Source organism: Bacteroides caecigallinarum (genome assembly GCF_021530995.1).
GTDB classification, from domain to species: Bacteria; Bacteroidota; Bacteroidia; order Bacteroidales; family Bacteroidaceae; genus Phocaeicola; species Phocaeicola faecigallinarum.
The window spans coordinates 1-44,335 of record NZ_JADYTF010000014.1 but is presented as its reverse complement, the minus strand read 5'-3'; the positions used below and the strand labels follow the sequence as shown (position 1 = coordinate 44,335).

General features: G+C 40.8%; 44 protein-coding genes. 17 read left to right on the top strand and 27 right to left on the bottom strand.

What is annotated here, in order from left to right; all coding sequences use genetic code 11:
- Positions 1-186 precede the first annotated feature (186 nt).
- The 4 genes from I6E24_RS03805 to I6E24_RS03790 form a co-directional block, all read right to left on the bottom strand.
- Positions 187-3,402: a DNA primase gene (locus I6E24_RS03805; protein ID WP_235326364.1), complete on the bottom strand. Its 3,216-nt coding sequence runs from the start codon at positions 3,400-3,402 to the stop codon at positions 187-189.
- Positions 3,399-3,602 carry a hypothetical protein gene (locus I6E24_RS03800; RefSeq protein WP_005649194.1) on the bottom strand — a complete coding sequence of 68 codons (204 nt, stop codon included), beginning with the start codon at positions 3,600-3,602 and terminating at the stop codon, positions 3,399-3,401. Before I6E24_RS03800 ends, I6E24_RS03805 begins: the two co-directional genes overlap by 4 nt.
- Positions 3,603-3,791: 189 nt before the next feature.
- Positions 3,792-4,106, bottom strand: a complete 315-nt coding sequence (locus tag I6E24_RS03795; protein ID WP_032598393.1) for a hypothetical protein — start codon at positions 4,104-4,106, stop codon at positions 3,792-3,794.
- Positions 4,107-4,124: 18 nt separating this feature from the next.
- Positions 4,125-4,316: a hypothetical protein gene (locus I6E24_RS03790; protein ID WP_007843190.1), complete on the bottom strand. Its 192-nt coding sequence runs from the start codon at positions 4,314-4,316 to the stop codon at positions 4,125-4,127.
- Between the two features lie 144 nt (positions 4,317-4,460).
- Between I6E24_RS03790 and I6E24_RS03785 the strand changes: the two genes are divergently transcribed.
- Positions 4,461-4,913 carry a helix-turn-helix domain-containing protein gene (locus I6E24_RS03785; RefSeq protein ID WP_235326362.1) on the top strand — a complete coding sequence of 151 codons (453 nt, stop codon included), beginning with the start codon at positions 4,461-4,463 and terminating at the stop codon, positions 4,911-4,913.
- Positions 4,914-5,334: 421 nt separating this feature from the next.
- Here the strand turns inward: I6E24_RS03785 and I6E24_RS03780 are convergent, their stop codons facing one another.
- The 14 genes from I6E24_RS03780 to I6E24_RS03715 all read right to left on the bottom strand — a co-directional run bounded on the left by I6E24_RS03780 (position 5,335) and on the right by I6E24_RS03715 (position 17,501).
- Positions 5,335-5,769, bottom strand: a complete 435-nt coding sequence (locus tag I6E24_RS03780; protein WP_235326360.1) for a hypothetical protein — start codon at positions 5,767-5,769, stop codon at positions 5,335-5,337.
- Positions 5,770-5,956: 187 nt separating this feature from the next.
- On the bottom strand, positions 5,957-6,841 hold the full coding sequence (locus I6E24_RS03775; RefSeq protein ID WP_235326358.1) for a F0F1 ATP synthase subunit gamma: 885 nt from the start codon (positions 6,839-6,841) through the stop codon (positions 5,957-5,959).
- 5 nt (positions 6,842-6,846) lie between these two features.
- Positions 6,847-8,436 carry a F0F1 ATP synthase subunit alpha gene (gene atpA / locus I6E24_RS03770; RefSeq protein ID WP_235326356.1) on the bottom strand — a complete coding sequence of 530 codons (1,590 nt, stop codon included), beginning with the start codon at positions 8,434-8,436 and terminating at the stop codon, positions 6,847-6,849.
- 19 nt (positions 8,437-8,455) lie between these two features.
- Complete coding sequence (locus I6E24_RS03765) at positions 8,456-9,010, bottom strand: F0F1 ATP synthase subunit delta (RefSeq protein WP_235326354.1); 555 nt, start codon at positions 9,008-9,010, stop codon at positions 8,456-8,458.
- Between the two features lie 6 nt (positions 9,011-9,016).
- Complete coding sequence (gene atpF, locus I6E24_RS03760; RefSeq protein ID WP_235326352.1) at positions 9,017-9,517, bottom strand: F0F1 ATP synthase subunit B; 501 nt, start codon at positions 9,515-9,517, stop codon at positions 9,017-9,019.
- A gap of 10 nt (positions 9,518-9,527) precedes the next feature.
- A complete protein-coding gene (gene atpE / locus I6E24_RS03755) occupies positions 9,528-9,782 on the bottom strand; it encodes an ATP synthase F0 subunit C (RefSeq protein WP_154044670.1) in 255 nt (84 codons plus the stop codon).
- A 106-nt stretch (positions 9,783-9,888) separates the two neighbouring features.
- The gene (atpB, locus tag I6E24_RS03750; protein ID WP_235326350.1) at positions 9,889-10,950 is read right to left on the bottom strand and encodes a F0F1 ATP synthase subunit A; all 1,062 of its coding nucleotides are present in this window, start codon (positions 10,948-10,950) and stop codon (positions 9,889-9,891) included.
- Entirely contained in the window at positions 10,947-11,327 is a 381-nt protein-coding gene (locus tag I6E24_RS03745) for a hypothetical protein (protein WP_235326348.1), read from the bottom strand. Before I6E24_RS03745 ends, atpB begins: the two co-directional genes overlap by 4 nt.
- A gap of 58 nt (positions 11,328-11,385) precedes the next feature.
- Positions 11,386-11,658: a F0F1 ATP synthase subunit epsilon gene (locus I6E24_RS03740; RefSeq protein WP_235326346.1), complete on the bottom strand. Its 273-nt coding sequence runs from the start codon at positions 11,656-11,658 to the stop codon at positions 11,386-11,388.
- Between the two features lie 5 nt (positions 11,659-11,663).
- On the bottom strand, positions 11,664-13,190 hold the full coding sequence (gene atpD / locus I6E24_RS03735) for a F0F1 ATP synthase subunit beta (protein ID WP_204400919.1): 1,527 nt from the start codon (positions 13,188-13,190) through the stop codon (positions 11,664-11,666).
- 190 nt (positions 13,191-13,380) lie between these two features.
- Positions 13,381-14,559 (bottom strand): ABC transporter permease, encoded by a 1,179-nt coding sequence (locus tag I6E24_RS03730; RefSeq protein ID WP_235326344.1) that lies wholly within the window; start codon positions 14,557-14,559, stop codon positions 13,381-13,383.
- 19 nt (positions 14,560-14,578) lie between these two features.
- Complete coding sequence (locus I6E24_RS03725) at positions 14,579-15,223, bottom strand: ATP-binding cassette domain-containing protein (protein WP_235326370.1); 645 nt, start codon at positions 15,221-15,223, stop codon at positions 14,579-14,581.
- Between the two features lie 14 nt (positions 15,224-15,237).
- A complete protein-coding gene (locus I6E24_RS03720; protein WP_235326342.1) occupies positions 15,238-16,767 on the bottom strand; it encodes a DUF4836 family protein in 1,530 nt (509 codons plus the stop codon).
- A gap of 32 nt (positions 16,768-16,799) precedes the next feature.
- Complete coding sequence (locus I6E24_RS03715; protein ID WP_235326340.1) at positions 16,800-17,501, bottom strand: 16S rRNA (uracil(1498)-N(3))-methyltransferase; 702 nt, start codon at positions 17,499-17,501, stop codon at positions 16,800-16,802.
- A 236-nt stretch (positions 17,502-17,737) separates the two neighbouring features.
- Between I6E24_RS03715 and I6E24_RS03710 the strand changes: the two genes are divergently transcribed.
- Positions 17,738-18,763 carry a DUF4468 domain-containing protein gene (locus tag I6E24_RS03710; protein ID WP_235326338.1) on the top strand — a complete coding sequence of 342 codons (1,026 nt, stop codon included), beginning with the start codon at positions 17,738-17,740 and terminating at the stop codon, positions 18,761-18,763.
- A 129-nt stretch (positions 18,764-18,892) separates the two neighbouring features.
- Here I6E24_RS03710 and I6E24_RS03705 read toward each other — a convergent pair whose 3' ends face one another.
- Genes I6E24_RS03705 through tsaB form a run of 8 tightly spaced genes read right to left on the bottom strand, consistent with a single transcriptional unit; the run spans position 18,893 to position 27,929 of the window.
- The gene (locus tag I6E24_RS03705) at positions 18,893-21,319 is read right to left on the bottom strand and encodes a S9 family peptidase (protein ID WP_235326336.1); all 2,427 of its coding nucleotides are present in this window, start codon (positions 21,317-21,319) and stop codon (positions 18,893-18,895) included.
- 15 nt (positions 21,320-21,334) lie between these two features.
- Positions 21,335-22,675: an RIP metalloprotease RseP gene (rseP, locus tag I6E24_RS03700; protein ID WP_235326334.1), complete on the bottom strand. Its 1,341-nt coding sequence runs from the start codon at positions 22,673-22,675 to the stop codon at positions 21,335-21,337.
- Between the two features lie 31 nt (positions 22,676-22,706).
- Positions 22,707-23,864: a 1-deoxy-D-xylulose-5-phosphate reductoisomerase gene (locus I6E24_RS03695; protein WP_235326332.1), complete on the bottom strand. Its 1,158-nt coding sequence runs from the start codon at positions 23,862-23,864 to the stop codon at positions 22,707-22,709.
- 4 nt (positions 23,865-23,868) lie between these two features.
- Positions 23,869-24,726, bottom strand: coding sequence for a murein hydrolase activator EnvC family protein (locus I6E24_RS03690; protein WP_235326331.1), 858 nt, complete (start codon positions 24,724-24,726; stop codon positions 23,869-23,871).
- 13 nt (positions 24,727-24,739) lie between these two features.
- Entirely contained in the window at positions 24,740-25,255 is a 516-nt protein-coding gene (rimM, locus tag I6E24_RS03685; RefSeq protein ID WP_235326329.1) for a ribosome maturation factor RimM, read from the bottom strand.
- Between the two features lie 9 nt (positions 25,256-25,264).
- Positions 25,265-26,569 (bottom strand): UDP-N-acetylglucosamine 1-carboxyvinyltransferase, encoded by a 1,305-nt coding sequence (murA, locus tag I6E24_RS03680; RefSeq protein ID WP_235326327.1) that lies wholly within the window; start codon positions 26,567-26,569, stop codon positions 25,265-25,267.
- A gap of 31 nt (positions 26,570-26,600) precedes the next feature.
- Positions 26,601-27,221: a DUF4290 domain-containing protein gene (locus I6E24_RS03675; RefSeq protein ID WP_235326325.1), complete on the bottom strand. Its 621-nt coding sequence runs from the start codon at positions 27,219-27,221 to the stop codon at positions 26,601-26,603.
- Between the two features lie 18 nt (positions 27,222-27,239).
- Entirely contained in the window at positions 27,240-27,929 is a 690-nt protein-coding gene (gene tsaB, locus I6E24_RS03670) for a tRNA (adenosine(37)-N6)-threonylcarbamoyltransferase complex dimerization subunit type 1 TsaB (protein WP_235326323.1), read from the bottom strand.
- A gap of 106 nt (positions 27,930-28,035) precedes the next feature.
- Here tsaB and I6E24_RS03665 point away from each other — a divergent pair, with 106 nt between their 5' ends.
- From I6E24_RS03665 to nadD, 4 genes are read left to right on the top strand one after another with little or no spacing between them, the layout of a single operon-like run.
- Complete coding sequence (locus I6E24_RS03665) at positions 28,036-28,911, top strand: YicC/YloC family endoribonuclease (RefSeq protein WP_235326321.1); 876 nt, start codon at positions 28,036-28,038, stop codon at positions 28,909-28,911.
- Positions 28,912-28,913: 2 nt separating this feature from the next.
- A complete protein-coding gene (gmk, locus tag I6E24_RS03660; RefSeq protein WP_235326319.1) occupies positions 28,914-29,477 on the top strand; it encodes a guanylate kinase in 564 nt (187 codons plus the stop codon).
- Between the two features lie 2 nt (positions 29,478-29,479).
- Complete coding sequence (locus tag I6E24_RS03655; protein WP_235326317.1) at positions 29,480-29,662, top strand: hypothetical protein; 183 nt, start codon at positions 29,480-29,482, stop codon at positions 29,660-29,662.
- A complete protein-coding gene (gene nadD, locus I6E24_RS03650) occupies positions 29,644-30,228 on the top strand; it encodes a nicotinate (nicotinamide) nucleotide adenylyltransferase (RefSeq protein WP_235326368.1) in 585 nt (194 codons plus the stop codon). Before I6E24_RS03655 ends, nadD begins: the two co-directional genes overlap by 19 nt.
- 142 nt (positions 30,229-30,370) lie before the next feature.
- Here nadD and I6E24_RS03645 read toward each other — a convergent pair whose 3' ends face one another.
- Positions 30,371-31,156 (bottom strand): META domain-containing protein, encoded by a 786-nt coding sequence (locus I6E24_RS03645; protein WP_235326315.1) that lies wholly within the window; start codon positions 31,154-31,156, stop codon positions 30,371-30,373.
- Positions 31,157-31,367: 211 nt separating this feature from the next.
- Here I6E24_RS03645 and I6E24_RS03640 point away from each other — a divergent pair, with 211 nt between their 5' ends.
- From I6E24_RS03640 to I6E24_RS03590, 11 genes are all read left to right on the top strand, one after another.
- On the top strand, positions 31,368-32,561 hold the full coding sequence (locus tag I6E24_RS03640; protein ID WP_235326314.1) for a saccharopine dehydrogenase family protein: 1,194 nt from the start codon (positions 31,368-31,370) through the stop codon (positions 32,559-32,561).
- A gap of 85 nt (positions 32,562-32,646) precedes the next feature.
- Positions 32,647-33,096: a thioredoxin-dependent thiol peroxidase gene (gene bcp / locus I6E24_RS03635; RefSeq protein ID WP_154044694.1), complete on the top strand. Its 450-nt coding sequence runs from the start codon at positions 32,647-32,649 to the stop codon at positions 33,094-33,096.
- A 25-nt stretch (positions 33,097-33,121) separates the two neighbouring features.
- Positions 33,122-34,171 carry a recombinase RecA gene (gene recA, locus I6E24_RS03630; RefSeq protein WP_262911680.1) on the top strand — a complete coding sequence of 350 codons (1,050 nt, stop codon included), beginning with the start codon at positions 33,122-33,124 and terminating at the stop codon, positions 34,169-34,171.
- Between the two features lie 170 nt (positions 34,172-34,341).
- A complete protein-coding gene (locus I6E24_RS03625) occupies positions 34,342-35,289 on the top strand; it encodes a SprT family zinc-dependent metalloprotease (protein WP_235326312.1) in 948 nt (315 codons plus the stop codon).
- 13 nt (positions 35,290-35,302) lie between these two features.
- Positions 35,303-35,800 (top strand): metallophosphoesterase family protein, encoded by a 498-nt coding sequence (locus tag I6E24_RS03620; protein WP_235326310.1) that lies wholly within the window; start codon positions 35,303-35,305, stop codon positions 35,798-35,800.
- A gap of 66 nt (positions 35,801-35,866) precedes the next feature.
- Positions 35,867-37,006 carry a dTDP-glucose 4,6-dehydratase gene (rfbB, locus tag I6E24_RS03615; protein WP_235326308.1) on the top strand — a complete coding sequence of 380 codons (1,140 nt, stop codon included), beginning with the start codon at positions 35,867-35,869 and terminating at the stop codon, positions 37,004-37,006.
- A 365-nt stretch (positions 37,007-37,371) separates the two neighbouring features.
- Complete coding sequence (locus tag I6E24_RS03610) at positions 37,372-38,814, top strand: murein transglycosylase domain-containing protein (RefSeq protein ID WP_235326306.1); 1,443 nt, start codon at positions 37,372-37,374, stop codon at positions 38,812-38,814.
- Positions 38,815-38,834: 20 nt separating this feature from the next.
- Entirely contained in the window at positions 38,835-40,541 is a 1,707-nt protein-coding gene (locus tag I6E24_RS03605; protein WP_235326304.1) for a zinc ribbon domain-containing protein, read from the top strand.
- 26 nt (positions 40,542-40,567) lie between these two features.
- Complete coding sequence (locus I6E24_RS03600; protein ID WP_235326302.1) at positions 40,568-42,721, top strand: zinc-ribbon domain-containing protein; 2,154 nt, start codon at positions 40,568-40,570, stop codon at positions 42,719-42,721.
- 27 nt (positions 42,722-42,748) lie between these two features.
- Positions 42,749-43,183, top strand: a complete 435-nt coding sequence (locus I6E24_RS03595; RefSeq protein ID WP_154044700.1) for a hypothetical protein — start codon at positions 42,749-42,751, stop codon at positions 43,181-43,183.
- Positions 43,180-44,205, top strand: coding sequence for a zinc ribbon domain-containing protein (locus tag I6E24_RS03590; protein ID WP_154044701.1), 1,026 nt, complete (start codon positions 43,180-43,182; stop codon positions 44,203-44,205). Before I6E24_RS03595 ends, I6E24_RS03590 begins: the two co-directional genes overlap by 4 nt.
- The last annotated feature ends 130 nt before the right edge of the window (positions 44,206-44,335 follow it).

Here is a 44,335-nt window from a genome sequence, read left to right as displayed (position 1 = left end):
TGCTTGGTCGAGTTGCTCCTCAGCAGAGCTCGCCTCCTCTTTGATCCACGAGGCAAAGTTAACACTTTCCTCCTTGAATCTACTACTTTTAAAGACCAAAACGTTGCACTTCGTTTTGGAATCTACAGTTTTTTGACCTATCTGCATATAACTTTATACGCTAAGAATCCTGTCCTACAAATCCTATTACTCAGCTACAACCTCAGTTTCAAGATCCAGTCCGAAAGTCTCTTTCAGCTGGAGATAATCAAAGCACAGTGCCTTTGGTCGGTTTACCTTTACCTTCTTAACCTGCTCGCCATTCACAATGTCAATGGTATAGTCAGGAAGTCCGCTGGGCAGAAGTATGGTGAATCTGTCCTGCTTCAATCCAAGGTATGAGGCATGGGATTTCAGGTAAGACATGATGGTGGACCAGTTCGAGCGGTTGGAAGTTGAACCTGCATTCCGGCTGTTGAACAGTGACGCCACGGCTGCCGTGTTCAGATAAAGAATTGGACGTGCTTCTTTAAATTCTATATCTTCCTTTACGGACAATGGACGGAAGGATTTCATATACCTTATGCGGTAATGTGCCTTCTCGATACATTTCCCTGAAGTCTGGAATCCCTGAAGCATACTCCAGAAGTCCGCTATTTCTGAACTTTCCTGAGCCAGCTCATTCTGGTTGCGTATTCCTTTGACTGCCGTATCAAACAATTCTGCATAGCTGAAAGGCATGTCAATGACAGTTTCCAGTGTTCTGAAGGTGGCCAATGGAATAACCCAGTTCCCGAATATACGGTCATGGATGGTTTCATTTTCCAGTTTCGCAGCCAGCTCACGCTTGGTAATGGAATATATTTCCGGAAAGTTCTTTTCAAACAGTTCCCGGTGTCCCAGTATCTCCAGAGTGAGGTGGGTTAGTCCCATATTGCAGACTGATACAAGGTCTTCATAGGCCCTTTTCTCATTCTGGTTGAATGATGTCCTTGAAAAGGCAAGGAAAATGACACGGGTATAGAGTGCCATATCCTGAGTAGGCTTGTCCTGGCCGCAAAGGGCAACACCTGTTGTGACAATGGTCTGTGCTGCCATCCCGTCTGTATTCGTATTCTTTTTGGTCTGGCCACCACCGCCCCAGAGTCCTTTCAGATAGGCTATCTTGCGGATGTCGAGGTCGTTCTTGTATTCATCAAGCACGGCAAGAGTATTGACGGCCTGTGACACACGGTCGTTCATGGCCGGTACAGAGGTTACTCCAAGGTTGGGCGGATCTACTCCGTGCAGGAAAAAGGACTGGAGGGAAGTAGCCAGGGTTGTCTTACCGGTTCCTTTCTCACCGAAAAGGTTCAGGATGGGAAAGTGGCGGGTACGTCTGAATATGATGTCACGGAAGAGGGTGGCAAGAAGGTAACAGAAGGCTACGCTTGCATTCTCACCGAACACTTCCATTAGTCTGCCTACAAAGTCATGCAGCTTTATCCCGTTACGGTTCTCATGTACCATAAGTCTCTCAAACTGGAATATCTCCGGATTGTTTAGATAGATTTTTGAAGTGGCCGGTATATAGAAGGCCTTGCCGTTGATTCCACGGACAATACCCAATTCATCTACGGTATTGAATGTGCCTGCAAAAAATATTCCGTTACCAAAAGCAAAGATTCCTTCAGCCGCATTCCAGCCGAGTTTTCTGATACGTTCTGCCGTATCGGTCTTTGAATACAGGTATTCCTTTACACGGTTAAGTTTGTCTATCTTGGCGAGCCATACATAATTGCCCAGTGAACCGACCTTCTGCTGGAAGTTGCTCAGCGAGCATAATTCAGACTCCTTCAGTTCTATGACCCTGCATACATTGTACATATTCCTCATGCGGAAGATTCTGGTTCCGTTTATCTCATCCTCGATATGGAACAGCGGTTCCATGATGAAGTTGGAGATTCTTGACGGTTCATCATCATCTTCACCGATGGAGTAGTAACAGTTTTCCCTGACGAACAGTCCGAACTGGCGCAGCAGCTCCGCTTCACGCTGCATCTCGTTCATGGCCGCAGGTTTGTCATTTCTTCTCCTGGCTTCTCCACGTGCCTGGGTAACGGCATCACGCCATAGCTTTACCTTGCCGTGCAGTCTGGAGAGCTGTTCTATGCACTGGTCATACACAAGCTGGTCCTTTATATAGCGCAGCAGGTCTGCTATTTCCGCAACACACTTTCTTTCCTCTACCATGGAACCGGCTACCAGAAAACGTTTCTGTGCAAGCCAGATAATGAAATGCTTTTCAGGAAGTGAAGTGTAATCCTCCCTGCTGCGGATATAGCTGTCGGCATCATTCTTGGCATATTGTACTTCTCCTTCTGTCCCGGATGGTATTTCTGCGAAAGGAAGTTCCCTGACTGTTACATGGAATCCTTTTCTTATGGCTGCAGCTCCATTAGACATCACCGCCTCAAATCCAGGTCCGTATGGCTTGCCTTCCGCAATATCCGAATCTGGAATGAAACAGAGTGAGGATACATATTTCTTCAGCTGCTCAAACTGGACGTCACTCCAAGCTGTTCCAAGTGACGCTACTGTATTGTCGTATCCAATCGACTGCATTCTCAGGACATCAGGAGCACCTTCCACAATGATATAATAGTCGGCATCACGCAATCTGACGGCACGGTCAATGCCGAATACTGTTTCTCCCTTGGAGTAAATCATGCTTGTTGCCGAGTTGATATACTTGGGAGCTTTCCTGTTGTCTCCGATGTATCTGGCCGTATAGGCAATGATGCGTCCCCATCTGTTTCTCACTGGAATCATGATACGCTGTCGGAACATGGCGTATGTGTTGCCGTCCTCGCCACGCTTGAACATACCGAGTTCGTACAGCAGTTCTTCGTTCAAAGCCTTGCTTCTGCAGAAATCCATAAAGGCCTGACCGTCCTTCGGTGCATAGCCTATTCCGGCAAAGGCACAGAGCTCCTCATGCCACCGGCTGTATGCGTAGGTTCTGGCATCAAGGCTCTCTTCCTTGTCTGTTGCTCTTAAATTTTGCAGGAAGAAAGACTGTACTGTGTCGAGAACTGTCAGAAGAGACTCCCGGTGCCTAGCTTCGGCCAGCTGTTCCTCACTGCGCTCTTCACTGATGTATTCTACCGGAATATTATGGTTCCTGGCAATAAATTCCACGGCGGCACTGAAGGAAAGTTTTTCCTTTTCCATTATAAAAGTAATAGAATCACCGCCACGGTTACAGCTGAAACAGTGGAAGAGATTCTTGCTGGGAGTGACAGCAAAGGAACCGGTCTTCTCAGTATGGAAAGGACAAAGTCCCATCAGGGTTGAGCCTTTTCTGGACAGCCTGACATAAGGACTGAGTACTTCTTCTATGGCAAGTTCCCTTACTTTACGTATGGTTGTTTCGCTTATCATAACGTACTGAGCAGGTTCCAACAATCGATTATTGACTGGCCGGAGTATTTAGGACGGCTGACATTATTAGGATTGAGCGGTTGGATATACCCGTTTTCTCTGTATTTTTTGAGTGTCTTGTTGCTGATACCGAGTTCAGCACAGGTGCGCTTGACTGAATAGACACCGTTTGGATCGCACGCTGGTCTGATTTCTTTCATTATTATAAAATCATTATGGATGTGCGATACAAAAGACCTGCCGGCTTTATTGTTAAGCTGGTGAACAAAGGTTACTGACGCACATTCCTGTACCTACTATAATTGCTTTCTTTATATTTCATAGAGTATCACGGCTAAACTAAACAAATAAAGTTTATCAACATTAGAGTGTTAGCCATAATACGTTTATTATTTGTCTTTTTTGACTGGTCTTTCAGCCTGTTTCGGCTGACTTTCATCAAAATAATCCTGGGTGGTACGCTGCAGGAGCCTGAGGTCTGCCGTGCGGTATTCCACCTTACCCGGTCTTTTATAGGAAACCACCTTTCCCTGACGTTTCCACCGTTCCACATTCCTGCGGCCAAAAAGCTCGTATGCCTTTCTCTGGCTGATGAATTCAGGATCATCCTTGTCGGCTTTCAGTTGCCTGACAATTCTGGAGGACAGGTCATTCAGGAATGTTTCATATGGTATAAGATGGTCCAGAAACTGTAATATCTTCATATAAACCTGATTTGGTTTCTATACTGTCCGTTTGACCGTAATGGTATGGTTTTCCCTGTCAGTCCTGGTCTTGAACTGGCGGTTGTAGATGGCACCAAGCTCTGAGGCCTGTGTACGGACGCTTTTCAAACGTGAAATGGGGAATGAAACGGATTCACCTACTTCAAGGGCAACAAGTGCCGGACGGATTTTTTCTAAGTTTTCAGACATAATTGTTGGATGTTTAATATTTAATGTTTAACTTTGTATTCACCAAATGAATAGGTTACACCACAAAGTAACATAAAATGGTTTATATAACCAAATATTTGTTTGATGATTTATTGTTTAAGATGTATTTATTGAAGGAATCGCATGGATAATGACATAAAACACGTGCATGTAGGTCAGGCTATCGACAAAAGACGCAACGAGCTTGGATTGAGCAAATCTGAGCTTGGGCGCAAAATCGGTGTGCCGCAGCAGCACATAAACCGAATACTGGAAAGGGAGACAATGGAAACGAGCAGGCTTATTAAAGTCAGCGAAGCATTGGACTTCAATTTCTTTTCCCTTTTCTGTCCGAGACAGCATAATATATCGGCACACCTTGCAGCCGTTGCATTGGACGGTAATGCAAACAACCTGATAGGTGATGCGGAACTGGCCGTACAGTTATCCAGCGAAAAGAAAGAAACTGAGAACTTGAGGGAAACAATCAAGCTTCTGAAGGAGCAGATAGAGAGTCTGAACTCACAGATTTTACGTCTTGATTCAAACCTTAAGGATAAGGACGTGATTATTGAACTATTGAAAGATAGGAAATAAACAATACTGAAATTTAAATGAATGCGTCATCTCGTTACAGAGAGGTCAAATCATTCATCCTTAATATCTATTGCAACTGTTCCAAGCATTGTATGGGATTATATCAAGATGCATACAGATTACATACACAAAGATTGCATCTTGTTGAAACACAGATATGTATTGGAGAGGCCCAAGCTGCGATAGAGGAATAATATTTGCAATTTAATAAATTTACGAGGTAGATATTTTTTATTATCTACCTCGTTTTCTTTATATCAACAGCATACAAAAAAACTGTACCTACATTATCCTGAAAACAATGAGGTACAGCCACACGAATAAACTAAAAAATTAATTATCTTAAATACTATCTATGAGTTTTACTTTTCTTATTTTTATATACAACAAATCTAAAGCTATTTTTGTTCATTACTTTTGTTTAATTTCCATAGAAATAAGCCGGATATCCATCAAGAAGACATTCCAAACGATTATTACCCATAAAAATATTGTTCATATATGAATAATCATTAGCTCCATACTTCAAACGTAAACTTGTGTAATTAGCATCATACCAGTCCCATACAAATGTATAGGAAGATTCCTGACGAAAGCCACGACGGTCCACTGTCAATATATAATCTACTCCTGTATTGTTGTCATAAAAACGAAGCTCCTGACAATGATAATCTCCGTAATTATCGGTCCACTCCTCTACCCATGTCCTACTACATAAATAATAAGTAGACTCACGATAATCGTTAGTACCGTTTCCAATCTCAATTCCAATCCCTACATATTCACACGATGAAAATAAAACTGTAAAAGCAAAGATTAATGCCGGAAACACAAAAATCCTATATAACCGTTTCATATCTACCTCCTGTTCTTCTTTATTTCCTTGGTACAAAGGTATATACTTCCGACAAGTATTTATAAAGTAAAATCCTATAGTTTGAGAGGAATTTCCCTACAATGTATAGGGATACAAGAAAGGCACTATAATATGTCATTAAAAACAACACATCATAATGCCTTTATTTATTAATAATAAAATGTAATTAAGCCATTGTTCCACCCACGATATCAAGCAATTCATTGGTAATAGCCTGCTGACGGCTCTTATTGTACACCAATGTCAATTCCTGGATCAAATCGTTGGCATTGTCAGTAGCTATCTGCATTGCCATCGTACGGGCAGCATGTTCAGATGCTGCAGCGTCAAGCAATACCGTATAAATCTTCATTCTTAGAACTTTAGGAACTAGCGAGTTCATTATCACTTCAGAGGAAGGCTCAATAATGTAATCGGAACAATGTTCTTTTACTTCAGAGTTATCAGTATTGGTAACCTGTCCGTTTACATCAACTGGAAGATAAGTTTCATGAGTCAGAATCTGTGATGACGTTGACTTGAAGTGATTATACAGCAAGTCAACTTTCTGTATCTCACCTTTAAGAAATCTGCTCATGAGCTCAGAAGCCAAACCGGAAGCATCCTGATAATTAGGTTTCCCACTCATGTGCTGATAATCTCCTGCCACTTCCATTCCCATTTTCTTTACTGCCTCAGCTATTTTCCTTCCTACAGGATAAATCAGGATATTCTCCTTTCCTACTTTAGCAGAATACTCGTCAATCAAGGCTGACAAATGTCTGATAACATTTGCATTATATCCTCCACAAAGACTGCTGTTCGAAGCAAAAGCCACTATAGCCACCTTCTTTACCTGTTTGTTGACAGATAAAGGAGTCTGAACAGAAACGCCGGACGCCAAGAAATCTCTCAGAATTCCATGGAGCTTATTCTCGTATGGAAGCATATTTTCAATAGCTTCCTGAGCCTTGTGCAGTTTTGCCGACGCCACCATCTTCATGGCCGAAGTAATCTTCAGCGTACCGTTTATAGAGTTTATTCTACTTTTAACTTCTTTCAGCGATGCCATAATAATTACTGTTTATATTGAACTGCAGTTTCTGCTGCCACTTTTTCTATAATAGCCGTTACAGCATCATTTATCTGTCCGCTGGACAAAACATCTATCACATCTTCTTTATGGTTCACACGAAGAGTTGAAAGGAATGTATCCTGGAAGCTACGTACTTTATCAAGTGGAACTTCACGCATCAATCCGTGAGTACCGCAATAAAGAATTGCAATCTGTTCTCCTACCGGCATAGGTGAGTACTGTGGCTGAATAAGCAACTGGTTATTCTTACGTCCACGGTCGATAGCCATTGCTGTAACAGGGTCCATATCACTGCTGAACTTTGAGAATGCTTCAAGTTCGCGATACTGCGCCTGGTCAATTTTCAGTGTACCTGCCACCTTCTTCATACTCTTGATCTGCGCACTACCACCAACACGTGATACAGAGATACCTACGTTGATAGCAGGACGGAAACCTTGGTTAAAGAGGTCTGTTTCAAGGAATATCTGACCGTCAGTGATTGAAATCACGTTTGTAGGGATATATGCTGATACGTCGCCTGCCTGAGTTTCAATGATAGGCAATGCTGTGAGCGAACCACCGGCCTTAACTCTTCCTTTCAGGCTTTCAGGCAAGTCATTCATCTGTTCTGCCACTTCCTGCTGGCTGATTATCTTTGCAGCACGTTCAAGCAAACGTGAATGCAGATAGAAGATATCACCAGGATATGCTTCACGTCCTGAAGGACGGCGAAGGATAAGTGATACCTCACGATAAGCTACCGCCTGTTTTGACAAGTCATCATATACAACCAATGCATGACGACCGGTATCACGGAAATATTCACCGATAGCAGCACCGGCAAACGGAGCGAAATACTGCATTGCTGCAGGGTCTGAGGCTGTAGCTGCAACTACCACTGTATAATCCATAGCACCACGTTCACGAAGTGCATTAACTATACTTGCCACAGTAGAACCTTTCTGACCTATTGCTACATATATACAGTAAACCGGATTTCCTGCTTCATAATTTGAACGCTGATTGATGATTGTATCAATAGCTATTGCAGTCTTACCTGTCTGACGGTCGCCGATAATCAACTCACGCTGTCCGCGTCCTATAGGAATCATAGCATCGATAGCTTTCAGACCAGTCTGCAACGGTTCAGTTACAGGCTGACGGAAGATAACTCCCGGAGCCTTACGTTCAAGCGGCATCTCGAATGTTTCACCTAAGATGTCGCCGCGTCCATCCAATGGAACACCCAGAGGGTCGATTACACGTCCCAACATACCCTCACCTACATTGATTGAAGCGATATGTTTGGTACGTTTTACTATCATTCCCTCCTTAATCTGGTCAGTAGGACCAAGCAGGACGGCACCCACATTGTCCTCTTCCAGATTCATTACGGTACCCATAACTCCGTTCTCGAATTTCAGCAGCTCGTTGGCTTCTGCATTACGCAAGCCATATATACGGACCACACCATCGCTCACCTGCAGCACGGTACCCACCTCATCAAATTTCAGTGAAGTGTCGATACCTTCAAGCTGCTGTAGCAATACTTCCGAGACTTCGCTGGGTTTTATAGTATTATCTGCCATTATTAATCAATTCAAATAATTATACTATTCTTCTGTTTTTATCAATAAACTGACGTCTGATATTTCTAAGCTGGTTGGCTACACTTGCATCCAAACGGTATCCGTCAATTTCCATAATATAACCCCCAATAATGGAAGGATCAATATTAGCTTCGATTACCACCTTTGATTCAGTCTTGAGCGCACCGATTTCCTCCAGATGTCTAACAAGTTCAGGAGCTTCAACAGCCGTAGTCAGTCTACCCATCAATATATGCTTCCTTTCCCGGTACTGGTCTATGAACGACCATGTCATGAAATGCAAGAATTTCTCTCTTTTTCCGTCAATCACGAGTTGAAGGAAACGTTTCATTTCTTCACTGACATTCTTTCCGCCTGATGCTTCAATCAGCAAATCCAATTTGGCCTTTCTTGTCACAACAGGATTTTCTATTGTTTTTTTCAAATCAGGTACGTTACCAAAATGTCCGGCCAGCGTTTCAACCTCCTTGTATATTTTTTCTTCATTGCCTCTGGCTATTGCAAAGTCCAATAAAGCCTTGGCATAACGCTTTGAAACTACTCCTATATTCATAACCGGTTATTTAGAAGATTCAACCATCTCGTCTACTAATCGACTTATAAGTTCAGTCTGTTCCTTAGCATCGGCCAATTTGGTACGTATTACCTTTTCGGCAACACCTACTGAAAGCAAAGCCACCTGACGACGGATATCTCGGATTGCACTTTCTTTTTCAGTCTCAATCTGCTTTTTCATTTCTTCCATCAGACGGTCACCTTCCAAACGAGCCTTCTCCTGAGCATCTTTTATGATGCGGTCACGTGTTTCAGTGGCTGATTTCAGAATTCTAGCTTGTTCTTCATGAGCCTGAGCAAGGATTTTCTCGCTTTCGGCCTTTACGTTTGCCAATTGTGCATTGGCTTCGCGTGCGGCTTTAAGAGAGTTATCGATATATGCCTTCCGGTCGTCTACCATCTTGATGATAACAGGAAATCCGTATTTTGCCAACAAAAAGAAGACAATACCGAATACCACTACCATCCAGAACAGTAACCCCGGATCCGGAGTCAACAATCCCATACGCTGATTATTATAGGAACAATGTTAGAAGACAAACGATTATTGCGATAATAGCTACACCTTCAACAAGTGCTGCGATGATAATCATGTTAGTACGAATATCACCTGATGCTTCTGGCTGACGGGCGATTGCTTCCATAGCTGAGCCACCGATTTTACCAATACCAATACCTGCACCGATTACTGCAATAGCTGCACCAAGAGCAGCACCCAATTTACCTAAACCTGCACCTGCGGCAGCCTGTAATAAAATTGAAAGTAACATAATTATAAGTTTTTAAGTTTGTTATTTTTAAAATTTATAAAGTGATAAGTCTGTTACGGCTACTTAGCCATATATCTGTTTATCACAATTGTTTTTTTTGTTTGTTTTAGTTTTCCTCTTTTTCCTTTACCTTGGAAAGACCGATAAATACAGCCGAAAGCATAGTGAACACATAAGCCTGGATGAAAGCCACCAGAAGCTCAAGAGCCGTCATGAATATACCAAACGCTACTGACACAAAAGTCATTGCACCATTCAGTAGCGGACCTATTTTCACTGTTATGAAAATGATGGACAGCAAACTGAGAATAGCTGCATGACCTGCCATTATATTGGCAAAAAGACGAATCATAAGAGCGAAAGGCTTAGTGAACAGACCGAAGAACTCTATCACTGGCATCATAGGTATAGGAGCCTTAAGCCATACCGGTACGTCAGGCCAGAATATATCTTTCCAATATTCTTTGGTTGCAAAAGCATTAGTAAAAAAGAAAGTCAACAAAGCCAGCACAAGCGTGATTGCTATATTACCTGTTACATTGGCACCACCCGGGAATATTGGAATAAGTCCCATAAGGTTATTTACCAATATAAAGAAAAATGCAGTCAGCAGATACGGTGCATAACGTTCATAACTAGGACCTACTCCTTCCTTGATAACGTCGTTATAAATCATCAGCACCATTGACTCTACCATACCAACACCGCCTCTTGGTGCTCCATTCTCAACAGGATGTTTTTTATACCATCTGGCACATCCAAGAACTATCCACACCAAAATAGCGCTGTTTATCATGAGTCCAACAACATTCTTTGTTATGGACATGTCCCAAGGACGAACCTCCTCGCCAGCGGCATTACGTTCTACAATCTTTCCGTCGTATGCTCCACCTTCAGCTATATAAAGGCCCTCATATTCTCCTTCTTCCAGTTTCTCTGAAGAAAACACATGCCATCCGGTACTGCTTTTAACTATTACCGGAAGTGGAATAGTGATATGAGTATCTCCAATAGTTACTATGTGCCAGGAATAAGAGTCGTTGATATGTCCGAACACCAGTTCGTTGACATCCACTTCACCGCCTTCGTCAGAAGTCTCGGCAGATGCGAAACCTGATGTAAAAACCATCAGTAATACTAAAGTCCATATGTAACGTACTTTTCTCATTGTTTCTGTTTTAGTTTTTTCTTCTTAATAAGTCTCAGTTCGATACTGGTAAAATATACAGTCTCGAATATCAAAAAAGAAATATAGAATACCACAAATGTTGCAAAGAAAGCCACAATTTCATGCTGTACCGCATAACAGTATATTGAAACAATCAGAATGCTTACAAGAAACTTGGTTCCTTTACAAACCAGGAACAGTGGAATCATCTTGTCCTCTCCCAGCCGATAAGCCATGGAAAACATGTTGATGTAGAACAGACCGAAGAGGTAAAAAAACACAGGAATGGCAGGAAACCACGGAAAATACCTGTCTGGTATAAACAAATGGTAAATCAAACCTATCACAACAGACAATATCAAAGTCAATATTGTCATTTTTTTTATAAATATCCTCTTTGCCTTTAGCAAAAACATGTTTTTCAGATTTTTCGGTTTATAATTCTACGCACACTGAGACCAAATTATCTTTAACCTCAACGAATCCTCCTGTAATTTTCAATCTTTGCGTATCTCTCTTTACCCTGTACTGCGCTTCGCCACACTGATAGACAACTTCACCTTCTTTCAGCGAAGATATTATCGGAGCATGGTTTACAAGCAACTGGAATTTACCAAGTTCACCAGGCAGTTCCACCCAGTTGACAGGACCATCGAAGAGAGTGCGCTCCGGTGAAATAATCACCAGATTCAAATTCTTCCTGTCCATAGTCGTTATGCTTTAGCAGCCTCAAGCAGTTTCTTTCCTTTCTCTATGGCATCTTCGATTGTTCCCACGTTAAGGAATGCCTGTTCAGGCAAATAGTCAACTTCACCGTCAAGTATCATCTTGAATCCCTTAATAGTATCCTCAATTGAAACCATAGCACCCGGAACACCTGTAAACTGTTCTGCCACGGCAAACGGCTGTGAAAGGAATCTCTGTACCCTACGTGCACGGTTTACAGTCAGACGGTCCTCGTCCGAAAGTTCGTCCATACCAAGGATAGAGATGATATCCTGAAGTTCCTTGTTACGCTGAAGAATCTGTTTAACTCTCTGTGCAGTCTCGTAATGTTCCTTACCCACAATAAGCGGATCAAGAATACGCGATGTAGAATCCAGCGGGTCAACAGCAGGATAGATACCAAGTTCGGCTATCTTACGGCTCAACACTGTAGTAGCGTCAAGGTGAGTAAATGTAGTAGCCGGAGCAGGGTCTGTCAAGTCGTCGGCAGGCACATATACAGCCTGAACTGACGTGATGGAACCATCCTTGGTAGAAGTGATACGTTCCTGCATCTTACCCATTTCAGTAGCCAGAGTAGGCTGATAACCTACAGCCGAAGGCATACGTCCCAAGAGGGCTGACACCTCAGAACCGGCCTGAGTGAAACGGAAGATATTGTCAATAAAGAACAGAATATCCTTAGGGCTGTTTTCTTCTGTCTTGCGGTCGCGGAACGATTCTGCCAAAGTCAATCCAGAAAGTGCTACAGACTGACGTGCGCCAGGAGGCTCATTCATCTGTCCGAACACCATCGCAACCTGTGATTTCTCTACTTCCTTATAGTCTACTTTCGACAAATCCCAGTTGCCTTCTTCCATACTCTTCTGGAATTCCTCGCCATAGCGGATAACGCCTGATTCAATCATTTCCCTAAGAAGGTCATTACCTTCACGGGTACGTTCACCCACACCGGCAAAGACAGAGAAACCGTTATGTTTCTTTGCAATATTGTTGATTAACTCCTTGATGAGCACGGTTTTACCTACACCGGCGCCACCAAACAATCCGATTTTACCACCTTTCAGATACGGTTCCAAAAGGTCAATAACCTTAATACCTGTAAAAAGTACTTCCTGAGTTGTTGCCAAATCCTCAAAACGTGGAGGTTCGCGGTGTATAGGGAAACCGTCCTTCTTGTCCAGTTCGGACATTCCGTCGATAGTCTCTCCCACTACGTTCATCACACGTCCCCTGATCTGTGCTCCCACCGGCATGGTTATAGGCTGACCGGTAGGTACAACTTCCATTCCGCGTTTCAGTCCGTCCGTACTGTCCATAGCTACTGTACGTACAGTATCCTCGCCTATATGCTGCTGTACCTCAATAACCAATGTACGACCATCCTTGCGGACTACAGTCATTGCATCGTGTATTTTCGGCAGTGCAACTTCGGCATCCAATCCCTCCAGATTGAAGTGAACATCCACAACCGGACCAATTACCTGCGAAATATGTCCAACGATTTTTGACATAAACTAATCTGTTAAATTATTATCTTAATTGATTACCACAAATTTAATGTTTTATCCAGTAACAATGTACCAAAAAGTAACATTTTTTAGTCCTTAAACAATGTTATAGGACATAATATGAGAAATATTTCCCAATACCATTTACATATTATCACAGTGAATAAAGACTTTTTAAACTAAAAATGGCCTTTTACATTATGGAATTGATTTTTTTCCTTATAGCAATAACATTATAAACAGACACCAGGACAAACAAAAGCACACCACAAAAACATGCACACATCATATTTCCTTCACTTTCTGCTGATATAATGTCAGAAAGGGCATCCATATATATTTCTCTTACGAATAGCAGCACAATAACAGATAGCAGTAAAACTGAGAAATTCATCACTACTGTCAATATCTGATATGGTTTGGCTACACTCTGAGTGCTATAACCCATAAGAATAAGATTCTCCAACTTGTCGGTATTCTTCTGTAATAATAAATAGATACTTAGTAATAATATATAGAATGAAAGCAGGCTTATAACCAACCCGACAGTCATAACCACTCCGACAGCAAGCTTCAGGAACCAAGTAATTTTTCCTGCATCCAGCTTGTTATCCTCTGTCTCGTAACCGTTATCGCTGAAATATTCCGCTATCCTTTCATCGGCAGGATTATCCACTTCTATTATAAGCCTGGACGGTTCCCAAGCCTTATTTCCACCGTATGAAGCATTGGCGCTTCTCATAAATGCTTCCGGCACCAATATAGTATTAAGTCTGTTGGAGAATCCCACTATGCGCCCTTTCTTTACATCTCTCATGCCATTGCCTGATAGATATAAATTGAGCGATACCAGTCCAACCATACCCTCAGACAATTGTGGCAGATTGCGGCTTCTGGCAAACCCGAAGTTATAAAGATTGAGATAATTGCGTGGTATTATGATTGGTATTTCTTTCTGTCCTTCAGTGTATCTCCATGCATCAGCCTTTACATCCACGAAATTGTCTGGAACTGATTCTAGAAACATAGCAGTAGAAAGATCCATTCCTCCGAAAGATATGCCAGCCGAAACTTTAAACTGTGCAGGCTGGAAAGCTCCCACTTCAACCGTAAAAGGCTGCGATTTCAGATCGTCCACCTCGTATGAAGAGAAAGTACCGCTTTTTCCGGCAATACTTCCCAGGGTGCTCACCTTTTTTGTTACTACAATATAATCCTTCTTTATAAAACTGTCTTCCTGGGTAAACACAGGCAAAACATCATTATAGAACTGTATTCCCAGCATCACTATCACCATACCACACAGATTGGCAATAAAGAAACCTGCCAGCTGTGCCACGCTGATATGCTGTTTTAATAATCTCCAAAGCATCTTGATTCCTCTGTATGTTTTAAAGTTTCATTTCGACATTGTAATTAATGTTCAGACGACGGCCTATGGAAGTCACTATCACGCCCACTCCCCTTTCACGAATTTCACCTTCAAGAATTTTTGCCATAACATTTCCGTTGGCATCATCCAGATGGCTAACCGGTTCGTCCATAAACAGAAAATCGGAAGGCTGACACAACATCCTGACGAAAGCCACCCTTTGCTGCTGTCCGAAGGACATTTTCCCTACCGGTTCCGCCCACTTATCATCTATTCCAAGCATGGAAAACCATTTTCTAATCTGCTCCTCGTCCCTGAAATGTGTCAGATTATTTTTCAGAATCACATTCTCGCCTGCCGTAAGTTCCGGAAACAGACGCAATTCCTGAAACATCATCCCCAAATTTCTCTTTCTCACATCAGTCCATTCATTACCGGACATTTTTCTTATGTCTGTACCATCAAAACGGATTACTCCCTCATAATCCTTTCTGTAGCCATAAATAAAGCTGCACAGCGATGATTTACCGGTTCCGGAAGCAGCCTCAATCAGATAAGATTTTCCCTTCTCAAAAACCTGTTTTCGGCACCATACATCAGAGACTATATGTTCACGTCCGGAAAAAACACCAGGCAACAGATTATCCAATTCTATCCTATCCACTTTCAACATTCCTTTTAATTATTAAATAATGTAGTAAGCGGATTACGATTCTTGTCCTTCATAATGATTTCTATATGGACATTACCACCATCGGCACTCTCCACCGTAAGATAATCCAACCCACCAAAGAAAGCCAAAACCGAAGCCATGCTTCCCTCTATTTTACTCAAATCAAACAGACGGTCAAGCGACGACAGGTCCGAAACCATGAAAAACCTTTGTCCTTCCACTCTATTTCCCCAGTCACGGTCGCGGAGTGAAAGTCCCAGCACTCGCCTTTCAATCAGAGATTCCTTATTTGTAACATAGAATCTGCCATCCTTTACTCCTATCCACAAAGCCAAATATCCTGAAGAAAGTCCAACCATGCTTCCATCCACAGTCTTGAATTCATATCCGTTTTCACCATGATTGCGCAATATCACCTGTCCGCCTGTAAGCGCAGCCATTGATTTCAGAGTTTCAAACGACTTCATGAAACCATCCGACGACACGTCAGCATAAGCTATAAACTCACCTCCATCTGGTCCTGACATAGCCAAAGCCACATCACCATTTATCGCACTGAAAATAGAACGGAAGTCAAGCGGTATCATCGACTTCTCAAAATATCTTCTCAACGAAGGGTTCCCGCATAAAAAGTCATAAAACTCTCCACCTTTTATATTAGCCGTAGCCCAAAAAGGAGTATTCTGAGGGAATATATCAAGATAATGACCTTTTACATTTGCAGTGACCTGTTGTTTCTTCTCCATAATGCCTTTCATAACTTTGTCAGCCACCATCACTTCTACGTCCATCACAGTCTTTCCAATAGTGAAATCTACTGTAGAAATAGCCTTAATATCTTTCAGACGCAATTCTGCCGACACACCCATAGTAAGAGGATAGACAGCTTCATGAGGCAGTACCTCAAGCGAGCTCCATACTATTATATCACCTTTCTTCTGCTCCATCAGTCTGAAGTCCTCGGATGCAGAGAAACCTTCACCATCCTTCTGTCGCAACCACATAGAAGCCTGTCTGACAAGCGATTTAGGATCTGTACCCTTGTTATCAGCCGCAAGTATCATGGCCCCATCATTATATGCCAGGAGCCAACTACCCATTACAGTCCATTCGCATCCATCAGTTTCTTTTATTTCCTGACAGAGCTGCTGCTTCTTAAGAGCTTCCAACACGTCTTCCAGTTTATCCTTGTCTGTCACCTTAACCAGCAGTCCACCTATCTTCGCCTGTTCTCCCATAAAAAGATAAATCTTTTCTTTCAGTCCCAGACCACTCTCCTTACCGTCACGAAAAATCTTCTCCACAAGAGCATCAGAATTTGAAAGGCCACTCTTCACCATGTTTTCCAATCTAGCGAGAAGTTCTTTATCAGCATTTTCGCCGCTCAATCCCCCCTTCTCAGCCATAGAATTAGCATCAACAGCAACCACGGCCGCTGATTTTGCAGGAATAGCATTTTTGTAATCCGGTGCACTTCCACAGGCAGCCATAAGCAAAGCCAGCACCGGAACGGATAAATATTTCAGTTTCATCATTAATTATTGATTTATTTGTTAATCGTCTGATATCATTCAGCATTAAGAAGATTCATAGTATGCACAGCCACCAAAGCGGCGGTTTCAGTACGCAAACGAGACTTACCCAGACTAACCGGCTTAAATCCTTTCTTTAATGCCATTTCCACTTCCTCCTTACTGAAATCCCCTTCAGGACCTATCAGTACCAAAGCATCATTTCCAGGCACTATAGCATCCTTAAGCAAAGTTTTCTCTCCCTCATTACAGTGGGCTATAAATTTATCCCCCTTAAAATCCATATTCATAAACTTCTCAAAGTCTGTCATTTCGTTTATTACCGGCTTACGGGCTTTCAGCGATTGCTTTACGGCTGAAACCACAATCTTCTCCACCCTCTCAGTCTTGATGACCTTTCTCTCCGAGTAACGGCAGTTAAGGAAAGTAATCTCATCCAAACCTATCTCAGTAGCTTTCTCGGCAAACCACTCTATGCGGTCCATCATTTTCGTAGGAGCCATGGCTATATGCAAATGTCCTTTCCACAAAGGTTCCTGAAATGTTTTCTCCAGAATTCTGACCTGACACCTCTTGCCCAAAGCAGCACTTATGGCAGCTTTATAAAAATATCCTTTGCCGTCGGTCAGTGTAATCTCATCACCTATATTCAGTCGTAAAACTCTTACACAGTGTCCTGCTTCCTCTGCCGGAAGTTCAGAATCCGTTAGTATATCAGGGGTATAAAATACGTGCATAATGATATAATTGAAATTAAAACCGAACAAATGTAACCATTTTTTCCGACACTTCGGATGCCGGACACACTTAAATTAAAACGACAGTTCATTTAAAATAAAATAACCTGTCATTTAAAGTCAAACGACCTGTTGTTTTATTTAACAAATAAAAACATATAGAAATAAGACTTTATATCATCAAAAAAAAGATTTTTTGTATGTTTGCTGCTATTAATAACAAAAACAACCCAAACATGAAAAATTTACTTTTATTAATCCTGGCATGTTTACCTTTTTTCGCCAATGCAAAAGACAATAAAAAGGACGATAATTCCAATCCTAAGTATTTGGAAGGAGCAATAACCTTTAAAGACGATAAAATAGTTTTCGAAGATGAAATCAAAGTTCCTTCAATGAAAAAAGAGGAACTTTATTCCACAATGCTCCAATGGGCAGAAAAACGCTTTGTTTCCGAAGGAAAGCTCAATAGCCGTGTAGTGTATAAAAATGAGGGAAAGGGAGAGATTGTAGCATCAGCAGAAGAATACATGGTGTTCAGTTCAACAGCACTTTCGCTTGACAGGACCAGAATTTACTATCATTTTTACATTTTGACAGAAGATGGCAAATGTAGTCTCAACATGAGCCGTATCAGATACTGGTACGACGAGAATCGCGATGGAGGCGAACGTTATACAGCCGAAGAATGGATTACCGACGATATGGCACTGAACAAGAAAAAAACGAAACTTGCCCCTATATGCGGAAAATTCCGTCGTGAGACTATCGATTTGAAAGACGCACTGTTTGCATCGGTAAGAGAATGCCTGGGTCAAAAAATTCTTGACACTCCATCCTCAAACACTGTAGTTCCAAACGTAGAAAAGAAAACAGGTGTCGTAGCAGTTTCGGAGTTGCCGGAAAATCTTGCACAGATGGCTACCAACGGAAAAATAACAATAAAAGCTAACGGAAAGGAAACACAGCTTGATTCAAACTCTTGGGGAGGATTCGGCAAACTTTTCAATAAAGATGTGGCATACATTCTGATTGACAAAAAACAGTCTGATATATGCAAGAACATGGAAAGTTCACCATTATACACAGTTTCTTTCTATAAAGACAAATCGTCAAAAGCTGAAATCGTGATAGAGTGCAAGAAAACGATGACTCAGGAACTTTCTGCAGAAGAACTGAAATCGCTTAATCAGAGCGTTGACACTAACAAAGAATATATAATGTATATTTGTGAAGTGACTTCGGCTGTTATTAATCAATAATTTAATTTTAGATAAATACTAAGAGCTGACTTTAAAAAAGGTTGGCTCTTTTTTATTTACACCATAAAAAAAGACTCACACCAACCCAAAATGGATAGTATGAGCCTTATTTATATGTTTATATGATATTTACCTCTTCGGAATATCTACCGATTTTTCACTTTGTCCCTTCAGATGCTCTGAGAAATAATCTACAAGTCTCCAGTAGAAATATTCATTCATATCTCCAAAAGCATGACGTTGTCCCGGAAGATATAGCATATCGAAACGCTTACCTGCCCTGATGAGTGCATTTACCACGCGTGTAGTATTTGCCGGATGAACATTGTTGTCGATATCGCCATGTACCAGCAACAGATGACCTTTCAGTTGTTTTACGATCTCAGGGTTGGTAGCTATCTTATACACGAATGTTGTATCGCCTTTCTCTGTTATAGTCTCTTTCACTCCATGATGCGTTTCACTCCACCAACGGTTATAGATGCGGTTATCGTGATTTCCGGCACATGATACTGCTGCCTTGTAGAAATCAGGATACTGGCATATTGCGGCTGTCGACATAAAACCTCCACCGGAATGACCGTGAATACCTACCTTATTTATATCGATATATTTATATCGTGCAGCTAACTGCTCAACTGCAGCCTTATGGTCTGCCAAAGGATAATCACGCATATTGCCGTAACCGTAATTATGATACCACTTCGAACGGCTTGGATGTCCTCCTCTCTGTCCTACAGAAATGACAATAAATCCTGCCTGAGCCAAACGGTCTGTACGGATACTCATACGTGTAAACGGATAATATACAGCCTCAACCTGAGGTCCTGGATATACGTAATCTATGATAGGATATACTTTTGTAGAATCGAAATCGTATGGTTTGTACATCACTCCATAAAGGTCTGTCACACCATCGGCAGCCTTAACCTTAAAGAGTTCAGGGAACTTATATCCTGCAGCCTTAAGATTTGAGAAATCACTTTCCTGGATGGTCATTACCTTATTTCCATTCCTGTCAATCAGGTCTGCACATGGCACTGTGTTTACACGAGAAAAATTATCTACCGCAAACTGTGCATCATCTGATAATGAAATCTGATGGAAGTAATCACCTTTAGTAAGTCTTGTCAATCCGCTACCGTTTACGTTTACCTTATACAGATGTTCATAATAAGGGTTCTCGTCTTTTTCTTTTCCGTTTGCGAGGAAATATACAGTACGTGTTGCCTCATCTATCTTCAAGACCTGTTCTACATGCCATGGTCCTTCGGTAATTCTGTTTTTAAGATTTCCCTTATCATCGTATAGATAAAGGTGTGCCCAGCCATCGCGCTCGCTCCACTGTATGAATTCCTTTCCACCGTTTATCACATGTATAGGACGTGTCTCCTGATAGGTGTTCATACGCTCCTTAACGATAGGAACAATAGAATCCTCTCCTACTGTATATGTACATACGTCGATACGATGAAGATCTCTGCTGTATCTTGTCACAAAGAAACGTTTATTATCGCCTTGCCATACAGAAGGACGGAACTCCATGTCTCTCTGTTTTTTCTCCATTGGCTTATACTCCAGTCCTAACCACTGGTTCTTCCATGCCGACACCTTGATTTCCTTACGTGTATTCGATGTCATATCGAATATATAAAGATGTTCCTCTGGAGCTTCCATTTCTCCAGGCATCTGATACTTGTATGTTTCAAGTGTTGGACGTGGCTCAGCTATTGAGTTGATTACCCAAAGAGGTTTTACAGCCCTGTCATCCGAAACTATAGTCACAAAATGTTTTGAGTCAGGCGACCAGCATCCCCATGCCTTACGACGCTTGCCATTACAAAGAGTGTCTGTATTTAGAAGGCTGTAAGGTATACCATAACCGAAATCCGGCATACCGTCTGTAGTAAGCTGAATTTCAACGATTGTGCTGTCCTTTTCATCCTTCTGTGCCTTGCGATAGTCGGCTATGCTCATACGATACAGGTTACAGTCCTTTGCATATACCACAGACTGACCGTCCGGAGAAACAGAAGCCCAATCAAGTTTCTTTGGCTCTTTTTCCTTATCGGCAAGATGTGTAAGTTTCTTAGTTGGGAAATCGTATGAAAAATAGAAAACCTTCTTTTCGGCTTTCTCTTTTTTATCCTTTTCCTGTTTTTCATCCTGTGATGACACTACTTCGAAAGTAAAAGTACGACCGTCGGCTTCTGCTTTAAGATTCTTCACCGGAAGCTGTCTAGCCTCAAAAGGGTCCTTTACAATCTCCGTCAGCTGTGCCGCCAACTTGTCACGGTAGAAAAGCATTTCTTTCTTTTTCTGCGAAGGAGTTACCACATACCAGAATGTACCTTCGGATGTTTTATACTCATACCAGAAACCTTTTCCATTCTGAAACCAGTGAGGGTCAACAGTAGTAGAAAACAGCATATTTTTTAGCTTGCTCTCCGTAAACTTTTCTGCCTGCAGATATTCGGGAAGTCTTTCCTGAGCTACAACAATAGCAGACGAAAGCATCATACCGCCCAATATTGCAGAAAACAATATTCTCTTCATAAAATCAGTGTTAAATTACAATAAGAATCTAAGTACGTCATTAAAGTTAGCCCAAATGAGCAAAGCAAAAAGCAGGAACATACCAACCATCTGGGCATATTCAAGGAACTTATCGCTAGGCTTACGACGAGCTACAATCTCATAAATAAGGAACAATACATGTCCTCCGTCGAGTGCTGGAATAGGCAAAATGTTCATAAATGCCAAAATTATTGACAAGAATGCTGTCATAGACCAAAAACGCTGCCAGTCCCACACTTTAGGGAATATACTTCCAATTGTTCCGAAACCGCCTACACTCTTGGCTCCTTCTTTTGTAAACACATACTTAAGATCGTTTACATATCCCTTCAGGGTGTTTACCCCTAAAGTTACTCCTGCCGGGAAAGATTCAAAAAAACCGAAAGTACGTACTGTTGGAGTATAATTAAGCATACCGCCTATGGCAGCCACCTTGAACTGCTCATCTGTAGTCACGTTTACAGTATCTCTAACACCAGCACGTGAATATACCAGAGTAAAATCAGCAGTAGTCTTTTCCGCTACCTCGGCTCTAAGTTTCAAATCAGCCATCTGATTCTGGAAATCATTCCATGAATTAAGAGTCTTTCCGTTGACAGCTATAAGCGAGTCGCCTTTCTGTATGCCTGCATTTGCAAAACCACCGCCTGCAACAACAGAATCAACCACATTAGGATGGAATACATCAACAAACATAGGATCTTGCTGGGCTACATCAATAAGGCTCAATTCAGGCATTGCTATACTTACAGTCTCACCGTTACGCAATACCTTTACTTCCTTAGCCTCAACTACATCACGAATCATATCCATTCCGAAACGCTCAAGCTCTTTGCCATCTGCACTAAGAAGTATATCTCCGTCTCTGAATCCTATGTTCTGTGCTGTTTCGTTAAACTTCAATCCGTAACTCATATCCTTGAGCGCGATATATTTGTCGCCCCAGGTAAACAATATCATGGAATAAATAAATAGAGCCAGAATAAAGTTCATCATCACACCACCTATCATAACGAGCAGCCTCTGCCATGCAGGTTTGGAACGGAATTCCCAAGGCTGGGCCGGCTGTTTCATCTGTTCTGTATCCATAGACTCATCTATCATACCAGATATTTTACAATATCCACCCAAAGGCAACCATCCTACACCATATTCTGTTTCAGAATTTTTAGGTTTGAATTTGAATAAAGAGAACCATGGGTCAAAAAAGATATAGAACTTCTCTACCCTGATTTTGAATAGACGCGCAAAAAAGAAGTGTCCTCCTTCGTGTACTATAACCAAAATAGACAAACTTAGCACCAACTGAAGGGCACGGATAAAAAATGTCTCCATCTGTTTTTTCTTACTTTTTTTAAATTAATAATTAAAAGCCTGAGTTTATGACATACTCGGCTGCTATACGGCGGGCTATAGCGTCAGTTTCCACATAGTCATGATATGTAGGATTGCTGATATACGTTACCCTATTCATTGTTTTTTCTATTACATCACTCATACCCAAGAAAGATATCTGATCCTTAAGGAATGCCGCTACTACCACCTCATTGGCCGCATTCAATATGCAGGCCATATTTCCACCACGGTTCATTGCTTCGTACGCAAAAGCAAGATTTCTGAAACGTTTTGTATCAGGAGCTTCGAATGTAAGAGTATTGCACTTAATAAAATCCAACCGCTCGCCGGAAAGTGTCTCACGCTTAGGGTAAGAAAAGGCATATTGTATAGGCAAACGCATATCAGGCACACCAAGCTGTGCTTTTACCGCACCGTCCTTATATTCTACCATAGAGTGGATGACAGATTGTGGATGAACAACCACTTCTATTTGTTCAGGTTTTACACCGAAAAGCCATTTAGCCTCAATAACCTCAAAACCCTTGTTCATCATAGAAGCCGAATCAATGGTAATTTTTGCCCCCATACACCAATTTGGATGCTTAAGAGCCTGCTCCTTGGTAACAGTGGCAAGCTGTTCCATACTGAAAGTACGGAATGGACCACCAGATGCGGTAAGAATTACCTTACTTATAGGATTATTCATTTCCAGACACTGGAAAATCGCAGAGTGTTCAGAGTCGACAGGCAAGATGGGAGTTCTATACTGTTGTGCCAGTTCAGTAATAAGCTCACCTGCCACTACAAGAGTCTCCTTATTAGCCAATGCAATAGTTTTGCCGGCTCTGATAGCATTGATAGTAGGTTTCAAACCTGCATATCCTACCATAGCTGTCAATACAATATTTACAGGTCCTGATTCCACAATTTCGCACAAAGCCTCGGCTCCGGCATATACCTTTATAGGAAGGTCTGCAAGTGCGTCTTTCAGTTGCTGATATTTGTCTTCATTAGCAATGACCACAGCCTCAGGCTGGAACTTTCTGGCCTGTTCAATAAGTTTATCTACCCTATTGTTTGCAGTAAGGGCATATACCTCATAAAGGTCAGGATGTTCCTCTATCACTTGTAAGGCCTGGGTTCCTATAGAACCCGTAGACCCAAGAATTACTATCTGTTTTTTCATAACCTTAGAATACTACATAATTTCCCGGATTTATTGGTATCCCCCTACGCCAAAGTTCAAAATGAAGGTAAGATTCCTTATGTTCGTCATTTCCTTTTCCTACCAAAGCAATGACATCTCCACCTTTAACCTTGTCGCCGGGTTCTTTCATCAATGAACCACAGTTCTTATATATACTGATAAAATTTTGTGCATGCTGAACTTGTATCACATACCCGTCGCTCACAGTATAAGTAGCCATAATGACAGTTCCATCCAATATAGCCACCACATTCTCATTATCGGAGGTCAGAATATCAATACCGTAATGCTTCTCTTCGGGATTGAAATTCACTTCTTTCACGCCATTTACCGGCTTGAAGAATATAAGACCGGAGACTGCATTACTATTGTCAATAGCACGTAAGTTATATCTCTCCTTCTCTTCATACTGCTGACGGAACTCCTCCTCCTCTTTTGTCCTTTCCATAAGCTGCTCGGCACGTAGATTGGTCAAAGAGTCTATGGACTGAATAGTGTCTACATGTATCTTTCCACTGAATATGTCCTGTATATTCATTATATACCTATTCTGTTTTTCTAAGGCCAAACGCAATGAATCGGCACGAAGCGCATTTGAAACAACCATCTCGCGCACTTCAGAATTCATATATCCCGGCAAATAGTTACGCAATGGTGTAAAAGCTATAATGGAAGCGGCAATAATGAATATAATAGTACAGGCAAACAAAAGGACTGAAAGACCATTCAGTTTGGATACATGTATCCCTACCACTTCCTCAAGTGTATTCTCGTTTATAATGGTAAGTTTATACTTAAATTTGATATTATGCCAAAAAGCCTTACGTCCTTTCTTCCTCATACTCACCAGTTTTTTAATCCAACAATCCTTCAGGAATGTCTACTTTCACACGTTTCTTTTTATGATCTATGTCCAGAATAAACTCTTCGTGGGCCGGAAGTAAAATTTCTCCTCCATCTTCCTTTTCAATCACAAACAGTACATTCATGGTAGCATCATCCACATCGGATATAACTCCAAGTGTTCCGTGATTTACATCATCAACTGCAAATCCAACAAAATAATTCCATGAAGAAATCTCATCCTGTTCTTCAACATATTTCATAGGAAAAAATACCTCTACATTAGTAAACATTCTTGCCTTTTCAGCGGTATCAATATCTTCAAACTTTACCAATGCAGAATTATCAGAGCGGAAACGGTATTCCTCAATAAAGAATGGAACCAGTATTCCGTCCATAAGCAATATAAGATAATCACAGTCCACACGGTCAAAAATATCGTCGGTAAAGGTGAACGACACCTCTCCTTTCACTCCATGTGGCTTGTTTATTACTCCTATTTTATATACTTCCTCTTTTCTTATCATCTCTGTTGCTTAAATTCTAGTTATACGTGCTCCAAGCTCAGTCAGACGTTGCTCTATATTCTGATATCCACGGTCTATCTGTTCGATATTGTGAATACGGCTTGTACCTTCGGCACCAAGAGCAGCTATAAGCAATGCAATACCGGCACGGATATCAGGAGAAGTCATATTTCCTCCTCTCAGGCTGAAATTATGATCATGGCCTATTACTACAGCCCTGTGCGGATCGCAAAGTATTATCTGTGCTCCCATATCAATAAGTTTGTCGACAAAGAACAGTCTGCTTTCAAACATCTTCTGATGAATAAGTACACTACCCTTTGCCTGAGTAGCCACAACCAACATAACACTGAGCAAGTCTGGAGTAAGTCCCGGCCACGGGGCATCGGCTATAGTCATAATAGAGCCATCCATGAATGATTCTATTTCATAATGATCCTGTTGCGGAATAAATATGTCATCGTTTCTCTGCTCAAGCGTAATGCCCAGACGTCGAAAACTTTCAGGAATAATACCAAGATTTTCATAAGATACGTTCTTTATGGTAATCTCACTTCCTGTCATAGCAGCCATTCCGATGAAGCTTCCAACTTCAATCATATCTGGCAACACCGTATGCGTACATCCCTTAAGTTCTTTCACACCTTCTATTGTGAGCAAATTCGATGCTATGCCTGAAATCTTAGCTCCCATACGGTTAAGCATTCTGCACAATTGCTGAAGATAAGGTTCGCATGCGGCATTATATATAGTCGTAACACCTTCGGCAAGAACGGCTGCCATTATAATATTGGCAGTACCTGTGACTGAAGCTTCATCGAGCAACATATATGTTCCCTTAAGCTTTTCCGCAGTTAAGGTATATACTCCGCGCACCGGTTCATAATCAAAAGAAGCCCCCAGTTTCAATACACCTATAAAATGAGTATCCAGACGACGACGTCCAATCTTATCGCCACCCGGTTTTGAAATCATGGCCTTACCAAAACGCGAAAGCAAAGGACCTATAAGCATTACAGAACCACGCAATTTGGAACATCTTTGCAGGAATTCATCACTCTCAAGATATGACAGATTAACATTATCAGCCTTAAACGAATAAGTATCAGCATTCAGTTTAGATACCTTGACACCCATATCACTGATAAGCTGAATAAGATTGTTCACATCAAGTATATTCGGTATATTATGTACTGTAACTTCCTCCGATGTGAGCAATGTAGCACACAAAATCTGCAACACTTCGTTCTTGGCCCCCTGAGGGGTTATTTCGCCATGAAGTTTATGTCCACCTTCTATTACAAATGAGCCCATATAATTTTAGCTTTTAAAATTAAACCAACAATCATTTATCATTGTTGTTATTCTTGCGCTTCTGTTGGTTATTATTATTATTTGTCTGACGGCGACGCTGTGTAAACACACGATGTTCAAACATCTTCACATCGTCTAAAGTAATCTTTATTCTGCCATCTGACAACTCACACAAGTCATCAATTATTCTCTGATTATCCACCCCATCCTTATTCCAGTTCTGATAATCTTTTTTCATCTGGTTGGCAATAAGATTGATGAGTTGTTTTTTCTCCTCACCTTCCTCATATCCTGCAGCGACATTTATCATATCCTGAACAAAACGTCCGTAATGCTTATATTTCAGTTTTGACTGAGGATAAGGAACTCTTTCAGGTTTCACATTAAGATTCTCTTTCTTGACAATCTCCACAGGATAATCTATATCAAGTTTGAAATCAGACATTATTGCAAGATGATCCCAAAGCCTCTGATTCAACTCTGCATTATCCTTAAGCTGAGGGAACATACCCTTCATAATTTTTATTATAGTATTAGCACAAATCTGTCTTTCTTCACGATCTTCTATAGTTAGAGCATGATCCACCATATTCTGTACACTGCGCCCATACTCAGGAAGCGGAAGACGTCGTTGCTGGGTATTATATTCCATATATTTCAAATTAATTTATCAAAGTAATTTTTTAGGAGTAGAAGCTACAAACTCTTTCAAGTAGAAAGGCTCAAAATAGGCCACATCCTTATATTCTTCTTTTGCGACTGCCTTTTCGGCCAAAGGAAACATCCATTTAGCTAAAGGATGGATATCATCGATAAAATGAGCATTTGGATGAGTAATCTTTGAACGACATTTTGCGGCACCATTCCCGAAGAAATATACAGGGTGTTCATCCAAAAATTCCTTATAAGAATTTTCGTCTATAATGTCAGCACCAATCTCACGGCATGCTTTAAGGGAACGATCGTAAATGGCTGCATAAACCTCCATACGGCGTGCGTCTATCATAGGACAGAGCAAAGCATCGTCAGGCAAATCATGCTCAAGAAGAACAGGTACACACATAACTTCAAGAGTCGGAATGCCAATCAAAGGTATATTCCTTCCGTAGCAGATACCCTTGGCCATAGATACACCGATACGAAGTCCGGTATATGATCCTGGACCGCAACTCACGGCAACAGCATCCAGCGGAATGGCATGATTATCAACAAACGACAAGGCCTCGTCCACATAAACGCCAAGGACTGTGGCATGCGACGGTCCGTTAAAATCCTCCTTAGTAAAAATAGAAGCTCCGTCCTGGCTCACAGATACGGAACAAACTTCTGTAGATGTTTCAATATGTAAAATGCACGACATAGTTTACTTATAATACATTATTGTCCGCAAATATACACTTTTTATCCCACTCCTTTTCTATAATTTCCTCACTTTTCCTTACTTTTGCAAAAAAATAGAATTTGTTATGATACAATCAATGACCGGTTACGGAAAATCAACCGTTACTTATAACGATAAGAAAATTATCGTAGAAATAAAATCACTCAACAGCAAGGCGCTCGACGTTTCTGCAAGAATTGCTCCTTTGTACAGAGAAAAAGAAATGGAAATAAGAAACATGATTTCTAAAAGTCTGGAACGCGGAAAAGTTGACTTCAGCCTTTGGATTGAAAAAGAAGTTTCAGACGCAGCTACCCCTATCAATGCAGCTCTCCTACAGAACTATTATACACAAATCAAGAATATATCAGAATCATGTAACATACCTTTGCCTTCCGACTGGTTTGCAACACTGCTACGCATGCCCGACGTACTTACAAAAGTTGACATACAGACTCTGGAAGACGAGGAATGGGAAGTAGCCAAAGGTGCAGTGGAAGAAGCTATCAATGCTCTGGTAAACTTCCGCAAACAAGAAGGTGAAGCACTTGAAAAGAAATTCAATGAAAAAATTGACAACATAGAGCGTCTTCTTGCATCAATAGAACCATACGAAAAAGAAAGAGTGGCACGTATCAGGGAAAAAATCACTGATGCACTCGAAAAGACTATCAGTGTGGACTACGACAAGAACCGCCTGGAACAAGAACTGATATATTATATCGAAAAACTTGATATAAACGAAGAGAAACAGCGTCTGACGAACCATCTGAAATATTTCCGCGAAACGATGGCAGGCGGACACGGACAGGGCAAAAAGCTTGGTTTTATAGCTCAGGAAATGGGACGTGAAATCAACACTACAGGAAGCAAGTCAAACCACGCAGAGATGCAAAACATTGTGGTCCAGATGAAAGACGAGCTGGAACAAATAAAGGAACAGGTTCTAAATGTAATGTAATTATGGGAAAGCTTATCATATTTTCAGCGCCATCAGGTTCAGGCAAATCTACAATCATCAATTATCTTCTACAGCAGAATCTTAATCTGGCTTTTTCAATCTCGGCAACGAGCCGTCCGCCACGCGGTACGGAGCAGAACGGAGTGGAATATTTCTTCCTGACTCCTGACGAGTTCAGACAGAAAATAGCAAACGGAGAGTTCCTTGAATACGAAGAAGTGTATACCGACCGTTTCTACGGAACACTGAAATCGCAAGTCGAGAAACAACTTTCGGAAGGTCAGAACGTGATATTCGATGTGGACGTAGTAGGCGGATGCAACATAAAGAAATTCTATGGCGAACGTGCACTCTCCGTATTCATCCAGCCACCATCAGTGGAAGAACTGCGCAAACGACTGAACGGACGTGGTACAGACTCTCCAGAAGTGATAGAAAGCCGTATAGCAAAAGCTGAGTTCGAACTAAGCTATGCCGACAAGTTCGACGTAGTGATTGTGAACGACGTGCTGGAAAAAGCACAGGCGGAAGCACTTGAAACCATCAGTAATTTCCTGAATAAGTAATTATGGCAAGAAATCCCAAAAAAATAATGAAACTGATGATGATTCTTACAATCGTCATTGGTTTTGCCGCTTTGGCTGTAGGCATTGTGGCAATAGCTAAAGAAGAATATATCATAGCTACAGCCATGATACTGGTAGCAGCATGGCAGATAGTCAACTACAGATTATGGAAGAAAAGAAGTTGAGGACAGGCATTTTCGGAGGCTCGTTTAATCCAATCCACATAGGACATCTGGCTCTGGCCAACTATTTGTGTGAAAACGGATATGTAGATGAATTATGGTTTCTCGTATCTCCACAAAATCCGTTCAAGCAAAATCAGACATTACTGGACGATTCTATCCGTCTGAAAATGGTAAAGGCTGCCATAAAAGGCTACCCGCATTTTCACGCTTCCGATTTTGAATTCAATCTTCCAAAACCTTCGTACACAATAAACACACTAAACAAGCTGTCAGAGACTTATCCCGACAGGGATTTCTATCTCTTAATAGGTGCCGACAACTGGGCGGCTTTCGACCGTTGGAAATCACCGGAAGAAATCATGTCAAGGCATCACGTATTGGTCTATCCACGATTAGGATATGATATTCCCGAAACATTACCACAAAACGTAAGAGCAGTTGACAGTCCCCTGATAGAGGTAAGTTCAACATTTATCCGCGAAAGTATAGCGCAAAGGAAAGACATACGGTATTTTCTGCATCCAGCGGTGTATGAGATTATAAATAATGAGGGACTATATAAATGAATAAATCTATACAATTATCCTAAGATTTTTCTATTCCAAATACCCAAAATAAAACACGGGCATGTTTTCATTAAAACTTGCCCGCGTTTTAACCAAAACTTGCCCGTGTTTTTTTCAAGGCTTTTCAGCATTTGAAATTGACTTATTCGCTCAATGTTTTTCCTGTATTTTTCACCAGAAGAAGAACCTCATTGTTTCCGGCATCCATAAGCGACAAAGTTCCGTCTTCGTTCACTACGAATGAAGCTACCTTGTTCATTGCCTCAAGGACCTTACCTTCTGTTTCCATTCCAGGACCAGCCATCATTGTACTTATCATCTGACCGAACTTCAAAGATGAAGCATTTCCTTCCTCCTGCGAGAACGAACCGTTGATGATGTTGCATCCGCCATTACCGTGAACAGCATTGTCAGCGACATTGAATGAAAGGAACGGAGTCTTGTCGGCTACTTCAACCACAACGCCGTCTACCTTTGAAATAATCCATTCGCCATTGATATCATTTACCGAAACTGCCGAAGCCTCTCTCTTCTCGAGCGAAATAAGAACCTTACCGTCCTTGTCCGTCAGTTCAACACCTGTAGCCGAAGCCTGATATCCTGCAACCTCGTTCAATGCCTCAAGCACCTTCTGTTCTGTTTCCATGTCAGGACACATCATACGCGTAGAAGCGACTCCAGTAAAACCTATCTTGCCAGGATTGATTGAATCCAATTCTACTCCACCCATAATTCTGTTGCACCCAGCATTCCCGTACAAACGGCCTTCTTCCACATTAAAACCTATATAAGGATTTCCTGCAACTTCGTGTCCTTCTACTGATACGACATTCCACTCGCCAGAAATGTCAACTGATTTACTTGCTGTTCCGCAAGATGACAACATAACTGCGGCAAATACAGCCACACTCATTAAAATTTTCTTCATAATGTTTTCTTCTATATATTCTAAAATACAATAACAAAAGCAACAATCTATTGTTCATACAAAAGTAATAAACAATATTATCGCCCAATCTGTTCTGATATAAAAATTGCGATATTTGCGCAATACTGCATGCAGTTATGAAAAAAGTCTTATCTTTGCATATTGAACGGTAACGTTTACCGGGAATTAAAATTTCACATTAATATATTAAATGAGTAAAGTATTGATTATCGGTGCAGGCGGTGTAGGTACCGTTGTTGCACACAAGGTGGCTCAGCATCCTGAAGTTTTCACAGAAGTGATGATAGCTAGCCGCACCCAGTCAAAATGTGACGCGATTGTAAAGGCAATCGGTAACCCAAACATCAAAACCGCTAAGGTAGATGCAGACAATGTGGCCGAACTGGTGGCTTTATTCAACAGTTTTAAACCCGAAATCGTTATTAACGTAGCTCTTCCTTATCAGGATTTGACTATCATGGAAGCTTGCTTGCAGGCCGGTGTGAACTATCTTGATACAGCCAACTATGAGCCTAAAGACGAGGCTCACTTCGAATACAGCTGGCAGTGGGCTTACAAGAAACGTTTCGAAGATGCAGGTCTGACTGCCATCCTCGGATGCGGATTCGACCCGGGAGTGAGCGGTGTATATACTGCTTATGCAGCTAAACACCACTTCGACGAAATGCACTACCTCGACATCGTTGACTGTAATGCAGGAAATCACCACAAGGCATTTGCAACAAACTTTAACCCTGAAATAAATATCCGCGAAATCACTCAGAACGGACGTTACTGGGAAGACGGGAAATGGGTAACTACAAAACCTCTGGAATTCCACAAGGATCTGACTTATCCAAACATCGGTCCTCGCGATTCATACCTGCTTTATCACGAAGAACTTGAATCTTTGGTTAAGAACTTCCCTACTATCAAGCGTGCACGTTTCTGGATGACTTTCGGTCAGGAATACCTCACTCACCTGAGAGTGATACAGAACATCGGTATGGCAAGCATCGAGCCTATCAACTACAACGGAATGGAAATCGTTCCATTGCAGTTCCTGAAAGCCGTATTGCCTAACCCACAGGATCTTGGCGAAAACTACGAAGGTGAAACTTCTATCGGATGCCGTATCCGTGGTGTGAAAGACGGCAAAGAACGTACTTACTACGTTTACAACAACTGCTCTCACCAGGAAGCCTACAAGGAAACAGGTATGCAGGGAGTGAGCTATACTACAGGTGTTCCGGCAATGATCGGAGCCATGATGTTCCTGAAAGGATTGTGGAAACGTCCGGGAGTATGGAACGTGGAAGAATTCGATCCGGATCCATTTATGGAAGCATTGAACATGTACGGATTGCCATGGCATGAAGTGTTCGACGGAGATTTGGAACTTTAATACACTAACATAAAAGTCCGCTTCGGAATATGTATCCTCAGTATGACTTATTCCGGAGCGGGCTTTAATTATCTTTATATATACCATGAATGTAGGAGACAAGGCACCCGACTTTTTGGGACTGAACGAAAAAGGCGAAGAAATACGCCTGAGCAATTACAAAGGAAAGAAAGTAGTACTTTACTTCTATCCTAAAGACATGACCAGCGGATGTACTGCACAGGCATGCAATCTGCGCGACAACTACGAAGCTCTGCAAAATGCAGGTTACGAAATTATAGGTGCAAGCATACAAGATGCTAAATCGCACCAGAAATTCATTGAAAAGAACAGTCTGCCATTCACCATCATTGCCGATACGGAACAGAAACTGGTTCAGGAATTCGGTGTTTGGGGTGAAAAGAGCATGTACGGAAGAAAATATATGGGAACTTTCCGTACTACCTTCATCATCAACGAAGAAGGGGTGATAGAAAGAATCATTTCTCCTAAAGAGGTGAAGACAAAAGACCACGCAGCACAGATTTTGAAATAATAATAACATATAAACCTAATCATATATGGCAAAGAAAGACGAACTGGAATTTGAAGGCGGTATAGACAGCCCTTCAAAGCCTAATAACTCGGAAAAACTGAAGGCACTGCAGGCTGCCATGGACAAGATAGAAAAGAACTTCGGAAAAGGTTCAATCATGAAAATGGGTGATGACCATGTGGAAGAAGTTGAAGTAATTCCTAGCGGTTCTATAGGACTTAATGCCGCACTTGGTGTAGGCGGTTATCCTAAAGGACGTATCATAGAAATCTACGGTCCTGAATCATCAGGTAAAACCACTCTGGCAATACATGCCATTGCAGAAGCACAGAAGGCAGGCGGTATAGCAGCTTTCATCGATGCTGAACATGCTTTCGACCGTTTCTATGCAGCAAAACTTGGAGTTGACATCGACAATCTGCTTATCTCACAGCCGGACAACGGTGAACAGGCTCTCGAAATTGCAGACCAGCTGATCCGTTCATCAGCTATCGACATCATCGTTATCGACTCTGTAGCTGCACTTACTCCTAAAGCTGAAATAGAAGGCGACATGGGCGACAACCGTGTAGGACTTCAGGCACGACTTATGTCGCAGGCACTGAGAAAACTTACATCAACCATTAACAAGACAAACACTACTTGTATCTTCATCAACCAGTTGCGTGAAAAAATCGGTGTAATGTTTGGTAACCCTGAAACAACTACCGGTGGTAATGCCCTTAAGTTCTACGCTTCAGTAAGACTTGATATCCGCCGTGCCACACAGCTCAAGGACGGTGAAGAAATAATCGGTAACCAGGTAAGAGTTAAAGTTGTGAAGAACAAGGTAGCTCCTCCTTTCCGCAAAGCTGAATTCGACATTATGTTTGGCGAAGGTATATCAAAGAGCGGCGAAATAATAGACCTTGGTGCAGAACTTGGAATAATCAAGAAAAGCGGTTCATGGTATAGCTACAACGACACAAAACTTGGCCAGGGACGTGATGCAGCAAAGGTATGTATACAAGACAATCCTGAACTCGCAGAAGAACTGGAAGCACAGATATTTGCAGCGCTGAAAGATAAAGAATAAAGCATACTGCTATAACAAAAGGCCATTCACGGACAGAATATCTTCTTTTTAATCTATAAAAAAAACGTAAAAGATATATCTGCATAGGCGTGAATGGCTTTTTTTTGTTTAATTTTACGCTGTGAGTATAAAATTAAAAACACATAAAACCATTTAAAAACATAAGAATTATGAAAATATCGCACTGGTTACTATCCGTAATATTATGTTGTGTTTCACTTACAGCTGTGGCACAGAAAAAAATTTCATATCGCTTTGCTACCAAAGCTGAAGCACAGATGCTGATAACAGATATCGACAATTTCACAAACAAGCTGAACAGTTTTGATATCAACTTGCGACTCGGTAAGAATGACGGCAGGAAATCGGAATTGCTCAGGCTTGCCATGAATGAAACTCTAAATTGGGGAGAAGACGAAAAAAAGAAAATTACAGATGCATTCAAATCTCTACAAACAAAAATAGACAAGCTGAAACTGAAAATAAACTATCCTCAGGAAGTGATATTGGTAAAAACATCCATGAAGGAAGAAATGAATGTAGCAGCATATACCAGAAAAAACTGGATAGCTCTTGGTGAGAAATGCATAAACGAATCTACAAAAGAAGAGCTCGAATACCTGCTGGCTCATGAAATGTTTCATCTTTTAACAAGGAGTGACAAGGATTTCAAAAAATCTGTTTACTCTGTCATTGGTTTTAATGTAGCCGACAGAGAGCTTTTCTTCCCTATTGATATTATTGAGAAAAGAATTTCAAATCCTGACATCGAACTGTATGACAGCTATGCAGAATTTACAATAAACGGAAAGAAACAGAAATGTTCGATGATTATTTATTCACAAATACCATTCTCGCCGGAAAAAACATTGTCAGACTATTTAAGCGTGGGACTGATCCCGCTGAACGATGATCTTATCCCTATACAGAATGACGGAAAGACAACAATCTACAACATCGAACAAGCAGAAGATTTCTACGATAAAATAGGCAGAAACACCAAATATATAATCAATCCTGAAGAAATTCTGGCAGATAACTTTGCATATCTGCTTATACAGAAAAAAGATTTGCCAAACCCTGAGATACCGGAAAAAATAGCATCCATACTAAAATAATGCCTCTATAAGGATGAAAAGAATAGGATTATTGTCGGATACTCATGGATACTGGGACGACAGATATCTTAAGTATTTCGATGAATGTGACGAGATATGGCATGCTGGGGACATAGGTTCAAAAGAGGTTATGGACCGACTTATGGAATTCAGACCATTCAGAGGTGTATACGGAAACATTGACGGGCAGGATTTACGAAAAATACTACCGGAAATAAACTCCTTCCATATCGAGGGAGCAAATGTACTGATGAAACACATAGGCGGATATCCCGGGAAATATGACCCCGCAATAAAAAAGATAATCAGCAGCAGTACAAACTCTCCGGACTTGTTCATAAGCGGACACTCACACATATTGAAGGTTAAATACGACAAAGATTTCAGATTGTTGCACATAAACCCTGGTGCAGCTGGAAAGTATGGTTTCCATACAGTAAGGACGCTTGTCAGATTTAATATAAACAATGGTAATTTTTCCAATCTGGAAGTTATAGAACTAAAAGATTAATTGGAAAAATATTTGTCTGTTAAAGAAATCTTTCCCAAATTTGCACTCGAATTATAAACACTTTTTATGAAAACGTATTTAGTCACAGGAGCAGCAGGCTTCATTGGTTCAAATTACATCAAATACATTCTGAAAAAACACGATGATATTAAAGTCGTAATATTGGATGCTTTGACGTATGCCGGAAATCTGGCTACAATAGCCAACGATATTGACAATGAACGCTGCTTTTTTGTAAGAGGTAATATATGCGACAGCGAACTTGTAGAACGTCTGTTTGCTGACTATAAATTCGACTGTATCGTGAATTTTGCAGCAGAAAGTCACGTTGACCGCAGCATAGAAGACCCTCAGTTGTTTCTACAGACCAACATATTAGGCACACAAAACCTCATGGATGCAGCCCGCAGAGCTTGGGTTACGGGTAAAGACGAGACAGGTTATCCAACATGGAGAAAGGACGTGAGATTCCATCAAGTTTCTACAGATGAAGTTTATGGCTCGTTAGGTTCGGAAGGATATTTCACTGAAACCACTCCATTATGTCCACATAGCCCTTACAGTGCATCAAAGGCAAGTGCGGACATGATTGTCATGGCATATCATGACACATACAAGATGCCGGTTACAATTACCAGATGTTCAAACAACTATGGGCCGTATCACTTCCCTGAAAAACTTATTCCGCTCATCATAAAGAATATACTTGAAGGAAAAAGACTGCCTGTATATGGCGACGGATCGAATGTGAGAGACTGGCTGTATGTGGAAGACCACTGCAAGGCCATTGACCTGGTGGTAAACAAAGGCAGATGCGGAGAAGTTTACAACGTAGGCGGACATAACGAAAAGAAAAATATAGATATAGTAAAGCTGACAATAAGCACCATCCACGACATGATGGCGGAGAAACCTGAATTGAGAAAAATACTAAAGAAAAAGGGACTCAACGAAAACGGTGAAATATCTATAGACTGGATTAATGATTCGCTAATTTCTTACGTAAAAGACAGATTGGGACACGACAAGCGTTATGCGATCGATCCAACAAAGATTTCTGAAGAGTTAGGATGGACACCGGAAACAAAATTTGAGGACGGTATAGTAAAAACCATCGAATGGTATCTGAACAATCAGGAATGGGTGAAATATGTAACAAGCGGGGATTATCAGAATTATTACGAAAACATGTATAAAAACAAATAAATGTTTTCATAAAACATAAGCGGTGAAAAGTTCATAATGAATTTTGCACCGCCGTTTTTTTATATAAAAAATGGTTGTATATATTTAACTTCCTTCTCTATTATTATAATAAAAAGACATTCCATAATATAACAATTATTATTACAAAAAGAATAAAGTAATCACTCTTATAATATAAATATACGTAAAAATTACAGTATAAACATCAAATCATCACCCCATATACGGCATAAAATATATACAAAAGTGTTATATAACAGTTCTAACATTTTTTATTAAATTTTCTTTTTAAAAAATAAGTAATCTGTTAACTTTGCGAAAAAGAGAATTATATCGTATTTGATTAATTTATGAAAAACAGTTGAATGATGAAACCATACGACTACAAACAACAATTTTTAAGGTTGGTAATATACGCATTTATATTACTAGTTGTTTGTCATATACCTATAAAAGCACAAACAACGGAAGATGAATTGAATTCATTGGTCAGAGATTTTAATGCCCGTATCAATGCAGAAAAAAATGACTTTGAGCAATATGCCGACTCCGTAAAAAAAGCTTATAATGACTATATTGAGAAAGCGACAGCTGAATTTAACATATATAAAAACAATATCCAAAAAGTTTGGGGAGGAGATTCCATAGTACTTGATTCAAAATATGAATGGGTTGAGTACAGTGACGATTTCCTTTCACGTTCTATTGTAAATTTCGAGAAAGGCAATGCTTTGGTAGAAATTGCAGTTGATCCGAACGCCAATCAGGAAGAAATTGACGAAAAGCTTACAGAAGCTATATACAATTTAATGGTCAGCCGAGGCAGCACTTGTCCCTACCGTTCACAAGTAGATCAGTCCAAGCCCATAACCCAAAATCCGGTATTAGACGGATTATTGGACTTGTCAGACTATCATATAGATTTGACTTCAGAAAATATGAAGAGCCACAAAAGCCCAACCTCAAATAAGAAAAAGACTCCTCCCCAGCCTATAGTCAGAGGTGGAGAACTGAAAATACCTAAAAAGACTGAATCTCAAAAGCGTTCGCAAAAAGACAAGACACTGGCGAGAATTAAATTGGAAGAGAAAGAAAAAAATAAAAAAGAAGTTGCTCTGCCGCAAAGTGAAGAGAAGCAAAATCTCAGCAATAAATCCAAGGAAAACATTGCCTACCAAGTTGCAAAGCAAATCAACAAATCTGTAACTAAAGTAACAGGAAAAGACGGAAGTAATCGCAAAGTTGTTTATATTAATTTACCTTTAGTTAGTGACAATATATCCAAGTCTGCAGCTTTATATAAAGACATCGTTAAAAAATACAGCAATAAATTCCAGATTGAACAGCCACTGATCTTTGCGGTTATGGAACAGGAATCAAGTTTCAATCCTCAAGCCACAAGTCATATTCCGGCATACGGACTCATGCAGCTAGTTCCAACATCCGGTGGAGTACATGCATATAGCTTCGTTTATGGTATAGAGAAAGTACCCACAAAGAGTTATTTGTTTGATCCAGAACGGAACATTGAATTGGGAACAGCCTATCTGAGAATTTTATATAATACGTTTGAGAAGGTTAAAAATGTACATTGCAGAAGATTATGCGTAATAGCAAGCTATAATACAGGAGCGGGAAATGTAAGCCGCGCGTTCATTGGAACAACACGTGTAAGTAATGCCTATAACGAAATCAACAAGCTTGACTACACTAAGTTATACCACCATCTGACTAATAAACTGAGCACAGCCGAAGCTCGTAATTATGTGAAAGGTGTAACTAAGAAAAGAGAAAAATACATCAAATAACAAACTAATTTTTAATGCCTATGTTTTGTCCCGAATGTGGAAACCAACTAGATGATGACATGTTGTTCTGCCCTGAATGCGGAACTAAAGTCGAGCAGGAATACGAAAAAAGTTATGACGCTCCGGTATTAAAAGGCATATTGTTTACACATATACCCTATCTGGCCAGAAAATTATCAGTCAGCCAACAGGATATAACTGACCTTTTAAATTCCTTTATCCAACTTAAAGCGGAACAAGGTATCCTCTATAGACTGGCTGATGCAGGAGTTGAACAAAAAGGGTTCTTCAGTAAAAGAAGCCTTACCCAGGATTCTCCATGGCATGAATATGCCGACATACTTAAACAAATTCACGATGAAGAAACACGAAAGCGTGAAGAGCCATCAACATTCCTGTTTATCATAGGTGGAGATGACATAATACCTATGCCTGCCATACCACATTATTTAGGGGATAAAGCAAGTGACCCTGATAAAAAAATTGATACGGATTTATTATATGCATATCCCTATGGAGCAAAGATGAATGACGCAATCCGATCCGGAGAAATATTTTTTTATGATGCACTGTTTTATGTTGGCAGATTACCGTTAGCGACAGATGCAGTATATCAGGATCTTGCCGGCTATCTGCAAAGAGTTGTCGAAAATCCTGTTATTGAGATAGATGCAGGATATGGACAGTGTGACCCTCACTGGATGAAAGTAACAGCCAAAGTAACAAACAGGATGAGCAGAGAACAGCTGTTTCCTTGTTACAAGCCATTACCAAAAGAAATATTATATGGACAATTATTTCTTACACCCGAAGTTGATCATAAAATAATCGGTCAGGTATTTAATACAAATGCACAGCTGTTTTTCTTTAATTTACATGGCTCTGCTGCCAAAGATACATTCTATTTTTTGGGACAATCTACAAAGGACTCCGAAGACTGGAGAATTGCTGTTTTCCCTGCAGCAATCGCCGCATGCAACCAACCTAACGTAATTGTATCAGAAGCTTGTTATGGAGCCCGTTTCATTGGTTTTGACAAGGAACATAGTATGCTTTTGACTGCTATGAGTACAAACACATTAATATATCTGGGTGCGTCACGCGTGGCATACGGTCAACCTGACCCTCATGAAGCAAACTCTCCTGTCCTAATGAATAACGCAGACGTTATTACCGGAGAATTTGTAAACAATTTGCTGGATGGTCTGCCGGCTGGAGCTGCATTGTTCGAAGCCAAAAGAATTATGCATCAGACTTCTGAAATCGGACCTGTAGAATCAACAACTCTAGTAGAGTTTAACCTATTTGGCGATCCGACACTGTTCATCATGAACAAGAAAATGAACAAAGCTTCAAAACCTGCAACAAATACCAATATCGGGACATTGATAAATCCGACAACAGCTTCCTGCAAACTGGAAAACGTACCTATACCACTAGAAGAAGAAACAAAACCTATGTCTTTATTGGCACAAGTTAGAGCACAGGTTGACGCAAACATCGCAGAAATTCAATCGAAAATAAACGACCAGCTCTACAAGGAATGGGGTATAAGCCCTAGAAAACCGATCAGCATGAGCCGGACAACATCTGTTAGCGGACAAAAAGGGTATGAAATTCAATACAATTTGGATGAGCATAAAAGTGCGCCGGACGGATTTTACAATCTGATGAGCGTATCGTCCGACATGAATGGAAAAATAAGAAGTGTCAGAATTACCAAATAATGTTTAATCTAAAAATCATATAATATATGAATTGTTCTAAATGTGGCGCTCCATTAAAACCAGGTGCCAAGTTTTGTGTAAAATGTGGAACTAAAGTTTCCGGAAATATACCTGAAGCAACACAACCTCAGAATCAACCTACAGATGTCCAACAGGGCAATAAAAATGAAAAGGAAAATCTGAAGGAAGATCTGATTGTTACAAACCAGCGTATTCACTGGAATATCACTCCAGGTCAGGTGGCACGTGTCATAACCGAACAGGAAATGGCAACTTACAAGGATGTTGAAGGCATTATTATAGCCGAAGGAACAACTGCGTTTATCCGCGCAAATGGTACGACAATAGCAAGCATCAGCGGTGGTTCTTATGATTTCCAGCCAAGACGTACTTCGGTTGGAGAAACTGTATCTACATGCATAAGTAATGCATGGCAAATTATCATCGACTTATTCAAGAGCCGAAGAAAACAGCTGGAAAACAAACCCGAGGAAGAATCAAAGGTAGAAATGCACGCCAAACAGCAAAGAGATATTTTTGCACAAGCAAAAGCAGGAGCGTCATTCTCGATTGTAATCCTGCTAGACAGGGCATTTCCGATGCTTATAGGAGCTAAGCAAAAAAATCTGGATGATTACAATAATTTCAAACCGATGATTATCCATACACAACACCATGACATGAATATCGGTTTGAATGCTTATTTCCGAATAAAGAAACAGGAAGAATTCATATTACATTATCTCGTAGATAAACAATATCTTAATACAGCAATACTGATAGATGAAATAGCTGAAACTGTAAGAACAACAATTCAAGAAGTTCTGTATGATAAACCGATTACATCAAACAGAATACCAGCCGAGCTATTGACGGTAATAAAAGAGCAACTGAACATTGCGGCAGCAGAAGCTTTCTGGGGATTGGAAATTGTGCGTATCGTTGAGATTTCTGCTGACAATGAAGATATACAGCGATTCAATAATTTAAGTCATGAGATGTATCTTTCCGAACAGGAACTGGACTATCTCCGACGTACAAATGATTTTAAGAACAGACTTGCAGACGTCAACAACAGTCAGCAAATACATACAGCGCGCACTGCCGTAGAATTACAGCAAAGGCTTAACGAGATAAACAGAGACCAGTTACTGACAGAAGACGAAATGAATAAATTCGTCATGCTACTCGAAAACGAGCGTTTGCTGCGAGAAGCACGCACCAAGGAAGAACGTGAAGCAGCCTTGGCAGAAATTGAAAGAACCAGACTAATAAGAGAAGACGATCTGGCAGAAATCAGAGCCCTTAGCGAACAACATGCATATCAACGTGGTATGGCTCTGCGATTGTCTCAGCTTAAAGACAGTATTGAGTTTGAGCGTATTAGAATGCAGGGCGAAAACGAGATGATGGTAGAAAAAGCCAAGACTGAACTCCACATCCAACAAATGCTTGAAGATCAAAAAGCGGCAAACAGACAAAGGGACGCAGATTTTGATTACCAGCAACGTAAACGTGATGCTGACCTGCAATTTGAACAACGTAAGCGCGAACATGAGCTGGAGATGGAAGAAGACAGGCAGCAACAGGAAAGGCTCATGCAAATTCTGCAGGCTCAAGAAGCGAGCAAAGAAAACGAGCGGAGACACCAGGCCGACATGCAGGCACAACAATTTGCCCACAATGAAAATATGGCCAACATCCAAAGTAATCTGACTCCAGAGCAAATATTGGCAATGAGCGGCGGGGAAGTTTCCTTGGAATTTGCACGCTCCTACACAGCCCGAAATAATGCTGAGGTAGAAAGAGCCGCAAGCGAACGTCTGAATGAAGAACAGCGTAGAAACCAAGAGATGATGTATCAATTGATGAACCGCATGCTTGACAATCAGGCAAATCAGGCAAATCTTCAGACACAGCAGACATTCTACCAGCAACAAAGGGCTGACAATGCTTATAACCAATCTTTAAATTATACAACAAGACAAGGATATGCCCCAAGTGAACTGGCAAACAGGCCTTTACAGCAAGGACAAACAGTACCGGTAACACAACAAAATGAAGAAAAACAAAGTACAATATCGAAATCGAATGAAAACGAAAAAATGTATTGTCCCGGATGTGGTGCTTCAATAAGCAAAGATACAAAAGTTTGCCCAGAATGCGGTGAACAAATTTAAGAGTCTATATCAATAAACTGAAAACAAATGGATACCTACAAAGGTCATATTGAATATAAGTTAGCCGGACAAGGATCGAAATCAGAAGGTTTTATGACTTATCTGATTACTCCATCAGGGGAGTCATACAGATTATACCGAAAAGGAACTTTTGATATAAACGACAGTTTCTTCAAACAGTTTGATCAGCAAGAAGTTGAAATCAACGGCGAATTGGAAAATACAGGATTTATATGTACCATATCTGTAAAGACTTCAGAAGGGAAACTAATCCATGTACCGGAACAAACTTCATTTCCATCTGATTTGGTTTTTATGCCAAAAGAAGAAAAGGAAGAAGCTTCAGACGAGAAAACAGTTTGTATAAACGAAAAAAAAGAACCGGCCATGAACAAACTTGTTCTCGCACAAAGAAAAAAGAAGAAAAAAAGTAACAATAATTTTAAAAGAAAAAAGAGATGAATGCGAATAAATTTTGTCCATCTTGTGGAGAACCTACCACTCCCGAGATGGAGACTTGTCCCAACTGCGGAGAAAATCTTGTGGACGAAGCTTCTGTAAAGACTAATGAAAATGAAGCACTAAAAAAAGCGCAATCTATATTGGAAGACAGTGAGGCATCAAAAGATGGCATCCAGATTGGCAGCAGAAGTAATGTGGTAGGTGGCATAACTGGGCGTAAGATTGAAACACAATCTATGACAGAGAATAACAATACACATGTAGAGGCTAATACTACCAATAGTATCAGCACTTCAAATGTGGACAATTCTCAAAAAGTGGTCAACTCTAATACTAATAATGTCACATACAACATTATTTATCAGAATCCGGTACAGGGAGGACCGCAAATACCAAACCAAGGACAGGGAATACCTGATTTTAATCCTGGTGGACCTCAGCAAATTAATCCTACCCCACAAGGTGTCCCGAACGACAAGAACCAAAAAGGTATAGGCGCAATAGCCGGCGACCAAGGAATTAAACCTAAAACGGGGGAGAACACCAATGGCAATACAATGAAAATAATTGCCGCATGTATTGGAATAGCCGTTGTAGTTGGTCTGTTTTTTGTTTTTAAAACACCAGGAGAAACTACGCCCCAACAAAAAGAGCCTACCCCACAAGAACAAGTTAAAGAGGTAGCAGGAAGCGGTTATACAGAACAACCTGCAACCAGACAAGTACCTAGTGAAGAGTTCACAGAGGTCAAAACAGCTCCTGCAAGTACAAAGAAGACAGCTACCCCAACAGAAAAGGTAACAGATTCCAATTATGAAAAAGGAATGAAAGCTTATCAATCCAAGGAAGGGCTCGATGCTATTAAATATTTTAAATCTTCCGGTAGTGCTGAATCAAACTATATGCTTGGCGTCATATATGAACAAGGATGCGGAAATGTTGCAGCCAATGCCATGATGGCAAGAAAGTATTTTAAAACAGCGGCTAAGATGGGAAGTGAATCCGCAAAAGCGAAACTATAATAATTTATAAGTAAGTGATCTAAAATATTTTTATATTCAGCATAAATTATTAATATTGTCTCATGATATTTTAGAAATTGAATCATGAAACATATAAAAGTGCTTGAATTGAGTGAGGCTGATCGCCTCA

Excerpts from the sequence above, each read along its gene's own strand:
- I6E24_RS03805 (WP_235326364.1), bottom strand. The coding sequence starts at position 3,402 with ATGATAAGCGAAACAACCATACGTAAAGTAAGGGAACTTGCCATAGAA.
- I6E24_RS03800 (WP_005649194.1), bottom strand. The coding sequence starts at position 3,602 with ATGAAAGAAATCAGACCAGCGTGCGATCCAAACGGTGTCTATTCAGTC.
- I6E24_RS03795 (WP_032598393.1), bottom strand. The coding sequence starts at position 4,106 with ATGAAGATATTACAGTTTCTGGACCATCTTATACCATATGAAACATTC.
- I6E24_RS03790 (WP_007843190.1), bottom strand. The coding sequence starts at position 4,316 with ATGTCTGAAAACTTAGAAAAAATCCGTCCGGCACTTGTTGCCCTTGAA.
- I6E24_RS03785 (WP_235326362.1), top strand. The coding sequence starts at position 4,461 with ATGGATAATGACATAAAACACGTGCATGTAGGTCAGGCTATCGACAAA.
- I6E24_RS03780 (WP_235326360.1), bottom strand. The coding sequence starts at position 5,769 with ATGAAACGGTTATATAGGATTTTTGTGTTTCCGGCATTAATCTTTGCT.
- I6E24_RS03775 (WP_235326358.1), bottom strand. The coding sequence starts at position 6,841 with ATGGCATCGCTGAAAGAAGTTAAAAGTAGAATAAACTCTATAAACGGT.
- atpA (WP_235326356.1), bottom strand. The coding sequence starts at position 8,436 with ATGGCAGATAATACTATAAAACCCAGCGAAGTCTCGGAAGTATTGCTA.
- I6E24_RS03765 (WP_235326354.1), bottom strand. The coding sequence starts at position 9,010 with ATGAATATAGGAGTAGTTTCAAAGCGTTATGCCAAGGCTTTATTGGAC.
- atpF (WP_235326352.1), bottom strand. The coding sequence starts at position 9,517 with ATGGGATTGTTGACTCCGGATCCGGGGTTACTGTTCTGGATGGTAGTG.
- atpE (WP_154044670.1), bottom strand. The coding sequence starts at position 9,782 with ATGTTACTTTCAATTTTATTACAGGCTGCCGCAGGTGCAGGTTTAGGT.
- atpB (WP_235326350.1), bottom strand. The coding sequence starts at position 10,950 with ATGAGAAAAGTACGTTACATATGGACTTTAGTATTACTGATGGTTTTT.
- I6E24_RS03745 (WP_235326348.1), bottom strand. The coding sequence starts at position 11,327 with ATGACAATATTGACTTTGATATTGTCTGTTGTGATAGGTTTGATTTAC.
- I6E24_RS03740 (WP_235326346.1), bottom strand. The coding sequence starts at position 11,658 with ATGGACAGGAAGAATTTGAATCTGGTGATTATTTCACCGGAGCGCACT.
- atpD (WP_204400919.1), bottom strand. The coding sequence starts at position 13,190 with ATGTCAAAAATCGTTGGACATATTTCGCAGGTAATTGGTCCGGTTGTG.
- I6E24_RS03730 (WP_235326344.1), bottom strand. The coding sequence starts at position 14,559 with ATGCTTTGGAGATTATTAAAACAGCATATCAGCGTGGCACAGCTGGCA.
- I6E24_RS03720 (WP_235326342.1), bottom strand. The coding sequence starts at position 16,767 with ATGATGAAACTGAAATATTTATCCGTTCCGGTGCTGGCTTTGCTTATG.
- I6E24_RS03715 (WP_235326340.1), bottom strand. The coding sequence starts at position 17,501 with ATGCACGTATTTTATACCCCTGATATACTAACGGATTCTGAACTTCCG.
- I6E24_RS03710 (WP_235326338.1), top strand. The coding sequence starts at position 17,738 with ATGAAAAATTTACTTTTATTAATCCTGGCATGTTTACCTTTTTTCGCC.
- I6E24_RS03705 (WP_235326336.1), bottom strand. The coding sequence starts at position 21,319 with ATGAAGAGAATATTGTTTTCTGCAATATTGGGCGGTATGATGCTTTCG.
- rseP (WP_235326334.1), bottom strand. The coding sequence starts at position 22,675 with ATGGAGACATTTTTTATCCGTGCCCTTCAGTTGGTGCTAAGTTTGTCT.
- I6E24_RS03695 (WP_235326332.1), bottom strand. The coding sequence starts at position 23,864 with ATGAAAAAACAGATAGTAATTCTTGGGTCTACGGGTTCTATAGGAACC.
- I6E24_RS03690 (WP_235326331.1), bottom strand. The coding sequence starts at position 24,726 with ATGAGGAAGAAAGGACGTAAGGCTTTTTGGCATAATATCAAATTTAAG.
- rimM (WP_235326329.1), bottom strand. The coding sequence starts at position 25,255 with ATGATAAGAAAAGAGGAAGTATATAAAATAGGAGTAATAAACAAGCCA.
- murA (WP_235326327.1), bottom strand. The coding sequence starts at position 26,569 with ATGGGCTCATTTGTAATAGAAGGTGGACATAAACTTCATGGCGAAATA.
- I6E24_RS03675 (WP_235326325.1), bottom strand. The coding sequence starts at position 27,221 with ATGGAATATAATACCCAGCAACGACGTCTTCCGCTTCCTGAGTATGGG.
- tsaB (WP_235326323.1), bottom strand. The coding sequence starts at position 27,929 with ATGTCGTGCATTTTACATATTGAAACATCTACAGAAGTTTGTTCCGTA.
- I6E24_RS03665 (WP_235326321.1), top strand. The coding sequence starts at position 28,036 with ATGATACAATCAATGACCGGTTACGGAAAATCAACCGTTACTTATAAC.
- gmk (WP_235326319.1), top strand. The coding sequence starts at position 28,914 with ATGGGAAAGCTTATCATATTTTCAGCGCCATCAGGTTCAGGCAAATCT.
- I6E24_RS03655 (WP_235326317.1), top strand. The coding sequence starts at position 29,480 with ATGGCAAGAAATCCCAAAAAAATAATGAAACTGATGATGATTCTTACA.
- nadD (WP_235326368.1), top strand. The coding sequence starts at position 29,644 with ATGGAAGAAAAGAAGTTGAGGACAGGCATTTTCGGAGGCTCGTTTAAT.
- I6E24_RS03645 (WP_235326315.1), bottom strand. The coding sequence starts at position 31,156 with ATGAAGAAAATTTTAATGAGTGTGGCTGTATTTGCCGCAGTTATGTTG.
- I6E24_RS03640 (WP_235326314.1), top strand. The coding sequence starts at position 31,368 with ATGAGTAAAGTATTGATTATCGGTGCAGGCGGTGTAGGTACCGTTGTT.
- bcp (WP_154044694.1), top strand. The coding sequence starts at position 32,647 with ATGAATGTAGGAGACAAGGCACCCGACTTTTTGGGACTGAACGAAAAA.
- recA (WP_262911680.1), top strand. The coding sequence starts at position 33,122 with ATGGCAAAGAAAGACGAACTGGAATTTGAAGGCGGTATAGACAGCCCT.
- I6E24_RS03625 (WP_235326312.1), top strand. The coding sequence starts at position 34,342 with ATGAAAATATCGCACTGGTTACTATCCGTAATATTATGTTGTGTTTCA.
- I6E24_RS03620 (WP_235326310.1), top strand. The coding sequence starts at position 35,303 with ATGAAAAGAATAGGATTATTGTCGGATACTCATGGATACTGGGACGAC.
- rfbB (WP_235326308.1), top strand. The coding sequence starts at position 35,867 with ATGAAAACGTATTTAGTCACAGGAGCAGCAGGCTTCATTGGTTCAAAT.
- I6E24_RS03610 (WP_235326306.1), top strand. The coding sequence starts at position 37,372 with ATGATGAAACCATACGACTACAAACAACAATTTTTAAGGTTGGTAATA.
- I6E24_RS03605 (WP_235326304.1), top strand. The coding sequence starts at position 38,835 with ATGTTTTGTCCCGAATGTGGAAACCAACTAGATGATGACATGTTGTTC.
- I6E24_RS03600 (WP_235326302.1), top strand. The coding sequence starts at position 40,568 with ATGAATTGTTCTAAATGTGGCGCTCCATTAAAACCAGGTGCCAAGTTT.
- I6E24_RS03595 (WP_154044700.1), top strand. The coding sequence starts at position 42,749 with ATGGATACCTACAAAGGTCATATTGAATATAAGTTAGCCGGACAAGGA.
- I6E24_RS03590 (WP_154044701.1), top strand. The coding sequence starts at position 43,180 with ATGAATGCGAATAAATTTTGTCCATCTTGTGGAGAACCTACCACTCCC.